This window comes from Kitasatospora sp. NPDC058063 (assembly GCF_042885395.1).
In the GTDB taxonomy this organism is placed as follows: Bacteria; Actinomycetota; Actinomycetes; order Streptomycetales; family Streptomycetaceae; genus Kitasatospora; species Kitasatospora lactacystinica.
This window is the reverse complement of the sequence record NZ_JBHVSD010000003.1, coordinates 169,552-225,677: the sequence shown is the minus strand read 5'-3', so window position 1 is coordinate 225,677 and position 56,126 is coordinate 169,552. Positions and strand designations below refer to the sequence as shown.

Here is a 56,126-nt window from a genome sequence, read left to right as displayed (position 1 = left end):
GAGCGGGCCGGCACCCTGCCGGTGCGCCGGTCCATGGACGCCGTCACCCGCGGCGTCGGCCGCCGGGTGATGCTGCCGCTGCCCGGCGCCGACCGCCTCCCCACCCCCGGCAACCGCCGCTTCCGCCGCGCCCGACAGGACCTGCGGGAGATCACCCGGCGGCTGATCGCCGACCACCGCGCCGCCGGCACCGACCGGCACGACCTGCTCTCCACGCTGCTCGACGCGACGGACGAGGACGGCCGGGGCCTGACCGACGCCGAGGTCCACGAGCAGGTGGTCACCTTCCTGCTGGCCGGCACGGAGACCACCGCCGCCACCCTCTCCTGGGCCTGGACGCTGCTCGCCGCCAACCCGGCCGTCCGGATGCGGCTGCACGCCGAACTCGACACCGTCCTGGACGGCCGGCCCGCCCGCCACGAGGACCTGCCCGCCCTGCCGCTCACCGCCCGGATCGTCAGCGAGACCCTGCGGCTCTACCCGCCGCCGTGGATCCTCAGCCGCACCGCCACCGTCGACACCGAGCTCGGCGGCCACCGCATCCCGGCCGGCGCCACCCTGTTGTACAGCCCCTACCTGCTGCACCGCCGGGCCGACCTCTTCCCCCGCCCCGACCGCTTCGACCCCGACCGCTGGCTCACCACCGCCCGCCCCGCACCCGGCACCTACGCGCCCTTCGGCCTCGGCGCCCGCCGCTGCATCGGCGAGGTCTTCGGCACCACCGAGGCCGTCCTCGCCATCGCCACCATCGCCGCCCGCTGGACCATCGCCCCCACCCCCGGCCGGCCCGTCCGCCCCACCCGCGGCTCCTCCCTCACGCCCCGGCCCTTCACCGCGACACTCACCCGCCGGGTCCGCTGACCGCACGGCGACCGGGCTCCGACGCCGTCCGCGCCGGGTCCGCCGACCGGATCCCGGCCCGGCTTCGGTACTGTCCCGGCGTGGCCGGCCGCACGGGCGCCGGCCGGAACCACGCCGCTCGACCGGGACGCCACCAGACCATGAACGCTCGAACCCCCTCGGGGCTCCTGACCGGGCTGCTGCGCGCCGCCCGGACGTACCCGCGCCGCTCGCCGCTGACCTTCGGCTACGTCGTCCTGCTCCTGCTCGGGCACGTCTGGGTCGAGAACCTGCTCGCCGCCGACCGCGCGGACGCACTGCGCGACCACATCAGCACCAACCTCGACAACCTGCACGACCACCCGGTCAGCGCCCTGCTCGGCAGCGCGCTGCTCTTCGACGGCACCCTCACCGAGATCCTCTCCACCGGCTTCGGCAGCACCCTGATCACCCTGGGCCTCGGCGTCTGCTGCTGCCTCGCCTGGACCGAGCGCCGCTTCGGCGGCCTGCGCGCCGCCGCCGTATTCCTCGGCGGGCACATCGGCGCCACCCTGATCACCGCCGCGGTGATCCTGCTCGCCCTGCGCCACGGCTGGTACCCGGAGAACGTCCGCGGGGCCTCGGACTACGGCATCAGCTACGGCGCCCAGACCGTGCTCGCCCTCGCCACCCTCGCCGTGCCCCGCCGGGCCCGGCTGCCCTGGGCCGCCTTCGTCGTCGCCTGGCCGCTCTCCGGCGGCGACTGGCCCGGCCCCCTCCCGGGCTTCACCACCGTCGGGCACCTCCTCGCCGCCGCCCTCGGCTTCGCCCTGGCCGCCACCGTGGCCCTCGGTGCCTCGCGGCGCCGGCGTGCCGGGGCCGAGCGGCCGGCGGACGTCCACCCGAACCCGTGACCGGCCCCGGCTCTCCAGGGCCTCCCGGTTCCAGGGCCCGTCGGTCCCAGGACCTGTCGGGGCGGGCGGGCCGAGGCCCGGGCGGCGGTCAGCCGGGCGGGCGCCGGTCGGCGGCGATGGCGGTGAGCAGCCGCTCGATCTCCTCCAGCCGGCGCCGCAGGTCCGCGACGTCGCCCCGGGTGGCGCTCTGCTCGCCCGCCTTGAGGGAGACCAGCAGCTGTCCGTCCGGCTCCAGCCGGGCCCGCGCGACGTCGCCGACCTTGTCGCCGTTCTGGATCCGGATGGCGTGCTCCAGCTCGGACGGGCGCAGCGCCAGGCTGTGCAGCGCGCCGTCGACCAGCTTGCCGTCCTTCACCACGGTGGTCGGCCTTCCCTCCAGGACCCGCGCGGCCCTCGGGTCGCGCGCGAGCCAGCGGGTGACGGCGGCGTTCACCGCGATCAGGGTCACCGCCCCGATCGCGCCGCCGAGCAGGCTGTTGTCATTGCCGATGATGGCGTTCTGCACCACGTTGGAGAGCAGGAAGACCACCACCATGTCGAAGGTGTTCAGCCCCGCCAGCCCGCGCTTCCCGGCGAGCCGGAACAGCACCAGGATCAGCACGTAGACGGCGATCGTGCGGAGGACCTTCTCCACGATCGGAATCTGGACGGCCATCAGGTCGTGCCACACTGCCCCGCTCCTCCCGCCTCGCCCGCTGCGAACGGGGCAGACGCTACGCCACGGTCACCGCTTGGGCCTGCCGCGCCGGGCCGCCGCGCCCCGCCCGCCGGCCTTGGCTCCCCCGGCCTTCGGCGCCCCGGCCCGCTGCCCGCCGGACTTCTGGCCGCCCGCCTTCTGCGCACCGCTCTTCTGCCCGCCGGCCCGCTGCGGCTGCGGCTTGCCCCGGCCCGCCGCCGCCTTCTTCGGCTGCGCCTCGGGAGCCGCCTGCCCGGCCCCGCGGCCGCGCGAGCTGTTGACCGTACGGCCGCGGACGATCCCGATGAACTCCTCCACCAGGTCCGTCGTCCGCTCCTGCGGCCAGGACAGCGCCACCTGGGACTGCGGCACGTCCGCCACCGGCCGGAAGGTGAGGTCCCGGCGGTGGTGCAGCCGGGCCAGGGACTGCGGCACCAGGAGCACGCCGACGTTCGCCGCGACCAGCTCGACCGCGTCCTCGGTGCTGTCCGGACGGGCGACGGCGGGGCGCCCGGGCAGGGTGTCGGCGGTGAGGCCCAGGGTGTCGTCGAGCGGGTGGAAGACCACCTCGTCCGCCAGGTCCTCCACCGAGGCCTCCTCGGCGGCGGCGAGCCAGTGGTCCTTGGGGAAGACCACGACGGTGGTCTCGGTGTAGAGCGGGATCGCGCTCAGCACGTCCTTGTCGACCGGCAGCCGGACCAGTCCGGCGTCCGCGCCGCCCTCGCGGAGGGTCCGCTCGGCGTCACCGGACGCGACCGCGAGGAGGTCCAGCGGCACGTCCGGGAGCCGCTCCTCCCAGACCCGGACCCATTTGCCGGGGGTCACGCCCGGGACGTACACGAGCCGGAAGGTCGGGTTCACCTGCATGTCTGTCACAGGGCAAGGCTACCGACCGTGACCGGGAGCGCCCGCGCACTCCCTTACCCTTGTCACCATGACATCGCTCAAGCAGAAGACCAGCCAGACCATGAAGCCGGCCACGGCGGCCAAGAAGCTGGGGATCTACCTCGACGCCGCGCCGACCGACTTCCAGGAGGGCGTGGTCTCCCGCGAGGAGCTGAACGCGCTGCAGGCCGAGCCGCCGCAGTGGCTCCAGGACCTGCGCAAGAACGGCCCGCACCCCCGCCCGGTGGTCGCCGCCCGGCTCGGCATCTCGATCTCCGGCCTGGCCCGGGGCGGCGTGACCGAGGCGCTGACCACCGAGCAGATCGAGGCCCTCCGGGCCGAGAACCCGCTCTGGCTCCAGCACGAGCGCGCCAACCAGGTGGACCTCCGCAAGGAGACCGCCCGGATCAAGGAGAAGCACGAGAAGGAGGCCGCCGAGGCCGCCGCCAAGGCCGCCAGGGAGGCGAAGGCCGCCCAGGCCCGCTGACCTGCCCTCCTCGGGCCCGGCACGGCGGCGCTCCGGCGCCGGCTGCCGGGCCCGTTCTCGTCGGGCCCGTTCCCGTTCTCGTCGGGCCCGTTCCCGTTCTCGTCGGGCCCGTTCCCGTCGGGCGCCGCTCGTCGGGTCCCTAGAAGCGGACGGTCCGCAGGACGGAGTCCCCGCCCTTGAGCCCGGCCAGGTAGAGGGTGCGGCCGTCCGCGCCGAGCTGGACCTGGACGACGGAGTCCAGGCCGAAGCCGGTGACGGTCTCGCCGGGAACGGCCGCGCCGGTCGCGGGGTCGTACGACAGCAGTGCGGCCTGCGGGGTCCTCGCGCCGGTGAACACGCGGACCCGACCGGAGTCCGGGCTCGTCCCGAGCAGCTGGGGACCGTCGGCGAAGGCCCCGAGGCCGAAGGCGGACCGGAAGGTGTTCGTCTCCGGGTCCAGGATGTCGGCGGTGACGGTGCCGTAGTCGCGGTAGCCGCTCGCGTAGACGGTGCGGCCGTCGGCAGCGAGCACGATCTCCTCGGCGGAGCCGAAGTCCGCCACCGGGTCGATGACCTCCGGGGCGGCGCCCTCGACGTCCAGGTGGTAGAGGTTGTCCGCGGTGCCGACCCAGGCGTCGGTGGCGTCGGGGCCGAGCACCACCCGGCCGACGGTGTAGCCGGTGAGGGTCACGCCGCCGGTGAAGGTCCGGGTGGCGGGGTCGTAGGCGAGGACGCGGCCGGCCCGGCTGCCCAGGCGCACGCCCCAGGGGCCGTACTGGGACAGGTACACCCGGGTTCCGTCCGGGCTGACGGTCACCCCGTTCAGCGCGCCCTTGGTCATGGCCCCGGGGCGGGGCTGGTCGGGCGTGGCGACCCGGGCGAGCTGCTGTCCGGTCGCGGCGTCGAAGGTCAGCAGGTCCCAGTCGACGGTCACGTAGACCCGGCTGCCGTCCGGGCTGACGGTCGGACGGCCGACGCTGTCGAAGCCGGTGACGGTGAGCAGGTCGGTGCTCGCCCCGGTACGGGTGTCGATGCTGCGGACGACCCGGGCCGAGTGGCCGGGGTCGACGGCGTGGCCGACCACCGCGTAGACGCGGGTGCCGTCCGGAACGACGGCGAAGGACTCGGCCGTGCCGCCGAACGCCAGGTTGTCCGCCGTCGGGACGGCCCGGGCCGCGCTGACCGGCGGGCCCTCCGGCGCCGCGGCCGCGGCCTCCGTCCCGGTCAGCAGCAGTGCCCCTGCCGCCGCCACCGCTCCAAACCAACGCGCTTTGCGCACAAGCCTGTTCATGCTTTCCCTCCCGCCGGTCGGATCGCGGCACTGCCGCGTCCGCGTCAGGCTACGACACGGCCCGCGGACGGCGAAGCGGTTCGGTCGTACTCTGCCCGGCTCCGTCCGGACACAGCCCCTTCACGGCATCGACAGAACCGGAACCGGCCATCGGCGGCGGCCGGATCCACCTCCGCCGCGGAAACGGTTCCGCACGCCCGGCGAAGGCTTCCCGCGCCCGCACGTGGCGTCACTCCGACGGCCCCGCGGACGCGGTAGGGTCCGCTGGCGCGGCACCGGCCCGTCCGGCGGCCGCCGCCCACGCCCACCCCCGAGGGAGGAACCCCGTGCCGGCTCCCGCCCGCCGCGCCCCGGCCATGGCCGCGGCCGTCCTGCTCGCCGCCGCAGCCGCAGGCTGCTCGCCCGGCGGCGGCCACGCCGCCAAGGGGGCCAGGTCCGCCTCCGCCTCCGCCCCGGCCGCTGCGGGTGATGCCGCGGCGGCCGCCCCGCCGCTGGCCGCCGCGATCGTCACCGGCCCCGGCCCGAAGGCGATTTACGACGTCCAGCCGCAGCCCGCGCCGGGCAGCTGCCACTACCGCTACACCGCGGACAAGCAGCCGCTGCCCGACCCCTCCTGCACCCCGGGCGCGATCAGCCCCGCGGTGAACCAGGGCAACCTCAAGGACACCATCTGCAAGCAGGGCGGCTACACCTCGACCATCCGCCCGCCGTCGAACATCACGGGCAAGGAGAAGGCCGAGAACGCCAAGTCCTACGGCTATGACGGCCCGATGGGCGACGCCGAGTACGACCACCTGATCAGCCTCCAACTCGGCGGCGACCCCAACGACCCGCGCAACCTGTGGGTCCAGCCGCCCTCCCCCGGCCACGTCCCCGGCAAGGGCCCGAACAACCCCAAGGACTCGGTGGAGACCCACCTCCACACCGCGATCTGCAAGGGCCAGGTCACCCTGGCCGCCGCCCAGCAGGCGATCGCCACCGACTGGACGACCGCCGAGGCCAAGCTCGCCCTCCGCGCCGCATCCAGCCCGGCCTCCGAGCCCGACGCCGACGGGGACTGACCGGCCGCTCCCCGAAGCCCGGACTCAACGTCCCAGCACCGCACCGCCGTTGAGTCCGATCACCTGACCGGTCAGATACCCGGCGGCCGGCGAGGCGAGATAGGCGACCGCCTCGGCCACATCGGCCGGGGTGCCCGCCCGACCGACCAGGGTGTCCGCGACCTTCCGGGCGTGGAACTCCTCGCTCCAGCCGGCCCCGAAGATCTCGGTGTCCTCGATGTAACCGGGCGCGAGCACGTTCACCGTGATCCCGTCCGGCCCCAACTGCCGGGCCAGACCGAACGCCCAGCCGTGCAGCGCGGCCTTGGCGGCGGCGTACGAGCCCGCCGAGTGCGGGCCCGCGCCACCGCGCTGGGCCGCGGCCGAACTGACCACCACCAGCCGGCCGCCGGGACGGCGCAGCCCGTCCTGGAGCGCGGTGGTCAGCAGCACGGCGGTGAGCAGGTTGCCGTCCAGGTCCCGCCGCCAGGAAGCGGCCAGCGCGCCCAGACTGCCGTCGGCCGGCGGGGTGACGATCGCACCCGCGTTGTTCACCAGCACGTCCACCGGCCCGAGTCCGGTGATCCGGGCCGCCGCCGCCTCGACCGCCGCCGGGTCGGTCAGATCGGCCGCGACCGGCACGACCCGCCCCGGACCGGCGGCCCGCTCGATCTCCTCCCGGGCCTGCTCCAGCACGGCCGGCCTGCGGCCCAGGATCACCACCCGGTGCCCGTCCCCGGCCAACCGCGCCGCGATCGCCCGGCCGATCCCGGTACCGCCCCCGGACACCACCGCGAGCCGATCCACCGTCATCACTTCGTCCCCCGTTCGTCAACCGGCCGCACGCCGGTCGCGCCGACCCCGGATCGGGCCGCACACCCCCATCGTGGCAGCCCCGCCCCTTGGCCCCCACGCCGCACCCCGCACCCCGCACCCCGGCACCGTGGCCGGGCACGCGGGCGGGCGCGCTCCTCGCTCATCCGCCGGCGCCGGGCACCGCGTCACTGGTCGCGCCGGCGGGCACCCCCGTTGCCCCGATCCGCGCCACCGGCCTCCCAGGCCGTCAAGCTCCGCGCCAGATCGAGCAGTTCGGGCGCGCGGAGCACCCGCCCGCCGAACCCGGGCAGCTCGACGTGCAGCGGCCCGGTCCAGCGCTCCGGGATCGCCGCCAGGCCGTACCGGGCACCGGCCAGGCCGCCGGTGACGGCGGCCACGGTGTCGGTGTCCCCGCCGAGGTCGATCGCGGCGCGCAGCGCCTGCTCGAAGCCCTCGGTGGTGCGCAGCGCCCAGACCGCCGAGCCGAGACAGGGCCATACCGCGCCGTTGGCCTCGGTGGCGCGCTCCGGGTACCAGTCCGGGGCGAGGACGGTGGCGTAGCGCTCCCGGTGGCCGGGGTCGACGTGGGCGAGGACGGCGGGGAGCTCGGCCAGCGGGTCGGCGCCGTGGAGCGCGAGCCGGACGAGCTCGTGGAAGATCGCCGAGCCCTCCCAGGCGGCCCCGTCCCCGTGGGTCAGCGCCGCGATGCGCCGGGCCGCGTCCATGGTGGCCCGCCGACCGGCGCGGGCGAACGCGACGGCGGAGGTCGAGGCCCGCATCAGGGCGCCGTTGCCGGCGGCGCGCAGCGTGGTGTTGAAGTGGACGGCGGCGGCGAGGTCCCAGGGCAGGCCGCTGGTCAGGACGGCTTCCGTCTGGATGCCGATGTCCTGGGGGTCGGCGGCGGCCCAGCGGCGGAACCGGTCGAAGACGTCCGGGAGGTCCAGGCTTCCCCGCTCGATCAGGGACTCGGCGACCAGGACGGCCATCTGGGTGTCGTCGGTGGCCTCGCCGAGCCCCCAGCCGCCGCCCGCCACCAGGTCACCGGGGGTGTCCGGGAAACGGGCGGAGAAGGCGCCGGCCGGGCCGAACTCGTAGGGGGCGCCGAGGGCGTCGCCGACGGCGGCTCCGAGGACGGCCCCGGCGGCGCGCTCGTCGGGGCCGGTCATGCCACGGGCGGGACGACCGGCAGGTTGCGCTTGTGCTCGGTGCGGCGGTAGTGGCCGAGGACGGTGCGGAAGACGTCCTCGCTGACCGGCAGGCCCTCCAGGAAGTCGTCCAGTTCGTCGTAGCCGACCCCGAGGGCGTCCTCGTCGGGGCGGCCGGGGGCGAGGTCCTCCAGGTCCGCGGTCGGGACCTTCTTGACCAGCTCGGCCGGTGCGCCCAGCGCCTCGGCGATCGCCCGCACCTGCCGCTTGGTCAGGCCGGACAGCGGCATCACGTCGGCCGCGCCGTCGCCGAACTTGGTGAAGAAGCCGACGGCGGCCTCGGCGGCGTGGTCGGTGCCGACGACCAGCCCGCCCTTGGCGCCCGCCGCCGCGTACTGGGCCACCATCCGCTGGCGGGCCTTGACGTTGCCGCCGACGAAGTCCTCGTGGCCGCGGTCGGTGTAGGTCAGGCCGGCGGCCTTCAGAGCGGCGAGCGCGCCGTCGGTGGCGGGCTTGACGTCGACGGTCAGCACCTCGTCGGCGCGGATGAAGCCGAGCGCGAGCTGGGCGTCCGCCTCGTCCGCCTGGACACCGTACGGCAGCCGCATCGCGGTGAAGGTCACCTGGCGGCCCTCGGCCCGCAGCCGCTCGACGGCGAGCTGGCAGAGCCGGCCGGCGGTGGTGGAGTCGACGCCGCCACTGATGCCCAGCACCAGGCTCCGCGCGCCACTGGTCCGTACCTGCTCGGCCAGGAACTCCACCCGGCGCTCGGCCTCCGTCGCGGGGTCCGGCACGGGCGCGACCCCGAGGGCACGGGCGATCTCCCGCTGGACGTCGGCGGGCAGGGGCTCGGTCATTCCGACTCCTCGGGACGGTGGTGGGTGGCGCGGTCACGAGGATACGACCACCGGCGATGCGGCCGTCACGGGCGGGGGGTCTCCCCCGGGCCGGCGGGCTCCCCCGGGCCGTCCGCGTCCGTGGGCCCGTCCGCGTCCGCCGCCCTGTCCACGTCCGCCGCCCCGTCCGGCTTCCGCAGCGAGACCGGCCGCTCGGGGCCCGGCGCCGGGTGCGTCAGGATGTCGAGCACCACCGCGCCGTCCACCGTCTCCTGGGCCACCAGCAGCGCCGCCAGCTCGTCCAGGTGGTGCCGGTGCTCGGTGAGCAGGCCGAGGGCCCGCCGCTCGGCCTGGCGCAGCAGGCCGGCCACCGCCTCGTCCACGGCGCGCTGGGTCTGCTCGGAGTACGGGCGGCGCAGCAGGTCCTCGGGGTTGTCGCCGAGGTAGTGCGGGGTGCCGCTGGAGTAGCCGACCGGCCCGAGCTCCGGGGAGAGGCCGAATTCCCGGACCATCCGGGTGGCGACCGAGGTGGCGTTGGCGAGGTCGTTGGCGGCGCCCGTGGAGCCTTCGCCGAAGACCAACAGTTCCGCCGCGCGGCCGCCGAGCTGGACGGTGAGCAGGTCGGTCAGGTAGCCCTCGCTGTACAGGTGCCGCTCGGCCTCGGGCAGCTGCTCGGTGGCGCCGAGGGCGACGCCGGCCGGGAGGATGGTCACCTTGGCGACCGGGTCGGCGCGCTCGCACAGCGCGGCCATCAGGGCGTGCCCGGACTCGTGCACCGCGACGGCGTGCCGCTCCTCGGGCAGCAGCGCGTTGGAGGACTCCCGGCGGCCGAGCAGCACCCGGTCGCGGGCGGTGTCGAGGTCGTCGGCGGTGAGGGTGGCCCGGTCGGCGCGCACGGCGTTGATGGCGGCCTCGTTGACCAGGTTGGCGAGGTCGGCGCCGGAGAAGCCGGGGGTGCCGCGGGCGAGCCGTCCGAGGTCGACGTCCGGGGACAGGGTCTTGCCGCGGGAGTGCACGGCGAGGATGGCGGCCCGCTCGGCCTGGTTGGGCAGCGGGACGGTGACCTGCCGGTCGAAGCGGCCGGGGCGCGTCAGGGCCGGGTCGAGGGCGTCCGGGCGGTTGGTGGCGGCGATGACGACGATGCCGGTGCTCTGGTCGAAGCCGTCCATCTCGGCGAGCAGCTGGTTCAGGGTCTGCTCGCGCTCGTCGTTGCCGCCGAACCGGGTGCCGCCCGCGCGCCGGCCGCCGACGGCGTCGATCTCGTCGATGAAGATGATCGACGGTGCGCGTTTGCGGGCCTCGTCGAAGAGGTCGCGGACCCGGGAGGCGCCGACGCCGACGAACATCTCCACGAAGCCGGAGCCGGTCACCGAGAGGAAGGGCACCGAGGCCTCGCCGGCGACCGCCCGGGCCAGCAGGGTCTTGCCGGTGCCCGGCGGCCCGACCATGATCACCCCACGTGGCCCCTTGGCCCCGGCGGCGGCGTACCGCTCCGGGCTGCGCAGGAAGTCGACCACCTCGCTGACCTCCTGCTTCACCCCCTCGTACCCGGCCACGTCGGCGAACCCGGTGTCCGGCCGCTCGGCCTCGATGATCTTGGCCCGGGACCGCCCGATGGCGCTCAGACCGCCGCCCAGCGAGCGGGCGGCCATCCGGCCGGACCAGAGGAAGAGCGCACCGAAGATCAGCAGCGGCAGGAACAGCAGCAGGGTCGACCAGATCGAGCCACTGCTGCTCCGGCTGCCGGTGACCGTCACGTGGTGGTCGGCGAGCGCGCCGCTGAGCTGGGAGGTGTCCAGGGCGGTGGGGATCTGGCTGGTGAAGTGGGTGCCGTCCTTGAGCGTGCCGCTCACCCCGCCGGTGTCGCTGACGTTCACGGTCTGCACCTGGCCGGAGTCCACCCGGCTCACGAAGTCGGAGTAGCCGTAGCGCGTGCCGGGCTTGCCGGAACTGGAGAAGAGCACCAGCAGGAGCAGCGTGACCAGCACCGCGACGGGCAGCAGCCAGCGGCGCCACGACGGCGGGGGCGGAGCTTTGGCCGGACCGCCGGGGCCCTGGTTCCGGCCCTGGCCGGGGCCCTGATCGGGGCCCCGGTTTCGGCCCTGGCCGGGGCTCGGTCCTCGCGGCTGGCCCCAGCTCTGCCTCGGGCGCGGGCCCGGGTCGGAGTCGCGGTCGGCGCCGGGGCCGGGTCCGGGACCGGGGTCGGCGCCGGGGCTGGAACCGGGACCGGGTGGAGTCGCGGAGTGACGGACAGCGCGCAGCCGGATTCGTACGATCATCCACGCTCACCGCCTCTCGGGGGGCCCGAACAGCCTCCGCCCCTCCATGGTCGGACGGTCCGGGCCCGGACGGGAGCCCGAAGGGGGTGGCAACGGTCCACTCGGGGGAGAACGACCCGCTCGGCGCCACGGCCCGCAGCGCCGGATCGGGCTCGGGCGGCGGACTCGGGCGTCGGGCTCGGCGTCGGCACGGGAGGCGGACTCGGGCAGGTCGAAGGCCGGTCCGGTACGTGGGGGCGGGCCGTCGCGAACGGTTCGCGGAAGCCGGCCGGGCGCTTCCACCGCACCCGGCGAAGCCTTCGCCCGGCCGCTCCGGCCGACGCGGCCGCGTCCTCGACGGCCCTTCGACCCGCGTCCTCGGCCGCCCCCTCCGACCGTCCCCCGCCGGCCGCTTCTTCGGCCGCTCCTCCGGGCGCGCTCAAAGATCCTCGGGCCGTGCGGAGTTGGCGATCGAGCCGCCCACCAGGACGCTTCGTGACCTAGAGTAGCCGCATGGTCAACGAGGAACTGCCAGCCCTGCACAAGACGCCCGAGGCCGCCGTGGAACCCCGGGCCGGGGACAGCGACCGGGAGGCGGTGGCCGAGCAGTTGCGGGTCGCCGCCGGTGACGGCCGCATCGACCTCGGGGAATTGGAGGAGCGGCTCGACCGCACCTACGCCGCGCGGACGTACGGCGAACTCGACATCCTGGTGGCCGACCTCGGCGGCCGGGTGGAGGCCCGGGAGGCGTCCGCGACGGAGGAGGTCCTCACGCTCCGGCCCCGGATGAACAACATGGTGCAGAGCGGCCGCTGGTCCGTGCCCCGCCGGATCGTCGCGGAGACCAAGATCTCGCTGCTCACGGTCGACTTCACCGAGGCCGTGTGCCCCCACAAGGAGATCACGGTCGAGGCGTCCACTGGCATGGGCCACATCCGGCTGATCGTCCCGCGCGGCTGGGGCGTACGGATCGACCCGTCGAGCACCAACACCGGAAACATCGTCAACAAGGCCGCCGAGCAGGCGGAGCCGGGCGCCCCGGTGCTGACCGTGATCGGCCACCCCCGGTCGGGGCCGATCAGGATCAAGCAGCGCCGCCGGGGCTGACGGGCCGGAGGCCGGGCCCGCGGCGGTCCTCCGTGCGGGCACCGAGGGGGCTCGGTGCGGGCACGGCGAGGGCGCGGCGCGGCCTCCGCCGGGGTGGCTCAGGAGAAGTCGAGCCCGCCCGTCCGGGTCCGCTTGAGCTCGAAGAACTTCGGGTACCCGGCCAGCAGCCGCACGCCCTCGAAGACCCGTACGGCGTCCTCGCCGCGCGGGATGGCGCTCAGCACCGGGCCGAAGAAGGCAACGCCGTCCACGTGGATGGTCGGCGTGCCGACCTCCTCGCCGACCGGGTCCATGCCCTCGTGGTGGCTCTTGCGCAGGGCCTCGTCGTACGCGGTGCTGTTCGCCGCCTCGGCCAGCTCCTCCGGCAGCCCCGCTGCCACGAGCGCCTCGCGGATGACGGCGTCGTCGGCCTCGCGGTCCTGGTCGTGCAGTCGGGTGCCGAGCTCGGTGTACAGCTCGCGCAGCACCTGCGGACCGTGCTGTTCGGCGGCGGCGATGCAGACCCGCACGGGGCCCCAGCCGGTGGTCATCAGGCGCTGGTAGCGCTCGGGCAGGTCGGTGCGGCCCTCGTTGAGGACGGACAGGCTCATCACCCGGAAGTTCAGGTCGAGTTCGCGCTGCCGATCGACCTCCAGGATCCACCGGGAGGTTATCCAGGCGAAGGGGCAGACGGGGTCGAAGTAGAAGTCGACCTTGACGGTGTCGCTGTCGGCCCGGTGGCCGTTGCCGAGGTGCTGGTCAACGTGCTGGTCGAGGTGCTGGGCAAGCTGCTGGGCGGGCGCGCCGGTCGTCATATCGTTCGTCACATCGTTCGTCACACCGGAGAGGCTAGTGGACCGAGTGGCCCACTCTCCAGAGCCAATCGACAGCTGCCGCAGTGGGCCACTTTCCCGCCGCCCGGCCACTCAGCCGCACGTCGTCCCGTCCGCCGGCACCGTGCCGTCCAGCAGGTAGGCGTCCACGGTCTGCTTCAGGCACGGGTTGCCGGTGTTGTAGCCGCCGTGCCCCTCGCCCTGCAGGGTGACGGTGACGCCGACGCCCGCGCCGAGCTGCTGCGCCATCGTGCGGGCGCCCTCCACCGGGGTCGCCGGGTCGCCGGTGGTGCCGATCACCAGGACCGGGGCGGCGCCCGGCGCGGAGACGTCCGGGTGGGCGGCCCTGCCCGGGACGGGCCAGCCGGTGCAGGCGGTCAGGCCCCAGGCGGTGAAGGACCCGAACACCGGGGAGGCGGCACGGAACTGCGGAAGCTGCTGCTGCACGTCCTGGTCGGAGTAGCGCTGCCGGGCGTCCACGCAGTTGATCGCCCGGTTCGCGGCGTTCAGGTTGGTGTAGTGCCCCTGCGCGTCTCGCCCGTTCAGCGCGTCGGCGAGCTGGAGCAGCGTGTCGCCGGTCCCCAGCTCCATCGCCTCGGTGAGCCCGGTGGCCAGCGCGGGCCAGGTCTCCTGGCTGTACAGGGCGGCCGCGATACCGGTGACGGCCAGGCTCTCGGTGAGCTGCCGCCCCTGCTTGGTGGGCAGCGGCGACTGCGCCAGCTTCTGCACCAGTGCCTCGACCTTCGCGCTGCCGTCCTCGCCGCCCGCACCGGTCGGGCAGGCGGTCCCGGCCTGGGCGGCGCAGGCCTTCATGAAGTCGCCGAGGGCGAGCTGGAAGCCCTGGGCCTGGCCGAGCGCGGACTGCTGCGGGTCCTTGGTCGGGTCGACCACCGAGTCCAGCACCATCCGTCCGACCTGCTGCGGGAACAGGTGCGCGTAGACGCCGCCGAGCTGGGTGCCGTAGCTGATGCCGAAGTAGGAGAGCTTCTGGTCGCCCAGCACCTGCCGCATCAGGTCCAGGTCGCGCGCCGCGCTCTCGGTGTCCACATACGGCAGCACCGCGCCGGAGTTGTGCTCGCAGGCGGCGGCGAAGCCCGCGTTGTCGGCGTCCAGGACCTTCACCGCTTCGGGGGTTTCGGGGGTGCTGTCGGCGGCGGTGGCGGCGTCCATCGCCCGGTCGTCCAGGCAGGTCACCCCGGCGCTGGCACCGACTCCGCGCGGGTCGAAACTCACCAGGTCGTAACGGGAGTTGAGGGAGCTGTAGCTCGCGGCGAGGGCGGGCAGGGTGGCCACGCCGGAGGCACCGGGGCCACCGAAGTTGAACAGCAGCGAGCCGATCCGGTGCTCCTCGTCCTTGGCCCGGCTGCGGATCAGCGCGAGGTCGATCGTCGTACCGTCCGGCTTGCCGTGGTCCAGCGGGGCCTTGAGGGTGGCGCACTGCCAGTCCTCGGTGGCGGGCGCGGTGCCGCTGCCCTGGGCGCTGGTGGGGGCGGAGCAGGCGTGCCAGTCCAGCTGTTGGGCGGCCGCTCCGGTGGCGGCGCCGGTCCCCGTCCCCGCGCCGCCGGGCGCGGAGGTGGGCGCGGGCTCGGCGGCGGAGGAGCCGTCGCCCTGGCAGCCGGTGGCGGCGGTGAGCAGCAGGGCGGCCAGGCCGAACGCTCCGGCGCCGCGGACGACGGTGTGCATGGGGTGGGTCCACCTCTCGGGTCGGCCGGGCACCCGGTACGCGGCCTCGGGCCGGCCGGACGACGCCCCGGCGCTCGACGGGCCGGCGTACGCCCGGCGCTCGGTTCGTCGACGCACCACAGACCCTAGGGGCCGGATCCCGCGGATGCCTGGTGGAACCCCCTGGACGGGGGCGTGCGCCGAACCGGATTCCACCGGCCGACCGGGTGAAGGACGGGGCCGCACGGCCCGACTGCGGAGGCGCTCGCGACGACGGTGGGGGCGCGTCTCCCCGGCCCCCTCCCTGCCCTGGCCCTGCCGATCGGCAGGGCCAGGGCAGGGAGTGCGCCTCGGGAACCTCCCGATCGGCACATGTGCGACGAGCAGCCGGCGCGCAAGGATGACGGCCATCGGGGCCCCGCCGGTGGGGCCCGGAAAGGAACCCTGCCGTGACCACCCTGTTCCTGTCGCTTCCGCGCCCGCCGCTCCCGTTCCTGTCGCTCCCGTTCCCGCAGCTCCCGTTCCCGCCGCTCCCGCGTCTGCCGTTCGCCCTGCTCTCCGTCCGCCGGGTCCTCCTCCGCGCCCGCGTCAACGCTTCGCGGGCCGTCGGTGCCGCGGATCGCCGGCGCGGCACCCCCTCAGCGCAGCGCCATGCCCGGGGTTCCCCGCACCGCGTACGCCGGCAGGCGCAGCCCGCCGAGGGCGGCCCGGGGCAGGCTCAGCCCGAAGCGCCGCTCGACGGCACCGAGGGCGCGGCGGCGGGCGTCCCCTTCGGGCTCGCGCCCGGGGTCGCGGGGGGTCACGCCGTCGGCCTCCAGGACTCCGGCGGCGACCAGGTCCGGCACCAGCAGGTCCGGCTCCTGGCCCCAGCGCCAGCGTTCCTCGCCCAGGCCGAAGCCGCACAGCACGGCGCCGTCCCGGGCGTAGTCGAGCAGGGCCGGCCGCTGCTCCGGCATCGGGCGGAAGTGCACCACCTCGACGCCGTCGCGCGCTATCTCGATGAGCAGTTCGCCGCCCGTGGAGTCGCCGTACTCGATCGCGAACGACCAGCCGGCGCACTCGCCGACCCGGATCACACCGTCGCCGTCGTCACCGGGGCGGTAGACCTCGATGTCCAAGTCCCGGATCTCGGTGTCGCTGATCGGCTCGGTCGCGGTGGCCGGGTCGGCGCCCATCCGGCGGGCGAGCTCCTGGGGCGTGATCCCCCGGGCGAAGACGACGCCGCCGACCTCACCGTCCGGGTCGGGTCCGGCCGTTGACGGCCGGCCGGTCGACCGGCGCCCCGTTGACGGTCGGCCCGTGGCCGGCCGGCCGATGTCGGCGAGCCACTGGATGCCGTCCCCGTCCTGTCCCACTCCCCCGTGCGTGCCGTCGGTCATGCCGCCCTCCCCTCGCGCATGGCCTGCGGTGACCGGGCGCGCAAGTGGGCACCCTAACCGACCCTGCCGACACCCGGCCGCCGGTCGCCGGATCACTGCCGGAACCGGCCGTGCGCGGGCCGACAACCACCCCTGATCGATCGGAAGGAGGCCGATCCGGAATCGAACCCACCCGGCCCGCACGGCCGTTCACCGGGCGCCGCCGTTCACCGGGCCCCGCCGTTCACCGGGCCCCGCCGTTCACCCGGCACCTGCGCGGCCCGGCTCCCCGAGCACTCACCCGGACCCGGCGGGCACCTTCCGGCCCACGGCTTCGAACAGCAGCTTCGCGGCCACCGTCGCCCCGTCGGTGCGGATGCCGCCGGCCACGGCCCCCGCCCGCGCCCGGGTCCCGGGCTCCAGGGCCGTACCGAGCGCGGCGGAGAGCGAGTCCACGGTCGGCGTCCGGTCGAGGTGGGCCGCGCCGATGCCCAACTCGGCGACCCGGGCGGCCCAGTACGGCTGGTCGGCAATCCGGGGGACGACCACCTGCGGCGCGCCCGCCACGGCCGCGGTCGTCGTGGTGCCGGCGCCGCCGTGGTGGACGACGGCGGCCACCCTGCGGAACAAGGCCTGCTGGTTCACCTCGCCGACGACGTGACAGTCCTCGCGGTCGTCGATCGGGGCGAGCCCGGCCCAGCCACGGGCGAGCAGCACCCGGCGGCCGTGCGCACGGCTCGCTTCGACGGCCACCCGCGCGATGCCCTCCGGGGCGTACGCGGCCATGCTGCCGAAGCCGACGTACACGGGCGGTTCACCGGCGTCCAGGAACACCTCCAGGTCGGCCGGGAGCGGGCGGTCGTCGGGGAGGATCCACGCCCCGGTCGGCACCACGTCGAGTTCCGTCATGCCCTCCGACGGGCACAGGGTCGGATCCGCCGCCAGCCACGGCCGCTCGGTGAAGACGTGGTCGCGGACGTTCTCCACCGGCGGCAGACCGATGGCCGCCCGGTGGTCGTTGAGCGCCTCCCGGTACAGCCCGTTGACCCGCTGGGCGTCCTGCTCCCAGAGCTTCCGGTAGTCGGTCTCGTCCTGCGGGGACGGCGTGCCCGGCCGCCGACCGGGCCGGAAGTGCCGCGAGGGCAGTCCGAAGATGTGGAAGCAGGCCAGCACGTAGTGGAGGCCGAGCTTCTCCGCGACGTCCCGCGCCCCGGCCGGCATCAGGCCGGTCGCCAGCAGCACGTCGCAGCCCTCGGCCGCCGCGGTCAGCGTCTCGAACCTCGCGGCGACCAACTCGCGGGCCAGCCGGAACGCGTCCTCCGCGGTCGGCGGCTTCGGACCGGCGACGATCGAGCGCACCGACGGGCCGAGCGGCACCAGCGGCACCCCGGCCCTCGCCAGCAGGGCCGCGAACTCCTCGTCCGGCGGCGCGCACACCCGTACCTCCGCGCCGAGCCCCCGCAGCGCCGCCGCCAGCCCCGCCAGCGGCTCGACATCCCCGCGCGATCCCCATGTCGTCATCAACACGCGCATTTCACGACTCCCGTTTCCGCAGGTCATGGCCTTACGGTCGGGATTCTGCGCCACAACGGGGGCCTTGCCGCAAGCCCCGGGTCACGCTGTAGCTTGATAGTGGCAGGAGGATCGACTCTCCTTGCCGTTTCCTTTGGCCGCCCGGTCCCACCCGCTCCCCCGAACCGGCCGAACTGGCCGAACCGGCCGAACCGGCCGAACCGGCCGCACCGGCCGGCCACCCGCGATGAGCGGGCGGCCAGGCGGGCGGGCAGGCGGGCGGGCGACCGGCAGCCCGGCACACCGCCGCGCGCTACACGCCACGCCGACGCATCAGTACCCCGTACAGCGCCGCGGCCACCACCACACCCGCCGGCAAGGCCAGATCCACCCCGGCCAACGCCGCCAACGGACCCGTGTAGAGCGTGTCCACACCGAGCGCCGCTGCCGTGACGCCGCCCGCGAGGGCGATGGCGCCGGCCGGGTTGACACCGGCGCGGTACCAGAAGGGACTGCCGGGGCTCTCGTCGCCGAGGGCACGGCCGTCGTAGCGGTTGCGGCGCAGCAGGATGTCGGCGGCGTAGACGGCGGTGCTGGGGCCGAGGAGGACGACGGTCAGCTGGAGGACGTTGCTGACGGTGTCGAGGAAGTTGGAGACCAGCAGGGCGTACAGCGTCAGCGAGACCGCGACCGCGCCGTCCACCAGCACGCTGAGGGTGCGGCGGATGCGGATGCCGACGGCCTGGAGGGCGAGGCCCGCGCTGTAGGCGGTGAGGGCGTTGACGGCGATGGTGCCGACCACGAGGGAGAGCAGGAACACGGGGTTGAACCACCCGGGCAGGATCTGCCGGAGGGCGGCCTGCGGGTCGGTCATGTCGACGGCGGTGGCGCCGAGCACGCCGAGGCCGCCGACCACCACGCTGGGCAGGAAGCCGCCGAGGGCCGTCCAGCCGAGGACCGCTCGCGGGGCGGTGGTCGCGGGCAGGTAGCGGGAGAAGTCCGCGCTGGTGGTGTACGAGAGCGGGCCGGAGGCGATCAGGGTGACGCCGGCCAGGAGGGCCGCCCAGAGCCGTCCGCCGGTGAGCGGTTCGGGCTGGCTCCAGGCGAGGTCGGCGTGGGTGACGATCGCGTAGCCGACCACCGCGAACGCCGCTGTGAGGGCGAGGGTGATCGGCAGGTAGAGCCGGACGATCACGGCGTGCCCGTACACGCTGATGGTGAGGGTCAGCACGACGATCGCGATCACGATGGTGATCTTGATCGGGGTGGTCGGGGTGATTCCCGCCTCCTCGGCGAGCGAGAAGGCGGCGACGGCTGCCGCGGCGAGGTTCAGCGCGAAGTAGCAGACCGAGATCATCCAGCCGGTGACGGCGTTGTTCACCCGGTTGCCCCGGATGCCGTACATGGCGCGGGTGATCACCTCGCTGGGCGCGCCGGCGGCCGGTCCGGAGGTCGCGAGCAGGCCGGTGCCCAGCCAGAACAGGTTGCCGAGGACGACCACGGCGAAGGCCTGCCAGAGGTCGAGGCCGCTCAGGACGAGGGCGCCGCCGACCACCAGGTTGAGGTAGTTGACGCTGGCCGCGGCCCAGACCGGGAACAGTTCGCGGGCGCGCCCGCGCCGCTCGGTCTCGGGGATGTGGTCGATGCCGTGGACCTCGACCCGGCCGCCCCGTTCCTGCTGGGGCGGGGCGGCCGGGTGCGGGGGCAGGTCCGGGGAAGTGCGGGGGTGGTCCGGGAGCGTGGACGCCATTGGGGGCCCTCCGTGGGGGTGTCGTGCCCACCTGCTTGCTTATTGGTCGCACACTCAATAGCATCCGGATCATGACGTCAAGCGTTCAGCGCAAACGGGTTCGCAAGTCCCCCGAGGACCGCCGGGCGGAGATCGTCGGCGCCGCGGCCGAGGTCGCCCTCACCGAGGGACTGGAGTGCATCACCCTGCGCCGGATCGCCGAGCAACTCGACGTCCGGCCCGGCCTGATCAGCCACTACTTCCCCGCCGTCGAGGACCTCGTCGCCGAGGCCTTCGGCAGCGCCGCCACCGCGGAGCTGGAGGCACTGCTGCCCACCGAGCCGCCGGACGGGTCCGCGCTGCGACACCTGGCGCGCTTCTTCGCCCGCACCACCGGCCCGTCCTACGACGACATGAGCCGGCTCTGGCTCAACGCCCGCCACCTCAGCCGCTACCGCCCCGTCCTGCGCGAGCGCGTGCTCGACCAGGAGAACGGCTGGCGCGGCCGACTCGGCGGTGTCATCGCCACCGGGGTCGAGCAGGGCGAATTCCGCACCGACGACCCGGTGCTGACGGCCGTTCGGATCCTCGTCGTGATCGACGGCCTGGCCGTCCACGCCAACACCGGACTGCGCGACCACCCGTCCTCCGTCACCCGGCTCGCCGCCGCCACCGCCGAACGCGAACTGGGCCTGGCCGACGGCACGCTGAACCCCGCGGACACCACGAGCCCGGCGGACGCGCCCACGCCCCCCGCTCCCGCCCCGGTCGCCGAGCAGTCCTGACCGAAGCCTCCGCACCCCCGCAACCCCACCCCGCCCCCACCCGCAGCACCGCTGGAGCCGAAGTGCGCACCTCCCTGGTCCTCCTCTCCGCCCGTCTGCTCGACCCCGCCTCGGGCGGTTTCCTCCCGCAGACCGCCCTCGCCGTCGTGGACGGCCGGATCGCCGCCCTCGGCGACGACCGCACCGTCCGCGAACTCGCCGACCCCACGACCACGGTGATCGACCTCAAGGGCGCCGTGGTCACCCCCGGCCTGGTGGACGGCCATCTGCATCCGGTCACCGGCGCCGAGCTCACCCACGGCCTGGACCTCTCCGCCTGCACCGACCTGGCCGGCGTCCGCGCCGCCCTCGCCGCCGAGGCCGCGCGCCTCGCCCCCGGCGCCTGGCTGCACGCCTGGGGACTGGACCCGAACGTCTTCGGCGACCGTCCGGTGGAGTCCGCCGCCCTCGCGTCCGTCCTGGACGGAGTCCCGGCGCTGCTCCAGCTCTTCGACGCCCACTCGATGCTCGCCAGCCCGCGCGCCCTGGAGCTGGCCGGCGTGGACGGCCCACGCAGCTTCGACCAGGCCGCCGAGGTGGTCTGCGACGCCGAGGGCCGCCCCACCGGCCTGCTGCTGGAGGACGCCGCCTGTGAACTGGTCGAGCGCGCCGCCCCCCGGCCCACCCGCGCCGAGCGCCGCGACCGCCTCGCCCTCGCACTGCGCGCCATGGCCGCCACCGGCCTCACCGGCGGCCACGCGATGGACGCCAACGGCGACAGCCTCGACCTCTACGCCGACCTGGACGAGGCGGGCGAGCTGCCGCTGCGGCTGCGCGTCGCCCCCTGGTGCCAGCCCGGCGTGGACGCGGACGGGCTGCGCGCGCTGATCGCGCAGCAGGACCGGGGCGGTCGGCTCTGGCGGGTGGACGGCGTCAAGCTGTTCATGGACGGCACGATCGACAACGGGACGGCCTGGCTGGAACGCCCGGACTGCCACGGCGAGTCCACCCACGCCTTCTGGCCGGACCCGGCGCACTACACCCACGTCATCGGGGAGCTGCACCGCGCCGGGGTCCCGACCGCCACCCACGCGATCGGCGACGCCGCGGTCCGGCACGCGCTCGACTCGATCGAGAAGGCGACGACGAGCGAGCCGGCGAACGCGGCAAGGAACGCGGCGGCGAACGGGGGCACGAGGCCCGGGACCTCCCCCGTGCGGCACCGGATCGAGCACATCGAGACCGTTCCGGACCCGGTGGTCCGGCGGTTCGCCGAGCTGGGCGTGGTCGCCTCCATGCAACCCACCCACTGCTGCGACTTCACCCGCGCCGACCACACCGACAACTGGTCCCGCCGCCTCGGCGAGGAGCGGGCCGACCGCGCGTGGCGCTGCCGCGACCTCTGGGACGCGGGCGCCACCGTCGTCCTCGGCTCGGACTGGCCGATCGCCCCCTACCCGCCGCTGGGCGTCATGGCGGGCGCCCGCCACCGCCGCCCCACCCGCGACCTGAGCCAGGCCCCGCACAACCCCGGCCAGGCACTCACCGCTCTGGAGTCGCTGCTGGCGATGACCGCCAACGCCGCCCGCGCGGCCGGTGAGGAGCAGCTGGCGGGCCGGATCACCGTCGGCCACCGCGCCGACCTCACCGTGTTCGCCGCCGACCCGCTCACCACCCCGGCCACCGAACTGGCCGACCTCCCCGTCCTGCTGACCGTCCTGGACGGCCGTCCCACCCACCGGTCCACCTCGCTCTGAACCGGCCACCCGGGTGGCGAACGCCCGGCGGCTGAACCGCGCAGCCCCCGCACTCCGTTGTCTTCTGCTTCCGTTGTCCGTACGGTGGTCCCGCGCTCCGACCCGCCCCGCCGGGAGCGCCGGACCTCCCGGGGGTTGTCCCCCCACCGGATCCGGTGGTGTTCCCCAGCGCGTCGCCGCCCCCCGGTGATCGACGATTCGTTGGCCGGCATTCGTCGGCGAACCAATCGCACCCATCGAACCTGCTGCCCGAATCGTCGAATTGACGGATCGGTGGACCGCCGGACCGATGGCTCGAGGAACCGAGGAGCAGCCCGACATGACCGCACACAGCGAGGAGCGCGGCAAGCGCATCGACCGACGCGCCCTGCTGACCGCCACCGCGGCCGCCGTGACCGCCACCCTGCTCGCCCCCGCGGCCCGCGCGGACCAGTCGAGGAGCGCCGACCAGCCGGACAGCGCAAGCAGGACGGACCGTCAGTTCTCCACCGTGGTCCGGGAACTGGGCGCGATCGCCCACCCGCTGCGGTCCACCGAACCCACGGGCCGGACCACCGACCTGCGGCCGCTGGGCACGATGATCGGCGACGCCACGGTGGTGGGGCTCGGCGAGGCCACGCACGGCGCGCACGAGTTCTTCACCTTGAAGCAGCGGGTGCTGCGCCACCTGGTCGAGGAGAAGGGGTTCACCACCTTCGCCCTGGAGACGAGCTGGTCCAGCGGCCTGCGGATCGACGACTACGTCCAGGGCCGCACCGGCGGCAACGCCCGGCAGCTGGTGAAGGACACGATGGGCACCTCGCCCTGGGAGCGCGAGGAGTTCGCCGACCTGATCGACTGGATGCGCGACCACAACCGTGAACACCCGCTGCGCCCGGTCCACTTCCTCGGCGACGACCTGAACTTCCCCGCGATCGGCGACCAGCTCTTCGACCGGGTGACCGCCTATGTGCGCGAGGCCGCCCCCGGGTCGCTGCCGCGGCTGGAGCAGCTGTACGCCGGCCTGCGCCCCTTCGACGACGCCATCGGCTACGTCACCACGCGGCCGCTCGCCGAGCGGCGGCAGAACGCCGTCGTGGCGCAGCGGACGCTGGAGCTGGTCACCGCCGCCGGGCCCGCGGCCGGAGCCGGGGCCGGGGGCAAGGAGGACGAGGCGTACGCGTGGGCGGTGCAGAACGCCCGGAGCATCGCCCTGACCTTCGCCTTCAGCGCGGTGAACCTGGAGGACACCGCCGACGTGGCCGCGATGCAGCAGCTCCGCGACCGGGCGATGACCGACAACACCCTCTGGTGGCAGCGCCGCACCGGCGGGAAGGTGCTGCTCTCCGCGCACAACGGCCATGTCGGGTACCGGAGCAGCGACCCCGAGCTCTACCCCAGGACCCAGGGCGAGTACCTGCGCGACGCCCTCGGCACGGGCTACGTCGCCATCGGTCTCACCTTCGGCCGCGGCTCGTTCCTCACCAAGGACTCCCCGTTCGCCCCCGACTGGAAGAAGGTCACCGTTCCCCCGGCCACCGCCGGAATGAACGAGTACGTCCTCGACCGGGTGCGCCCCCGCGACTACTACGTCGACCTGCGCTCCGCCCCGCCGGCCACCCGCTCCTGGCTGGACACCGCCCGCCCGACCTACGACGCCGGGACGGAGTTCCGCAGCGACCCGCTGCCGCGTCTGGCGATCGGCCCGGCCTACGACGCCCTGGTCCACCTCCACGAGACCGGCGCGGCCCGCCTCCTCTGAGCGCCGGCTCCCGCTGTCGGTGGCCGCTGCTAGCGTGCCTCTCCGTCAGCACGGGTACGCGGGACGACGGACCGCACCACCGACGGGGAGGCACCAGCACGTGCGGGAAGTGACGCGTCACAGCGTGGTCCAGCAGCGGATCCGCGACGCCCTGGGGGACGTCCGCGGCCGGGCGCTCGGCCACTGGTACGACCTCGAGGACGAGTTGACCATCGGGTCGGTCCGCGCGATGGGCGAGGAACTGCTCGACCACGTCGCCGCCCTCTCCCTGGAGGACGGGGCCCTCACCGGAGCCGACGCCCGCGCGGCCCTGTGGACGGCGGCCGAGTGCGCCCTCGGCGTGCTCCAGCTCGGCTGCTTCCCCCGGGGCGACTTCGACGTCCCCTTCCCGTACATCGGCAGGACGCTGGACAGCGAGGACGTCCGCTTCGGCGCGGTCGTGGACTTCGCGCCCACGGCCGCGACCTGGGTGGAGGCTTTCGCGATGTGCCTGATCGGCGGTCTGCTGCCGCACCGCGACCGCATGCTCGGCCCGCTGCTCGTCGAGGACTACGCGCCCGCGGTCCGCGACGGCCTGCCCCACTCGGACCTGACGTCCGTCTCCGAGCCCGCGGACCTGGCCGGGATGGCGGCCCTCGGCTCGTACCTCTTCATCGTGGAGACGGAGCGGTCGCCGTGGATCGCCCCCGGTCCCGTCCCGCTCCGCAAGCCGGACGCCGACGAGCGCGCGGCCGCCGCCCGGGGCCTGGACGCCGCGGCCGGGGCGGCGCCCGGCGGGCTGAGCCCGGACCAGCGGCTGCTGCGGGTCCTGCTGGACGACGACCGGGCCGCCTTCGAGGAGGCACTCGCCGCCCGCCTCGCCCTCCACCGCGACAGCACGCCCGCGACGGCCCGGCCCCGCACCCTGCTCCCGGTCGTCCCGATCGCTCTCGCCGCCCTCGCGGTCCAGGCGCACGGGTGGGAGCTGGGCATATCCTCCGGCTACCTCCCGGCGACGCTGGTCGGCGCGGGCTGACCGATCCTCGAATCGACCGGCCCGCACCAGCCCCCGCCGGCCCCCAACAACCCGGACCGGCCCGCACACCGGCCCCCGCGGCACCGCTCAGCCCGTGAACCGCCCGTCCCGCGCCACCACCCGGCCCGCGCGGACCACCAGGTCGGGCCTCGGCAGGTCGATCACCACCTGCGGCAGGCACTCGCCCGTCACCAGCATGAAGTCGGCGGGCGAGCCGGCCGCCAGGGTGGCGACCGGCAGGTCCAGCAGTTCGGCGCCGCCGTCGGCCGCCAGCGCGAAGCAGTCGGCCAGCTGCTCGTCGGTGCGGGCGTCGGTGGTCCAGCCGAGCAGGTGGGCGCGGTGCAGCATGTCGGCGTTGCCGTACGGGCTCCACGAGTCGCGTACGCCGTCCGAGCCGAGCCCGACCCGCACCCCGTGCGCCCGCAGCTCGCGAAACGGCAGCACCTGGTGGGCCGAGGGCGCCACGGTGGTGAGGCCGACGCCGGATTCGGCCAGCTCGGCGGCGAGGTCGGCGAGCGAGGCGCCGGTCAGTTCGGGGACGCAGAAGGCGTGGCTGACGACCACCCGTCCGGCCAGTCCGGCCGCCCTGGTCCGCGCGGCGATGTCGCGCAGCGGGCCGAGGCCGCGCTCGCCCCGGTCGTGCAGGTGGATGTCGAGGCGCAGTCCGTGCTGTTCGGCCAGGCCGAACAGCAGCTCCAGCTGGGCGGGCCCCTCACCCTCGCCGCCCTCGGCCGGGGTGGCGTCGAAGCCCGCCGGGTCGATGCCACCGACGGCGTCGACCAGTCCGCTCGCCGCCGCCTCCGCGAGCAGCGCGCCCGCGCCGGGCGTCCGCCGGACGCCGTGCTGCGGGAAGGCCACCAGCTGGACGTCCAGCGCGCCGGCCAGCCGCTCGCGCACCTCGGCGAGCCCGGTCACCCCGGCCAGCCCGTACGCGGGCGCCACGTCCACGTGGGCCCGCACGGCGCGGGTGCCGCGCGCCACGGCGTGGCTCAGCAGCCGGTGGGCGCGGTCGGCGAGCGGGGTGCGCTGGTGCCGGTGGAGGTCGACGTCGCCCCGGACGTACTCGGGCAGTGAGCCGGCCGGGCGCCGGCTGTACCAGGGCTCGCCCCAGGCGGTCTTGTCGGGGTGGATGTGCGCGTCCACCAGGGTGGGCAGCGCGATCCGGCCACCGCCCTCGACCACCTCCGGCACCGCCCCGTCCGGCACCCGCTCGGCCAGCAGGCCGTCCACGACGACCAGGTCGACGGCCCGGTCGGCACCGTACGGGCGGACGTCCCGGAAGACGGTGACGGATGGCGTGGTCATGGGTTGCTCGCTCTCGTTCTGGTTCCCGAGGTGGTCCGGCTCCGTGGACGGATCCTGTCCGACAGGCAAAACGTCCTACCTTTCATTCAACAGTCTGTTTATCATCTCCGGGTCCCTGTCCCCCGTCCGGAGTCGCTCACGCATGTCCACACCACCGCCCGCCGCCACACCCAGGCCGCACCCACTGCACGTCCTGCGGGCCACCGTCTTCGCCATCGGCGCCCTGCTCCTCCTGGTCGGGGTGGGCGTACTGCTCCACCAACCGCTGCTGATCCCGCCGCTGGCCGCCAGCGCCGCGCTGGTGCACGGAGCGCCCGCGCTGCCGATCTCGCAGCCGCGCAACCTGATCGGCGGCCAGCTGATGTCGGCCCTGATCGGCTTCGCCACCCTGGCCGTCACCGGCAGCACCACCTGGGGCGCGGCCGTGGCCGCCGGGCTCTCGCTGGGCGCGATGATGCTCACCCACCTCTCGCACTCCCCGGCCGCGGCCACCGCCGTGATCGTGGTCCTGCAGGCCCCGCACCCCGTGCCCTTCCTCCCGCTGCTCGTCCTGGCCACCGTGCTGCTCGTCGTCATCGGCCTGCTGCCCGGCAGGATCGGCAGGCACCCGGTCCGCTACCCGGTGTCCTGGTGACGGCCACGCCGAACTGACGGCCGCGACCGCGGGGACGGCCACGACCGCGGCCACGGCCCCGGCGGTCCTCACGACCCCAGATACCTCAGCACCGCCAGCACCCGACGGTGGTCGTCCGGCGCCTGCGGCAGGTCGAGCTTGGTGAAGATGCTCGCGATCCGCTTGGCCACCGTGGCCTCGGTGACCACCAGCCGGCGGGCGACGGCCGCGTTGGAACGGCCCTCCGCGATCAGCGCCAGCACCTCGCGCTCCTTGGGGCTCAGGCGCTGCAGCGGGTCGTGCCGGCGGGTCAGCAGCTGGCGGACCACCTCCGGGTCCACCACCGTCCCGCCCCCGGCCACGTCGGTGAGCGCGGCGACGAACTCCCGCACCTCGCCGATCCGGTCCTTGAGCAGGTAGCCGGTGCCCGCGCCCCGGTCGCCGGCGGAGATCAGCTCCGCGGTGTACCCCTGCGAGACGTACTGGCTGAGCACCAGGACGGGCAGCCGCGGATCCTCCTCGCGCAGCCGGCGGGCCGCGCGCAGTCCGTCGTCGGTGTTGTCCGGGGGCATCCGGACGTCGACGACCACCACGTCCGGCCGGTGTTCCCGGACCGCCTCGACCAGGGCCGGGGCGTCGCCGACGGCGGCCGCCACGGTGTGTCCGAACCGCTCCAGCAGGGAGACCAGGCCCTCCCGCAGGAGCACCGAGTCCTCCGCGACGACTAACCGAAGTGCCGGCACGGGATCTCCACTCGCAGGACGGTCGGCCCACCGGCCGGGGAACGCAGGCACAGGGTGCCGTCGATGACGGCGAGCCGGTCGCTGATGCCCAGCAGGCCGGTCCCGGCGGCCGGGTCGGCGCCGCCGGCCCCGTCGTCCCGGATCTCCAGCACCAGCCCGTCCGCCGCCGCGCGGCCGTGCACCGAGGCGCGCCGGGCTCCGCTGTGCCGGACCACGTTCGCCAGCGCCTCGCAGACCACGAAGTAGGCGGCGGCCTCGACCGGGGCGGGCGGCCGCCCGGGCAGCGCGACGTCGACGTCCACCGGCACCGCCGAGCGGCCCGCGAGGTCCCGCACCGCCGGTTCCAGCCCCCGGTCGGTGAGGACCTGCGGATGGATGCCGTGGATCAGTTCGCGCAGTTCCCGCAGCGCCGTCCGCACCTCCTCCCGGGCCTCCCGGACCTGCCGGGCAGCGGCCGAGTCCTCGGGCAGGTCGAGACCGGCCAGGCCGAGCTTGACGGAGAGCGAGACCAGCCGCTGCTGCGCGCCGTCGTGCAGGTCGCGCTCGATCCGGCGCCGTTCCACCTCGTACGCGTCCACCAGCCGGGCCCGGGAGGCCACCACCCGGTGCAGCTCGTTCTCGGCGGGCTCCAGCACGGCCCGGGCGGTCACCGCCCGTACCCCCGCCCAGGCCGCCAGCGGGTAGGCCGCCACCGGGAGCAGCACGAGTCCGGCGAGCGGTCCGAGCCAGGAGGCGGTGGGGTTCGCAGTGGGCTGGAACGGGGCAGCCAGCAGGAACAGCGGGGTGCCGAGGCCCACCGCGACCAGTCCGAGGTCGATCCACCAGAGCAGCAGCAGGGAGACCAGCCCGTAGCCGAGGTCGCGCCGGGCCGCCGGCCCCCGGAACAGTTCGCGGGCACGTCCGCGCCGCCCCTCCGCCCCGCCCCGCGGCCCCGGCACCGACGGTACCGGCCCCGGCACCACCCGCCCCGACCGCACCCGCCCCGACGGCCCCGCCCCGGGCAGCACCAGCCGCAGCCGCCACCGCTCGTACCCGGTCACCGCCCGCCCCGCCAGGGCCAGCGGCGGCAGCACGACCGCCACCGCCAGGGGGCCCAGCCCGCCCCACAGCAGCACCGGCAGCGCCGCCAGCCCGGCCGCCGTCGCCCCCACCACGGCTCCCGCGAGCAGGAAGCCCAGCGCACGCCACGGCCACACGGAGCCGAGGAACGCCGACGGCCGCTGGGCCAGCGCCTCCAGGGTGTTGCGGACAGCGATCACCCTGCCGACCCTAGCCGCCGCCCACCGCCCGCCGCAGGGGTGCTGGCACTACCTCTGTTCTCGCCCCAACGCCCCTGCGCTCCCACACCGTTGACGGGTTGCCTGGGACCATGACGAACTCGACCGACACGGTCCTCCTGCGGGCCGTGACCAAGCAGTACGGCACCGGCGACCGCGCCGTCACCGCACTGGACGACGTGACCGTCGCCTTCCCGCGCGGCAGCTTCACCGCGGTGATGGGCCCCTCCGGCTCCGGAAAGTCGACGCTGCTGCACTGCGCGGCCGGCCTGGACCAGGTCTCCGACGGCACCGTGGTGATCGACGGCACCGAACTCGGCGGCCTGGACGAGACCCGGCTGACCCTGCTGCGGCGCGAGCGCCTCGGCTTCGTCTTCCAGTCCTTCAACCTGGTCTCCGCGCTGACCGCCGAACAGAACGTGGCCCTGCCGCTGCGGCTGGCCGGACGCCGCCCGGACCGGGCCGAACTCGCCACGGCACTCGCCGAGGTGGGGCTCGGCCACCGCGGCGGGCACCGGCCGAGCGAGCTGTCCGGCGGCGAGCAGCAGCGCGTCGCGATCGCCCGGGCGCTGATCACTCGGCCCGCCGTGCTGTTCGCCGACGAGCCGACCGGCGCCCTGGACACCCGTACCTCGCGTGAGGTCCTCACCCTGCTGCGCGGCATCGTCGACCGCCACCGGCAGACCGTGATCATGGTGACCCACGACCCGACCGCCGCCGGCTACGCCGACCGCGTCCTGCTGCTCGCCGACGGACGGATCGTGGAAGAGCTGCACGGCCGCAGCGGGGCCGCGGTCATCGCCGGCCGGATGGCCGCCCTGGAGGCCCCGGCATGCTGAGCCTCGCCACCGTCCGTGCCCGCTGGACGTCCCTCCTCGGCACCTTCGTCGCGCTCGGCCTGGGCGTGACGGTCCTGGCCATGACCGCCCTGGTGCTCACCTCGGCCGAACCGGAGGTGCCCCGACGCTACGCGGGCACCCGGGTCGTGGTGCAGAGCCCCGCCGTCGACCAGTCCGACGGCACCTTCACCCCGAGCCGGCCCTGGTCGCAGGAACGCACACGGGAGCTGCTGCGGGCCCTGGCCGCCGTTCCGGGCGTGGACCGGGCCGTGCCGGACCGCGCCTTCTACGCCCAGCCGGTGATCGACGGAAGGCCGGTGGGCGCCCCGAGCCCGGAACCGCGCGGCCGCAACTGGTCCGGCACCGCGTTCGGGCCCGAGCGGCTCGTCGCGGGCGGCCCGCCGGCCGACGAGCACCAGGTGGTGCTGGACGCCTCGCTGGGCCTGGCGCCCGGCTCGCCGGTCACCCTGCTCACCGCCGCCGGGCCGGCCCGCTACACCGTGTCCGGCACCGCGTCAGGAACGGTCCCCGGGACCGCCCCCGGGGCCCTGGATGCAGCCGCCCCCGGGACCGTCGACCCGCCGTCCCTCTACCTGTCCGACCGCGCCGCCGAGGCGCTCGCCCCCGGGGTCCGGGTGATCGGCCTGGTCACCGCGCCGCGCGCCGACGTCCCGGCGGTCGCCGCGGCCGCGGCCTCCGCCGTGGGCGGCGACGGGACGGTGCTGCACGGCGCCGCGCTCACCGCGCTGGAGGACAGGAGCGCCGAGAAGACCCGCTGGATCGGCCTGCAGATCCTGACCGCGACGGCCGGGCTGACCGCCTTCGTCTCCGTCTTCGTGGTCGCCTCCACCTTCGCATTCGCGATCGTCCAGCGGCGGCGCGAGTTCGGCCTGCTGCGCACCATCGGCGCCACCCCCCGTCAGATCGCGCGCACGGTGTACGCCGAGTCGCTCGGGGTGGGCGTCGCGGCCGGCGGCGCGGGCGTACTGCTCGGCGCGCTGCTGGCGCCCGCCCTGGGCGCGCTGATGGTCGAGGGCGGCCTGGAGCCGGCGGGATTCACCGTACGGTTCCGGGCGCTGCCGCTGCTCGGCTCCTTCGCGCTGGGCCTGGTGGTCGCGCTGCTCGGGGTCTGGTCGGCCTCCCGCCGGGCGGCCCGGACGGCCCCGCTGGAGGCGCTGCGCGAGGCCGCCGTCGAACACCGGCCGATGACCCGCGGCCGGTGGATCGCCGGCGGGGTGTCCACCGCCCTCGGCCTCGGGCTGGTGGTGGTCGCGGCCGGCAGCGAGTCCGACAGCATGATCAACAACGCCCTGTACGCGGCCATGGCGCTGATCGTCGGCCTCATGCTGTTCGCACCCGCCGTCCTCCCGCCGATCGTCCGCGCGGTCTGCCGGCCGCTGGCCGGGCTGCGCGGCGCGACCGCCGCGGTGGCCCGGGAGAGTGCGGTGACCGCCGTCCGGCGCACCGCCTCGACGGCCGCTCCGGTGCTGGTGACGGTGGGTTTCGCGGTGCTGATCGCCGGACTGTTCCAGCTGCGGGCCGGCGGCTACGCGCTGGAGGAGACCGTCCGGCAGCACGCCACCTCGGTGGTCACCCCGCAGGGCACACCCGGGCTCTCCGACGCCGCCGTGGCCGCCGTACCGGGCGGCGCCTCGCTGCTGCCCACCCGGCTCTACGCCGGCGGCACCGACCACGTCGGCGCGGTGGGGATGAGTGAGGCCGCGTTCCGCGGGGCCCGCGCCCGGATGACCGTCACCTCCGGCTCCCTGGACGGCCTGACCGGCGAGAACACCATGGTGGTCAAGGCCGGCACGGCCGCCTGGCTGGGCTGGACCACCGGCCACCGCGTCCCGGTCACCTTCGAGGACGGCAGTACCGTGGACGTCACGGTCGTCGCCGAGATCACCGACGGCTCCGCCACCGCGAGCGTGCTGCTGACCACCCGCACCGTCCGGGCGCACGACCCCTCGGCGCTCACCTCGGTCGTCCACACCGCCGGCGCCACCTCGTCGGCCGTCCTCGCCCCGCTCGGCGCCCGGGCGCTGAGCAGCGCCGAGTACGCCTCCCGCACCACCTCCGAGGACGACGCCCTGGTCCGGATCTTCCTGGTCGTCCTGATCGGTACGTCGCTCGGCTACAGCTGCCTGGCCGTAGCCAACACCCTGCTGATGGCCACCGCCCAGCGGGCCGGGGACTTCACGGTACTGCGGCTGTCCGGCGCGACCCGCCGTCAGGTGCTGCGGATCGTGGCCGTCGAGTCGACCCTGGTGGTCGGAATCGGTGCCGCGCTCGGCCTGCTGATCGCGGTGGTCACCCTGGCGGGCGTCCGCTCCGGCCTCTCCGCCCGGCTCGGCACCCGGGTCGACCTCGCCCTGCCCTGGTCGACCATGGCCCTCACCACCGGCCTCTGCCTGCTCCTGGCCCTGCTCGCCGGCGTGCTGCCGTCCCGGGCGGCACTGCGCCGGCCCGGTGCCCGACCGGCCGACTGACCGACTGACCGACCCACCACGCGGATCGGCTACTCCCAGTCGTCCGTTCCGCCCAGCAGTTCGACCAGCAGCAGGCCCGGGTCGTCCTGCTCGGCGTCCCACCGGTCGTAGGTCGGATCCAGCAGGATCATCACCGGGACCAGCCACGACAGCCGGTAGCGGAACACGACCGGCGGCCGGTCCGGTCGGCGGACGGTGAGGCGACAGCGCACGAGACCGGAGTGCCGGATCTCGGTCCGGTCGTCCACCACCGTGGACCAGTCGTCGATGTGCAGGATCCGCTCACCGTCCACCTCCCGCACCACGGCGAGCAGCCGACCGAGCTGTCCCGCCCAGAGGACCTCGGAACCCGCCCAGCTCACACGTGCCACCTCACCGCTCCTTCCGCCCGGCCCGGGCCCCTCGCTCCGCCGGTGCCGTGCCTTGATGCCTTCGAGGGTGACGGACATCGGCCTGCCCGCCCGACGTCACCGCTCCCGCACGTCGACATGCGCATCGTGAACATGCGCATCGACGTGAACGGCAGCCTGGACATCGATGTGCGCACCGGCGCGCACATCGCCTTGCATGGATGCGGGTCGACACCCGCCCGTGCCCCCGCCAGGGCGTCCGGAACGCCGGCGAGGACAGCGGGCGGGTTGCCGCCCTGGGCCCTGGATCGATGATCGATCCCGCGGAACATCCAAGTCAATCCGCCGATTTACTGGGGCACCCCCAAGCGATACCTTGGGTCTCCGTGACCATCGACGACCTCCGCGTCTTCGCCGCGGTCTGCCGGGCCGGCTCGCTCAGCGCCGTCGCCCGCGACCTGAACCGCACCCAGTCCGCCGTCAGCCAGCACGTGAAGCGGCTCGAACGGGAGCTCGGCCTCGCCCTGATCGAGCGCCACCCGCGCGGGGTCGTCCCCACCCGGGCGGGGAGCCTGCTGCGCGCGGCGGTCGCCACCGGGCTCGGCAGCATCGACCACGCACTGCACCGGATCGCCGAACTCGCGCGCGGCGAGGGCGGATCCGTACGGATCACCACCGGGGCCACCAGCATCCGGCACTTCATGTCCGCGGCCGTGGTGGACTTCCGGCGGCGCTTTCCCCAGGTCAGCCTGGAGTTCCAGACGGAGGTCTCCAGTCGCAGCTGCCTGGAGTCGCTCAACGCCGGCCGGGTCGACCTCGCCTGGATCACCCTCGGCGTCCCGGCCCGGGGCATCGACCAGCGGCCGGTGGTCGACCTGCCCTGGGTGCTCGCGGTCGCGGCGGGCGACCCGCTCGCCGGCCGGGCCCGGATCTCGCCCGCCGACCTCCAGGACGCCCGGCTGATCGGGCTGCCGCAGAACTCCGTCTCCCGCTCCCAGGTCGAGGCCTGGCTCGGCAAGTCGGGTGTCCGGCCGGTCTTCGACACCAGCGTCGCGGACTGGGACACCGCGATCCTGCTCGCCGAACTCGGCCTCGGCCACGCCGTCGTCCCCGCGCTCCCGCAGTGGCAGGGTCCCGGCCACCCCGGCCTGCGGCTGCTCCCGCTGCCCGACCTGCCCGCCCTCACCGCCGGCTGGGCCGTCCGGGACTGGGAGAACCTCGGCCCGCTCGCCCGCGCCTTCGCGGACACCGTCGCCGCCCACTGCGGTCGCGAAACCACCCCGCCGGCCGTCGGAGCGGGGAGGGACTGACCCGGCGACCGGCCGCCGCTACCCCTCGTCCTGCCGGGCTGTCAGGTCCCCTGCCGACAGGACGCCTCCGACCGGCATCCACACCCTGTCCCGGGAGGTCGCCGTCCGCAGCGGGGCGAAGTCTTCCGGCAGGACGTCCAGCAGGCTGCGCACGCGGTCCCCGCCCCGCACGGCGAGCGCCGCCTCGCAGCGCAACTGCCTCGGCAGCTCCGGGCGGTGGGTCAGCTCGTGCCACAGCGCCGGCCGCAGCCAGTGCTGTCCCTGCGGATCGGCATGGGCCCGCACCCACGCCCGGCCCAACCGCTGGGAGAGGCCGAGCCCTTCCGCCCGTTCCTGCAGCCACAGGAGCGTGGGTGTGTCGATCACCTTGACCTCGCCGGGGAGGTCCTCGTACCGGTCCATGGCTCCATCATGGCCGGTGCAGCCGTACGGGCACCCTGCCGGTGCCGTACGAAACTCCGTGGCCGCAGAAGCTCCCTGGCTGTAGCGGCTCAGCGGCCGTAGAAGGAGTGGCCGCGCCCGATCTCCGCGAAGCCGCGGCGGCCGTACCACCCGCGCGGCCAGTCCACCGCGTCCGCGAGCAGGAACAGCCGGGGGATGCCGGCTTCGGCCGCCAGCGCCAGGCCGGTCGCCAGCAGGGTGCCGCCGTGCCCCGCGCCGCGGTGCCGCGAGCCGGTCACCAGGTCCTCCAACTGGGCGAGCCCGGCGGACGGTTCGAGGTAGAGGTCGCTCCAGGCCGCGACCTCGCCGGTCGGTGTCCGCACGGCCAGGAAGTGCACCCGCGCGGCGCCGCGCAGCCGGGCGGCGCGGCGGTCGGTGAGCTGCCGGGCGAGCTCCTCGTCCTCGGTCCAGTCCCGCTGCTGACGCAGCACCGCCTCCCGTACCTCCTCCAACTCCACGGGGTGCGCGGCCGGTTCGGGAAGCGTGCAGCCGTCCGTCGAGCGGGTCAGGATCACCTCGCCCTGCCGCTCCCACCCCGCTGCCGCCAGCACCGGGGCGGCCTGCTCGCCCGACTCCTGGTCCAGCACGGTGACGCGGTACCGGTCGCGCGGCCCCAGCCACCGGGCGGCCAGCCCGGGCAGCGCCGCCGGGTCGGTTCCCGGCCCCTCGACGATCAGTTGGTTGTGCTCCTCGGAGCGGTCGTACTCGGTGTTCCGGACGGCGAACACCCCGGGAAACTCCGGTAGTTCGAGGACCTCCTGCGCCTGGCGGCGGGCGAAGGCGGCACGGAAGGCGGTCACGCGGGCGAGGAGATCCGACATTCCGTCATGATCGGCCCTCGACCGCCACCGGACAACGGATTTCCCGTACCCGGCTCAGGAGGCCGCGCCGGAGGACGAGCGGTCCAGGAAGCGCCGGATGCCGTCGCGGACGCCGTCGGTCGGCACGGTCGCCGCGAAGGCCGCCGCCTCCACCGCGAGCCCCTCGTCGATCGGCAGGTTGATGCCCCGGGTCACGGCCCGCAGGCAGGCGGCCACGGCGGTCGGCGCGTGCCGGACGATCCGCTCGGCCAGGTGCCGTGCCGTGTCCAGCAGTTCGTCGGCCGGGACGACCGAGTTGACCAGGCCGATCTCGGCGGCGCGGGCGGCCGGGATCGGGTCGCCGGTGAGGATCAGCTCCAGGCCGCGCTTGCGGCCGACGTGCCGCGGCAGCCGCTGCGATCCGCCGAAGGGCGGCGGGAAGCCGAGCGAGATCTCGGGCTTGGCGAAGCTCGCGTGCTCGGCCGCGACGGCCAGCGGGGCCGCCTCGGTGATCTCGCAACCACCGCCGTAGGCCAGGCCGTTGACGGCCGCGATGACCGGCTTGGGAAACTCCTCGATCCGCCGGGTGAGGGTGTGCCCGCGCCGGACGAACTCGCGCAGCGCCCGCTCGGGCCCGCCCGCGACGCTGGCCGCCAGGGACGGGATGTCGGCCCCCGCGCTGAACGCCCGCTCGCCGGCGCCGGTGAGGATCACGGCGCGGACGGTGTCGTCGGCGTCGATCCGGTCGAGTTCGGCGAGCAGCGCGTCGATCGTCGGGTAGTCGAGGGCGTTGAGCTTCTTCTCCCGGTCGATGGTGAGGGTGACGACGTGCCGGTCCCGCTCGCTGCGGATGGTCATGGGCGCGTGCTCCGTTCCTGGCCTCGCTGCTGGATGTGACGAGGCTAGGAACACCCGGCCAGGACAATCCACTTATTGTCCTGGATACACTCGGGCGCACGCCCGTGCACGCCCGTGCACGCCCGTGCCTCCACTCCCGGGAACGGCAGGTGACCCGTGCGACCGCCCTCCTACAAGGCCATCGTCGACGAGTACGCGACCGCCATCCGCTCCGGCGCGCTCCCGGCCGGCGCACGGCTGCCGACCCACCGCACCCTCGCCCGCGAACGGCGGATCGCCCTCGCCACCGCCACCCGGGTCTACGCCGAACTGGCCGCCGCCGGACTGGTGGTGGGCGAGCAGGGCCGCGGCACCTTCGTCCGGCTGCGCGCCGGCTACGACGGCCTCGAACCCTCCCGCGCCCTGCCGGTGCCCCGGGTGGCCGACCTCTCCTTCAACCAGCCGCTCTCCCCCGGGCAGGGCGACCTGCTGCGGCGGGCCCTGCGCGCGCTCGCCTCCTCCGGCGACGCCGAAGCCCTGCTGCGCCAGCACAAGCCGGGCGGCCACCGGCACGACCGGGCCGCGGTGGCCACCCACCTGCTGGACCGCGGGATCGACACCGCGCCCGGGAACGTCCTGCTCACCAGCGGGGCGCAGCAGGCTCTGGACTGCGTCCTGCGGACGCTCACCCGCCCCGGCGACGTCCTCGCCGTGGACGCCCTCGGCTACCCGGGCATCAAGCTGCTCGCCACCGCCCACGGGCTGGACCTGGCGCCCGTCCCGGTCACCGCCGCAGGCCCGGACCTCGACGCGCTCGACCGGCTCTGCCGCGCCCGGCCGGTGCGGGCGGTGTACACCCAGCCGACCGTCCACAATCCGCTCGGCTGGGTGCTCGGCCCGGAACAGCGCGAGCGCCTCGTCCGGCTCGCCGCCGACCACGGCTTCACCCTGATCGAGGACGGCACCTACGCCTTCCTGGAGGCCGCGCCGCCGCCACCCCTGCACGCCCTCGCCCCCGAGCGCACCTGCTACCTGGCCGGCCTCTCCAAGAGCGTGGCACCGGGTCTGCGGTTCGGCTTCGCCGTCCTGCCCGGCCACCTGCTCCGGGCCGCCACCACCGCCCTGCGCACCACGGCCTGGGGTGCCCCGGGCCTGATCACCGCCCTCGCCACCGGCTGGCTCACCGACGGTACGGTCGCCCGCCTGGAGCGGGAACGCCGCGCGGACGCCGCCGCCCGTCAGGCCGTCGCCCGCACCGCCCTGGCCGGGCTGACCACCACCGCCCACCCCACCTCCTACATCCTCTGGCTCACCCTCGAACCCCATCAGCGCCCCGACCACGCGGCCGCCGCCCTGGCCGCCGAGGGCATCCTGGTCTCCACCGCCGACGCCTTCGCCACCACCCCCCACCACCCCAACGCCCTGCGCCTGGCCCTCGCCACGCCCCCGCTCCCCACCCTCCCCGCCGCCCTCACCCGCCTCCGCACCACCCTCGACGCCATCGCCCCCTGACCGACGCCCCCGCCCATCCACCACGCCGCACCACGAGCCGACGAGCCCGACGAGCCCGACGTCCCGCTCCCGCTTCTCCCTACTCCGCGCCCGCGCCGCCCGCGCCGCGGGCGAAGCGGGCGCTCCACTCGGCGAGCAGGCTCCGCAGCGCGTCCGGGGCGAGCACCTGGAACTCGGCGCCGAGCGAGCCCAGGGCCATGGCGGGCCAGTCGAGCGAGTCGGCGGTCATCCGCAGCCGGCAGCGGTCCGGGGTGACGGGCTCCACGGTGGCCCAGCGGCCGACCCTGGCCCGGACGTGCTCCGCCGGCGACTCGATCAGCGCCTCCACCAGGTGCGGCCGGGGTATGCCGTTGAGGCCCGCGCGGACGAACTCGGCCGCGTCGGCGGCCGGGAGGGTGCGCGGGGCGAAGCGGGCACCGCTGCCGGAGGGGGCGGTGAGCCGGTCGAGGCGGAAGGTGCGCCAGTCGGCCCGGTCGAGGTCGTACGCGACCAGGTACCAGCGGCGGTTCAGGCAGACCAGCCGGTGCGGTTCGACGTGCCGTTCCGTGCCGCGCCCGTCGCCGGCCGTGTACGAGAACCGCACCCGCTCGTCGTCCCGGCAGGCGAGCGCCACCACCGTCAGGATGTCCGGGTCGACGCCCGCGCCCGTCGGCGTCCCCCAGTCCACCGGGACGGTCACCGCGCGCAGCGCCTCCACCCGCCGTCGCAGCCGGGCGGGCATCACCTGGACGACCTTCGCCAGTACCCGCACCGAGGCCTCGGCGACCCCCTCCACCGGGCTCTCGGCCGCCGCCTGCAGCCCGACCGCGAGGGCCACCGCCTCCTCGTCGTCGATCACCAGCGGCGGCAGCGCCGCGCCCGCCGCCAGCTGGTAGCCGCCGTCGACGCCGCGCTGCGCCTCGACGGGGTAGCCGAGTTCGCGCAGCCGGTCGATGTCCCGGCGCAGGGTGCGGACGGAGACGCCGAGCCGGTCGGCCAGTTCGTCGCCCGGCCAGTACCGGTGGGTCTGGAGCAGGGAGAGCAGTCGAAGCGTCCGGGTGCTGGTGTTCGCCATGCGTCGATTCTCCCCGGGATTCAGGACAGGAAGTGGCCGCAATGGTCCGTAGCGTTGTTCTTGTCCGAGGGAGCAGGACCCGAACGAAAGGCCTTGACGATGACCACGACCTCCGCAGCCCAGAACCTGACCGGCGAGCGCGCCGACCTCCTGGCGGCCCTGGAGAAGCAGCGGCACTTCCTGCGCTTCACCACCCGCGACCTCACCGACGAGCAGGCCGGCCTGCGCACCTGTGCGAGCGAGCTCTGTCTGGGCGGCCTGATCAAGCACGTGACCAACGTCGAGCGGCTCTGGGCGGAGTTCATCGTGCAGGGCCCGTCCGCGATGCCCGACTTCACCAGCTGGACGGAGGAGGACTTCGCCCGCCGCGCGGACGAGTTCCGGATGCTGCCCGGCGAGACGCTGGCCGGCGTCCTCGCGGACTACGCCGAGGTGGCCGGCCGCACCGACGAGCTGGTGGCGGTCCTCCCCGACCTGGACGCCACCCAGCCGCTGCCGAAGGCCCCCTGGTTCGAGGGGGGCGCCCGGTGGTCGGCCCGCCGGGTGCTGCTGCACGTCGCCAACGAGACCGCCCAGCACGCCGGTCACGCCGACATCATCCGGGAGTCGCTGGACGGCGCGAAGAGCATGGGCTGAGCCCGGCCCGCGGCACGGTGGCGGGGCCCCTCGGCGACAGCCGAACCCGACGGGCCCCGCCGCCGTCCTCAGGCCCGCCCGACGAAGGTGAACCCGGCCCCGTCGACCACGCCGCGGACCAGCGCCTCGTCCAGCGGCTGCGCGGAGGCCACGGTGACCCGGCCGCTCGGCGCGTCGGCACTGACGTCGGTGACGCCGGGCAGGACGGCGAGCCCGGCGCTGACCGTCTTCTCGCAGTGGCCGCAGCTCATGCCGTCGACGGCGAATACGGCGGTGGTGGACATGACGGCGCCTCCGATGGCGTTCCGGACGGGACGGGCTCGACCCGGGCGGGTCGAACCCGACGCGTCGACTCCGACGAACCGACCCGGACGGGTCGACCCGCCCGCCCTACGACACCCGATTCCGACGGCGCCGCCGAGGGACACGCCGCCCGGGTGACACCATCGAGCGGTTCCGGGAACCGCCCGGGCCTGCCGTCCGACAGGGCCCGGGCCGTGGCGTGCGCCACGTCCTGAACCGCCGCCGCGCCCCGTCCCGTTCCTCCAGGTACCACCCTTTCGCACGACCGGGCGACGGCCCGGCCGACGATCGGCCGCCGCGGCCCGCCGATCCCGTCCTGGAGCACCTCCGCCATGTCCACCCTGGCCCCGATCCACGACCGACCGGACACCACCGCCCTCCCGATGACCCACGACGCCCCGCGCGGCTGGTCCGCCCGCCTCGCCGAGGCCTGTCGCGCGCACCCGGACGCGGCGGGAGCGGGCCGTTGAGGGCGCTCGCGCGGCTCCGCCGCTGCGAGCCCCGGCACGGCGCGCTCGCCCTCGCGCTGGCCGCGGCGCTGACCGCCGGGCTGCTCTGGTGGCAGCCGTGGAGCGGCGGGGACGGGGACCGGCTGGCGTTCACGACCGCGTCCGGCGGCTCGGCCCGCTTCGGCACCGGTGAGCGCCTCTACCGCTACAAGGTGCGGGTGGAGGACGGGATCGCGGAGAGCCCGGAGCAGTTCGCGGCCGAGGTGGACGCCGTCCTGGGCGACGTCCGGCGCGGTTGGGCGGCCGGCGGCACGGTCTCGTTCCAGCGGGTGCCCGCGGACCCGGTGGACTTCACCGTCTACCTGGCCACCCCGAGGTCCACCGACCGGATCTGCGGCCAGTACGGGCTGGACACCGGCGGCTGGGTGAACTGCGGCGTCACCCACCAGGTGGTCGTCAACCTCAAGCGCTGGACCGAGCTGTCCGAGTTCTACCAGGGCCGGCCCGAGCTGTACCACGCGCTCGCCGTCAACCACGAGGTCGGCCACATCCTCGGCAACGGCCACGTCGACTGCCCCGGCCCGGGCGCCCCGGCGCCGGTGATGATGCAGCAGATCAAGGGGCTGCACGGCTGCGTCCCCAACGGCCGGCCGTACTCGGACTCCGGCACCCTGCTCACCGGCCCGCCCGTCCAGGCGCCCACCGACGCGCCGTGACCCGCCCGCGCCCGACCCCCGTACCGGGCCCGGGTCCGGAACACGGATAATCCTGGTCGGACCGGACGCCCCCGCACCGCGCGACCGGTCCCGCCCGTGTCCGCAGCCGGTCCCGCCGGTGTCCGCTGCCGGTCCCGGTGCTGTCCGCGGTCGGTGCCGGTGGAGGAGAAGCGTTGAACGGTGTGCCCGGCGGGGAGATCCTGGACTGGCCGGTGCTGCTGGAGGCCGCCGAGGCGGCCGCCCGGGCGACCGCGGGCCGGGGCCGGGTGGCGGACTACATCCCGGCCCTCGCCACCGCCGACCCGGAGGCCTTCGGCATGGCCGTCGCCACCGTCGACGGGGAGCTGCACGGCGTCGGGGAGTGGGAGCGGCCGTTCTCCGTCCAGAGCGTCTCGAAGCTGTTCTCGCTCGCCCTCGCGGTGGCGTACGGCGGCGACGCGCTCTGGCAGGGCGTCGGCCGCGAGCCGTCCGGCAACCCGTTCAACTCCCTGGTGCAGCTGGAGACCGAGCACGGCATCCCGCGCAACCCGTTCATCAACGCGGGCGCCCTGGTGGTCACCGACCGCCTCCAGACCATGACCGGCGACGCCTCGGGCGCGGTACGGGAGTTCCTGCGCCGCGAGTCCGGCAACCCGCTGCTCGACACCGACCCGGTGGTCGCCGCCTCGGAGGCCGAACACGGCCACCGCAACGCCGCGCTGGCCCACTTCATCGCCAGCCACGGCAACCTGCAGAACCCGGTCGAGACCGTGCTGGAGCACTACTACGCCCACTGCGCCGTGGCCACCAGCTGCCGCGACCTGGTGCTGGCCGGTTCCTTCCTCGCCCGCTACGGCGTGCGCGCCGACGGCACCCGGCTGATGTCCCGCAGCGAGACCAAGCGGATCAACGCCGTCCTGCTCACCTGCGGCACCTACGACGCGGCCGGCGAGTTCGCCTTCCGCGTGGGCCTGCCGGGCAAGAGCGGCGTCGGCGGCGGCATCCTCGCCATACTCCCCGGCCGCGCCGCCGTCTGCGCCTGGGGCCCTCGCCTGGACCAGGCCGGCAACTCCGTCGCCGCGGTCGCCGCCCTGGACACCCTGACCACCCTCTCCGGGTGCTCGGTGTTCTGAACGCACGCGATCCGAGAGCACGCAAGGAGAGGACGCGGGCCCCGGCCGTCCGCACAGCGACCGGGACCCGCGGGTCCGGTGCGAGCGCCCCGCTCCCGGGGCGCTCGCCGTGAGGGGCCCTACTCCACCGTCACGCTCTTCGCCAGGTTGCGCGGCTTGTCCACGTCGCGGCCGAGGGCGACGGCGGCGTGGTAGGCCAGCAGCTGGAGCGGGATGTTGAGCAGCAGCGGGTCCAGTTCGGGCTCGCTCTTGGGCACCAGGATGCAGTGGTCCGCGAGCTTCTCCTCCGGCCGCCGGTGGGCGACGGCGATGATCCGCCCGGAGCGGGCCTTGATCTCGCCGAGCGTGGTCAGGTTCTTGTCCAGCAGCTCGTCGTCCGGAACCAGTGCCACGGTGGGCAGTTCGGGGCTGATCAGCGCCAGCGGGCCGTGCTTGAGCTCGCTCGCCGGGTAGGCCTCGGCGTGGACGTAGGAGATCTCCTTGAGCTTCTGCGCGCCCTCGCGGGCCACCGGGAAGCCGCGCACCCGGCCGATGAACATCATGCCGGTGGAGTCGGCGTACTCGGCGGCGAGCCCGGCGATGGCCTCGCTCTGCTCCAGCACCTCGCGGATCTGGTCCGGCAGCGCCTGGAGCGCCGAAACGATCCGGCGCCCGTCGGCGGGCGACAGGTCGTGGATGCGCCCGAAGTGCAGGGCGAGCAGCGCGAAGGCGACCACGGTGGAGGTGAACGCCTTGGTGGAGGCGACCGAGACCTCCGGACCGGCGTGCAGGTAGATGCCGCCGTCACACTCTCGGGCGATAGCACTGCCCACGGTGTTGACGACGCCGAGCACCCGCCCGCCCTTGCGCTTGACCTCCTGGACGGCGGCCAGCGTGTCGTAGGTCTCGCCGGACTGGCTGACCGCCACGTACAGGGTGTCCGCCTCGATCACCGGGTTCCGGTAGCGGAACTCCGAGGCCGGCTCGCTGTGCGCGGGGATCCGGGCCAGCTCCTCGATCAGCTGCGCGCCCATCTCGCCCGCGTAGTAGGCCGATCCGCAGCCGAGAATCTTCACCCGGCGGATCTCGCGCAGCTCCCGGGCGTCCAGGTTGAGGCCGCCGAGGTGCGCGGTGGCGAAGCGCTCGTCGAGCCGGCCGCTCAGGGTGCGCTCGACCGAGCCGGGCTGCTCGTGGATCTCCTTGAGCAGGAAGTGCTCGAAGCCGCCGGTGTCGTAGGAGTCGACCTCCCAGTCCACGGTGGACGGCTGGCGGTGCGTGGTGCGGGCGTCCGCGGTGAAGGTGCGGAAGCCGTCGGCCCGGACGGTGGCCAGCTCGCCGTCCTCCAGGTGGACGACCTGGCGGGTGTAGCGGACCAGCGCGGAGACGTCCGAGGCCGCGAACATCTCCTTCTCGCCGATGCCCAGCACGATCGGGCTGCCGTTGCGGGCGACCACGATCCGGTCCGGCCGCTCGCCGTCGAGCACCGCGATGCCGTAGGTGCCGACCACCCGGGCGAGCGCGGCCCGTACCGCGTCCTCCAGCTCGACGCCCTCGGCGACGTTGGCGGCGATCAGGTGGGCGAGCACCTCGGTGTCGGTCTCGGAGCGGAACACCGCGCCGTCGGCGGTGAGCTTGGCGCGCAGCTCGTCGGCGTTCTCGATGATGCCGTTGTGGACGACGGCGATCCGCTCGGCGTTGTCCAGGTGCGGGTGCGCGTTGGCGTCACTGGGGACGCCGTGGGTGGCCCAGCGGGTGTGGCCGATGCCGGTGGTGCCCTTGAACCGGGCCGGCACGGCGGCGGCCAGGTCGGCGACCCGCCCCTTCACCTTGCGGAGCTTGATCCCGCCGCTGCGCCCGGTGACGGCGACGCCGGCCGAGTCGTAGCCGCGGTACTCCAGCCGCGCCAACCCCTCCAGCAGGAAGGGGGTCGCATCCTTGGGGCCGATGTAGGCCACGATTCCGCACATGCGTGGTCTCCTCTTCGAGGTCTTCAGAAGGTCGGGAACGAGGGCTCAGCCGTAGACGATCCGCCGCAGCTGGCGGGCCGAGAGCTCCGGCGCCGAGACCCGGCGCTGCGGCAGCTCCTCGGCGAGCCGGGCGAAGATCCGCTCATTGGTCAGTCCGCGTGCCTGGAGCTCGGTGTGGCGGCGGCGCACGTAGTCCTCGGTGCTCTCGGAGAAGTACGCCAGCACCTCCGCCACGACCCGCGCCGCCTCCCGGGGCCCGAGCGGGCTGGTCCGGGTGAGGTGGGCGAGGAGGTCTTCGTGGGGGTGGGGTGAGCTCGGCACGAGTGAGGAGCCTAGGTCGGCGGGCCCGCCGAAGCCAAAGTTTCTGCCCGAAATCGGGCAGACATTACGACTTTCAGACTGGCTTCACTCCTCCTTCACATTCGACCACCGAACGGCCACCCGATCACCCCCGTTCCCGAAAGCCCCTTGAAGCGGCACCAACTCCGCACGTAGCGTGACCCCCTGAACACGAAGCGGAAGACCGGAGGCTTGCTGATGTGCGGGATCACCGGATGGGTCGCGTTCGAGCGCGACCTCACCGCCGAACGGGGTGTCCTCGACGCGATGACGGCCACCCAGGTCCGCCGCGGCCCGGACGCCGGCGGCGTCCACCTGGAGCCGCACGCCGCGCTCGGCCACCGCCGGCTCGCGGTGATCGACATCGAGGGCGGCGTCCAGCCGATGACGGCCGAGCACGACGGCCGGACGCTCGCCGTGCTCACCTACAGCGGCGAGGTCTACAACCACCGCGAACTGCGCGCCGAACTGGAGGCGGCCGGGCACCGCTTCCGCACCCGCAGCGACACCGAGGTCGTGCTGCGCGCCTACCTGGAGTGGGGCGAGCACCTGGCCGAGCGGCTCAACGGCATGTTCGCCTTCGCGGTCTGGGACGTCCGGCGCGAGGAGCTGCTGCTGGTCCGCGACCGGATGGGCGTCAAGCCCCTGTACTACCACCGCACCCCGGACGGCGTGATCTTCGGATCCGAGGTCAAGGCCCTGCTCGCCCACCCCGCCGTCCGCCCGGTGGTGGACCTGGACGGGCTGCGCGAACTGCTCGGCTACACCCGCACCCCCGGCCTCACCCCGTACCGGGACATCCACGAGGTCCGGCCCGGGCACGTCGTCCGGGTGCGCCGCGAGGGCCTGTCGGTCCGCCGCTACTGGGCGCTGGAGGCACGCGAGCACCGTGACAGCCTGGAGGCCACCGTCGCCACCGTCCGGGCCCTGCTGGACGACATCGTGCACCGCCAGCTGGAGGCGGACGTCCCGCTCTGCTCACTGCTCTCCGGCGGCCTGGACTCCAGTGCCGTCACCGCCCTCGCCGCCCGGACACTGGGCGCCGCCGGGGCCGGCCCGGTGCGCTCCTTCTCCGTCGGCTTCGCCGGGCAGAGCGAGACCTTCCACGCCAACGACGTCCGGCAGACCCAGGACGGCCCGTTCGCCCGGCTGCTCGCCGCGCACGTCGGCGCCGACCACAGCGTCGTCGAGCTGAACGCCGCCGACCTGACCGACCCGTCCCGGCGCTCCGTCGTGCTGCGCGCCCGTGACCTGCCCAACGGCGTCGGCGACATGGACACCTCGCTGCTGCTGCTCTTCCGAGGCGTGCGCCGCCACTCCACGGTCGCGCTGTCCGGCGAGTCCGCGGACGAGCTCTTCGGCGGCTACCGCTGGTTCCACGACCCGAAGACCGTCGCCGTCGAGGACTTCCCCTGGGCCCTCGGCCTCACCGGCATCGCCGGCGGCGGGGCCACCCCACGCGAACACCTCCTGGACGCCGAGCTGCTCCGCAAGCTCGACCTGGACGGCTACCGCAGGGCCCGCTACCGCGACGCGATCGCCGAGGTCCCGCACCTGCCGGCGGCGGATCCGGTGGAACGCCGGATGCGCGAGATCTCGTACCTCAACCTGACCCGCTTCGTCTGCATCCTGCTCGACCGCAAGGACCGGATGAGCATGGCCAACGGGCTGGAGGTGCGGGTGCCGTTCTGCGACCACCGGCTGGTCCAGTACGTCTTCAACGCCCCGTGGGCGATGAAGTCCTTCGACGGACGGGAGAAGAGCCTGCTGCGCGCCGCCGTCCGGGACGTGCTGCCGACCGCGGTCGCCGAGCGGCCGAAGAGCCCGTACCCGGTCACCACCGACCCCCACTACCCGGCGAAACTGCGCGCCGAACTCGCCCGGCTCGCCGCCGAGCGCACCTCCCCGGCCCTGGACCTGCTCGACCGGCGGCGCCTCGCCGACGCGCTCGCCCCGGACACCGACCCGCAGTCCGTCCGGCTGGCCGTCGACCTCGCACTGGACTTCGACGCCTGGCTGACGGACTACCAGGTGACGCTGGAGCTGTGAACGGTCGCAGCGCGGCACCCCGACCACCGGGGCCGTGAGCGCCGGAGCCCCGGAACGGCGGCGCGAGGAGGACGCCGGAGCCCCCGAACGGCGGCGTGCGGGGCACCGGGGCGCGGGTACCACCACTCGGACGGCGCAGTGGCCCGCGCCCGCGCCCCCATACTCCGTCCGGGTGATTGTGAGGGGGAGCATCCCGCCGGTCCCGGCGGTCCGACCGTGCGATAGCGTCGCCGACACCTCCCGAATGGCGGGCGAATTCGCGGATTAACCGCTCATCTGCCGTCAGGATGGGAGCGAAACGTTCACCTCGATCCGCCGGGGGATCCCGTCATGCAGCCGCGAGTCTTCGCGATTCTCACCGCCCTGCTCCTGGGCGTCCTGGGCCTGGGATCGGTGGCCGTCACCGACTGGTCGCCCGCGGCGTCCGGCGCGGCCCCCGCCGCCGTCGCCCCCGGGGCCCCCGCCACCGGCGCCCGGCCGGCCGCGGCCGGGCCCGCGAGCGCCACCCCGACCGGCGACCCCGCGGTGTGGACCCGCTCCACGCTGCGCAACAAGCTGATGGCCGAGATGGACGCCACCGACCCCGGCGTCGCCCTGGCCGACCTCGACAGGATCACCAAGGAGAAGCCGTACACCGTGCGCTTCTGCCACCCGATCGCGCACGAGCTCGGCCACGCGGCGGTCAAGCGCTTCAACGCCGACTTCCAGAAGGTCATCTCCTTCCCGCACGAGACCTGCGCGGCCGGCTACCTGCACGGCGCGGTCGAGGAGATGCTCAACGCCTCCGCCCAGCCCGAGACCGACCTGCTCAAGCTCTGCGCGCCCAAGAACAGCGGCCCCTGCATCCACGGCGTCGGCCACGGCACCATGTTCGTGGTCAAGCAGGACGTCGCCAAGGCCCGCGACCTGTGCAACAAGTTCCCCTCCGACCAGAACCGGATCCGCTGCTCCGAGGGCCTGTTCATGCAGCTCTTCGGCCCGGACGAGGAGGACGAGCTGGCCAAGGCCAACCTGCCCGCCGACAAGCTCGCCCAGGACCCGCTCTACCCGTGCAAGGACCAGCCCTCGCTGTTCCAGTCCGCCTGCTTCTTCTACGCCCCGACCTTCTTCCTGTCCTCGCACGACTACCCGAACCACCCCGAGGTCTACGCCGAGGCCCTCAAGTGGTGCCTCAACGGCAAGGCGAGCGGCGGGTCGGTGGACTGCAGCCGCGGTGTCGGCTCGCGCACCATGAAGTACAACCTGGACCGCGAGGACTGGGCGGCCGAGCAGTGCGCCACCGCCGCCGACGGCTGGCAGCGCAAGGCCTGCGCCGAGGGCCTGGTCAGCTACTACACGGTCAACTACACCGACGGGGGCGCGGCCGGACGGCTCTGCGCCAAGATCACCAACAAGGAGATGCAGGGCTACTGCCGTTCGGCGAGCGGCCTGTCCGGCTCGCTGGACTGACACCCCGGTATCCCGACCGACACCCGGTCCCGGTACGAGGGCCCGCGCCGCACGGCGCGGGCCCTCATGCGTAGGATCGCCCGATCATCGCCTGATCAGGGTGCGCCAAGGACGCCGCGCCTCGCCCAGCCCGTCCCCCGGCCTCCCTGGAGCACGCCATGACCACCGAGGACTTCCCCGGCACCGACCTCCCCGGCGCCGACCTCCCCGGCACCGACTTCCGCCGCGCCGCCCACGCCACCGCCGACCTGGTCTCCGACTACCTCGCAGAACTGCCCGGCCGCCCGGTCTGGCAGCCCATGGACGAGACCGCCCGCCGGGCCCTGCTCGACGCCCCGCTGCCCACGGAGGGCCGCCCGCTCGACGAGCTGATCGGCGCCATCGGACGCGACGTCCTGCCGTACCCGATGGGCAACGGCAACCCGCGCTTCTTCGGCTGGGTCAACTCCGCCCCCGCCCCCGCCGGGGTGCTCGCCACCCTCGCCGCCTCCGCGATGAACCCCAGCTCGGCCGGCGGCGACCACGCCGACGTCCATCTGGAGCGCGCCGTGGTCCGCTGGACGGCCGAACTGGTCGGCTTCCCGCACCCGGCCGGCGGCGGCCTGCTCACCTCCGGCACCTCGATGGCGACCATCGTCTGCCTCGCCGCCGCCCGCGACCGGGCCGCCCGGCGGGCCGGCCGGGACGTCCGCGAGGAGGGCCTGGCGGGCCTGCCGCCGCTGGTCGGCTACGTCACCGGCGAGACCCACTCCTGCGTCCGCAAGGCCGCCGAACTCCTCGGCCTCGGCAGCAGGCACCTGCGCACCGTGGCCTCCGGCCCCGACGGCCGGCTGGACACCACCGACCTGCGGGCAGCCGTCGAGCGCGACCGCGCGGCCGGCCTGCTGCCCTTCCTGGTCGTCGCCTCGGCGGGCACCGTCGGCACCGGCGCGGTGGACGCGTTCGGCCCGATCGCCGACCTCTGCGAGGAGCAGGGCCTCTGGCTGCACGTCGACGGCGCGTACGGCGCCTTCGGCCGGCTCGACCCGGCCATCGCCCACCGCTACGCCGGCCTGGAGCGGGCCGACTCGCTCGCCCTCGACCCGCACAAGTGGCTCGGCGTCCCGGTCGACTGCGGCTGCGCGCTGGTCCGCGACGCCGAGGAACTGCGCGGCACCTTCAGCCTCGTCCCGTCCTACCTGCGCGACGAGGCGGCCGGCGCGCTCGGCTGGTTCTCCGAGTACGGCACCGAGCAGACCCGCCCCTTCCGGGCCCTCAAGGTCTGGGCCACCATCGCCCACAAGGGCCGCGCCGGCCTCGCCCGGGACATCGCCCGGTGCACCGCGCTGGCCCGCCGGCTCGGCGAACTCGTCCAGGCCGACGAGGAGTTGGAGCTGCTCGCCGAGGTGCAGACCTCGATCGTGGCGTTCCGCCACCGCGCCCCCGGCCTGGACGAGGCCGCGCGCGACACCCTCAACCGCGACCTCCCCGCCGCCGTCCAGCGGCGCGGCCGGGTCTTCGTCACCGGCGCCCGCCTCGGCAGCGCCGAGATGCTCCGCGCCTGCCTCCTCAACGCCGCCACGACGGAGGCCGACCTCCACCTCCTGCTCGCCGAGGTCAGGGCCGCGGCCCGCGAGCTGCTCCGGTAGGCCGCCGGACGCCGTCCGGCCCCCCGGGGCGGCCCCGCGCGTTCCTCCCGTAACAGCCCGGCCCGGACCGTAACCAGCTGGTCACGACGGATGCCCGACCGGGAAACACCGGTCGGGCACGGTGGCGGCATGGAGCATTCGAAGCCCTCTCCCCGCCGTGCCCCCGGTGCCCCCGACGCCTTCCGCGCCCCCGCCGGTCCCCGCGCCCGCCGCACCCGTCACTGGCGCCGTGACACCGTCGAACTCGCCGCCGTCTTCCTCTCCGTCACCGCCGCCGACCTGATCGCGAAGGTCGTCGTCCACGGCCCCGAGGGCCCGGCCGTCCTCGTCGGCTCCGCCCTCGCCCTGCTCGCCGTCACCCTCCTGCACGCCTGGGTGTCCCCGCACGCCCCGCCCCCGACCACCCTCTGGCGCGTCCGCACCACCGTCCTCGCCCACACCCCCACCACCCTCGCCGACCACCGGATCACCCTGCTCTCGCTCCACCCCCAGGAGCTCTTCCTCCGCACCGAGCACTCGGTGACCCCGGCCGTTCTGACGGCGCTGCTGACCACCACCGGCCACACCCTCCAGGACGCGCCGACCCGCATCGCCTGAGCCGTCGCCTCAGGCCGGGCCAGGGTCGTTGGGGTGGGGTTCGAGCGGGGTCACCACGGCGGTCATCCACGGCCACATCGGAAGGCTGCCGAGCACCTCCGCGCGCAGTTGCGCCTCGTCGGCCGCCCGCCAGACGCCGAGGCTGCGCCGTTCGCCGACCGGGCGCCACAGCCTGGCCAGGTGGCCGGTGGCGGCCAGCTCACGGGCCCGGACGGCCTCGGCGGCGCGCCGCCGGTCGACCTCCTCCTCGGCGGTGCCCTCGGGTACGGCGGTGGTGATCTCGACCAGGAACTCCTGCATGGCACGGCTCCGTTCTCAGCAGGTTCCGGCGGGTCACCTCCCGGACCGGGGCTCCGCCGCCCCCTCATCGTCCGTCGGCCGTCCGCCCGGCGCCATGTCGGCGGCCCTCCCGCGGCTGTCCCCGAGGCCCCGGTTCCGCTCAGGGGTTCGCCGGTGCGCGCCCGGGGCACGCACCGGCGAGGGGGTGGTTGCTCAGCCCTGGTCGGCAGGCTTCACGACGCACACGGCGTTGCCGAGCAACGTGCCGAAGCCGCCGAGCAGTGCGCTGGTGACGGACTTGCAGGCAGCGGCCTCCTCCGGGGTCTTGGGCCCCTGGTTGCCGGAGGGGTTGACGGTGGAGGAGGCGACGGCTGCGGCCGGCTGGGCGAGGGCGAGCGGGGCGACGAGGAGCAGCGCGCAACACGCGGCGGCCCGTACTGACTTCTGGAACACGGGGAACCCCTTCGGTAGGGAGTCGGGATCGGCGGAAAGCCGAGCCATCCCTACCCGAAGGGGCTTCCCCGCTCACGGATCCTGGGCCGTCCGTGAGCGTGTCCACATCATCCGATCAGCGGTCGGGGAGCTCCCCGGGGACCGTCCGTTCCACCTCCCGGATCGCGGCGGCCAGCTCGCCCACCCCGTGCTCCCGCAGCACCCCGTAGTGGTCGCCGGCCAGGTCGACCACGGTGGGCGGGGCCGCCGAGTAGCCGGTGCTGCCCTCGATGAAGGAGTAGTCGTCGCCCGCGGCCTTGAAGACGGTCACCGGCGCGTCCAGCCGCCGCTCGGCGAGTTCGCGGAAGCTGTACTCGAACTCGTACGTCTCACCGACGATCCCGGTGATCCGCCGGATGAGCTCCTCGTCCAGCTCCGGCAGCATCCGGTGCACGGAGGCCACGAAGGTGGGCTCGTCCACCGTGTCGGCCAGGCAGCGCTCCAGCTCGGGGCCGCCGATCCGGCCGGCGAACACCCCGAACAGGATGGTCAGGTACCCCGGGTTGGTGTACGAGGCCTCGCGGCCCCACCGCTCGCCGTCGGCCCGGCGCACCTTCGGGTTGCCCGGGCAGATCAGCAGCAGCCGCTCCACCCGCTGCCCGGCCCGCTCCAGCTGCCAGGCCGCCTCGAAGGCGACCCGGGCGCCGAAGGAGAAGCCCCACAGCGTGTACGGCCCCCGCGGCTGCACCCGGCGCAGCTCGGCGACGTCGGCGGCGGCCATCTCCCCGATGGTCGGGTACGGCGTCTCGCCCGGGTTGATGCCGTGCGCCTGGATGCCGTAGAAGGCCCGGTCCCCGCTCGCCTCCCGGCCGAGCAGCCGCAGGTTCATCGGGTAGCCGCCCAGGCCTGGCCAGCAGAACACCGCCCGGTCGGCCGCTCCCGGGTGCAACCGGATCAGCCGCGAACCGGCGGCCCCTGCCCCGCCCGCGCCGTCCTCGCCGCACGCCCGCTCGACGCGCGCGGCCAGCTCGCCCAGCCGGGGGCACTCGAAGAGCACCTGGAGCGGCAGGGCGATGCCGAACTCCCGGTTGATCCGGTGGACCAGGGCGACGGCGATCAGCGAGTTCCCGCCGACGGCGAAGAACTCGTCCGTCACCGAGACGTCCTCGTACCTCAGCGCCCGCCCCCAGGCCTCGGCCAGCCACCGCTCGTACCCGGTGGCCGGGGCGACGTACTCGCCGCGCGCGTCGGCCGTGCGGACGGCCTCCGACGCGGCCAGCGCCTTGAGGTCCACCTTGCCGTTCGCGGTGAGCGGCAGGGCGTCCGTCACCAGCACCCGGTTGGGCAGCATGTAGTCGGGCAGCAGGGTGGCCAGTTCGTCCTTGATGATCTCGGCCGGACCCTTCATGTGGACGGTGTCCTCGCGCATGCCCTCGCTGCTGATCTGCTCCTCGCTCACCCTGCCGCCGAGGAAGAAGTACGACGGGCCGGGGGTGATGCCGAGGCCGGCCAGGATCTCGTCGATGCGCCGCGAAGCGGGCAGCGGGTGGCCGGACTTGGAGCTGTAGCCGGAGGACATGAAGCCCAGGGACAGGCCGTTGCGCTGGAGGCGGTGCAGCACCGCGCCGAGCGCGATGTACTCCAGCCACTCCTCCTCGGCGCGGCCGACGGCCGTGATGCCGAACGCGGCCCGGGCGTAGACGGCCTGGTTGATCGCGATCACGTGCCGGGATTCCACCACCTCGTCCGAGACGCGCGTCAACTCGCCGTCGGCGTACCGGTAGAGGCCGCCCGGCAGGCCGTCCACCCGGTCCTGGTGGGCCTGGACGTACAGCTCGGTGCGCTCGGTCCGGGCCGGGCCGCCGGCCCGGACGACCGCGAAGCCGCCCAGGTAGTGGTCCTCCTCGGCGACGTCCAGCCGGTCCTTGACGGCCGGGTCGAGGCCGAGCGGACGCACGTCCAGCCCGTACTCGGGCAGCACCTCCTCCAGGACGCCCAGCATGTGGCCGGTCTCGAACTCCAGCACCTCCCGGATGTTGTTGCGGTAGACGGGTTCGACGGCGCCGTGCTTCCCGGAGAAGTGCAGCGTCAGGCAGGCCTCGGCCCGGGTCTCGGCCGGCCCGATCCGGACCAGCACGTGCTCGACCGGGTGGTAGTAGTACAGCCCGGCCGCGAGCCCGTCCAGGCCGCCGGTCTCCAGGTACAGCTGGGTCGCGTACAGCGCGCCGGGCGACGCGTAGGCGTACTTGGGCAGCAGCCGCTCCTCACTGTGGAACTGGCCGAACCACCGCAGGACGCGGCCGAGTTCGGGCAGGCTCAGCAGCTCCGGGTCACGGCCGAAGGTGCCGGCCGGGCGCGGGGCGAGCAGCGCGGTGAGGTCGTCCCGGGTGACCGCGCCGCCGTCGTAGAAGCGGTAGGTCTTGCGGGCGAAGACCTCCCGGCGCTGGGCCGCGGTCTCCTTCCGGCCGGGCAGCTCGACCCGCTCGCGGCCCGCCAGCCGGTCCCGGTCGCGCAGGCCCGGGTCGGACAGCTGGGCCTTGACCTGGAGCTTGCTGGCCTTGGACTGGTGGTGGCCGCCGTGGACGCCCTGGTCCATCAGGGCGGCCTCGCGCGGGTTGAGCTCGACGCAGGCGACCAGGTCCGGGTGCCCGGTGCGGCCGTCCCCGGTGACGACGGCGGCCGCACGGCGCACCCAGGTGTGCTCCTCGATCGCGCGGGCGATCTCGTCCAGCTCGACCCGGTACCCGCGCAGCTTGACCTGGTTGTCCACCCGGCCGGCGAACTGGAGGGTGCCGTCCGGGTTCCACTGCACGAGGTCGCCGGTGCGGTACAGCCGCTCGCCGGGGGCGAACGGGGAGCGGACGAACCGCTCCGCGGTCAGCTCCGGCCGGTTCAGGTAGCCGCGGGCCAGCTGGACGCCGCCGATGTACAGCTCGCCCACGCCGCCGGCGGGCACCGGCACCAGCTCCTCGTCGAGGACGTAGCAGTCGGTGTCGGCCACCGGGCGCCCGATCGGCACCGATCCGGCGCCGTCGGCCGGATCGGCCGGGTCCACCAGGTGCGCGGTGGCGTTGATGGTGCATTCGGTCGGGCCGTACAGATTGACCAGGGCGGCCTGCGGCAGGGCCCGGCCCAGGTCGCGGGCGAGCCGCCGGGAGAGCGCCTCGCCGCCGGAGAACACCCGGGTCAGGCCGGTGCACCCGGCGAAGCCCTCGGTGTCCAGCAGCGCCCGGAGCAGGGTCGGCACGCACTGGAGCGCCGTCACCCCGTGCCGTCGGACGGCGGCGACCAGCGCCTCCGGGTCGCGGTAGAGGCCGGGGGTGCCGGCCACCACCCGGGCGCCGACCGCCGGGGCGAGGATCTCCCACTGCGCGGCGTCGAAGCTCATCGGGGTCTTCTGCAGCACGGTGACCTCGGGGTCGAGGTGGCCCGCGGAGTGCATCCAGTGCAGCTGGGAGACCACCGAGCGGTGCTCGATCATCACGCCCTTGGGCCGGCCGGTGCTGCCCGAGGTGTAGATCACATAGGCCAGCGACTCCGGTTCGACGGGCTCCCGCCCCTCCGCGTCCCGCGGCGGCGGGGCGTCCTCGAAGGGGAGGACCGCCGTCCCGGCCGGGGCCAGCGCGGCCAGCCGCTCGCGCAGGTGCGCCTGGGTGAGCACGATGCCGGTGCCGCTGTCCTCGATCATGTAGCGGATCCGGTCCTCGGGGTACTCGGGCGACAGCGGCAGGTAGCCGGCCCCGGCGTACAGCACGCCCCAGGCTCCGGCGATCAGCTCGACGGACGGCTCGACGTACAGGCCGACGCAGCCGTCCGGGCCGGCGCCCAGGCCGCGCAGCCGCTCGGCCAGCCGGCGGGCGGTCCCGACGAGTTCCTGGAAGCTGAGGCCGCCGCCGGCGCCGAGCACGGCCGGCGCGTCCGGCCGCAGGCCCGCCTGCCGGTCGAGCAGGCCGGTGAGCGCGGTGCCGGCCGGAGCGCGGCGGGCGTGCGGGACGACGGGGGTGGCGGTGGTGGTGGTGTCGGTGGTGGTGGGGACGGACGGGGTGTCACGCATGGGAACGGCCTTCGGTACGTGGACGTACGGGGCCCGGCCTCCTGCTCACCAGGAGCAACCGGGACGCAACCCACCGTCGGCCGCCCGCCGTCCCACCCGCATGAGGCACCGGCCGTGACCTGCGCCGACACCGTCCCGGCCGGGCGGCCCGCAGTCCCGGGCCGGGGCCCGCCCGGTCCCACCCCGCCGACCACGCCCCGGGGGCATTCGCGCGTTCACGATCACGTAACCGAACGGAAGCGCACCGTCGGTAGCGTCGGCGGCATGAAGGCATCACGCACACGCCCCGAACGGCTCTGGCACCGGCCCTTCCGCAGGTCCGACCGCAGGTGCGCGGCGCCCGAGGGCCAGGCCACCCGGCTGCCCGCGCTCACCGGCGGGCCGTACCGGACCGCCCGGCCGCACCCGCCCGCGACCCGCGCCGCCCGGACGCCGGACGCCCCGTCCCGGCTGTCCCTGCCGGACGGGACCGGGCTGCTGCTGCGTCCGGCCGGGCCGGCCGACCGGGCGGCGGCGCTGGCGATGCACGGCCGCTGCTCCCCTGCCTCGCTGCGGCAGCGCTACCACGGCCCGGTCCGCGACGCCGGCCGCTACCTGGACCACCTGCTGGACCCCCGGCACGGCCGCAGCTTCGCGGTGACCGCCCCGGACGGGCGGCTCGTCGCGCTCGGGCACCTGATGTGGGACGACGGCGAGGCCGAGCTGGCCGTCCTGGTCGAGGACGCCTGGCAGCGCCAGGGGCTGGGTCTGGCGCTGCTGCGGCGGCTGTCGGCGGCGGCCCGGTCGGCCGACGTGCGGACGGTGTACGCGGTGACCCACGGCACCAACAGCGGGCTGATCGCCGCGATGCGCCGGCTGGGCGCGCCGCTGGACTTCCGGGCCGAGGACGGCACTCTGGTGATCACCGCCACGTTGGCCGCCGGCGATCCGGCCGACTGCTCCCACCGTCCGGGCCGCTGATCATTTCTTCACCAGATCCTTACCCGGGCACCTCGGGAACCCGGCGGTGCCCGCGGAACGTCGTCAAGGAGTAGGGGCTCGGCCGGGGCCGAACCCCCGGGGTCGCTCCGTACACCGCCCTCCTCGACGGGCCCTCAGCCGCACCCGCGAACGCGTCGCAGCAGGCGGCACGGGGTCCGGATCGTCCGGCCGGGCGACGGAGTCGGTAGGCTGACCCCCGTCCCCGCCGCCCGACGGCCCGTTATCCGGCCGCGAGCGGTGCCGCAGCAAGGAGGAACCACTGAGCATGGCAGGCACCGAATCGGAGCCCACAGGCGCACGCGACGCCTCGCTGCCGGCCCGCGCGAAGATCGCGGTGACCGCCGGGCGGGTCGCCGCCGCCGTGTCGCGCAAGGCCGGACGCGGGAGCGGCTCGGTGATCGGCGGCAAGGTCGCCCTCAGGCTCGACCCCGACCTGCTCGCCACCCTCGCCGACCACCTCGACGTCGTCCTGGTCAGCGCGACCAACGGCAAGACCACCACGACCCGCCTGATCGCCGAGGCGCTGCGCGCCGCCGGCCCGGTGGTCTCCAACGCCCTGGGCGCCAACATGCCCGCCGGCATCACCTCCGCCCTGGCCGGCGGCACGGACGCCCGCTTCGGCGTGATCGAGGTCGACGAGAAGTACCTGGCGATGGTCGCCCGCGACACCCGCCCCAAGGCGATCGCCCTGCTCAACCTCTCCCGCGACCAGCTCGACCGCGCCGCCGAGACCCGGATGATGGCCGAGAAGTGGCGTGAGGGCCTCCAGAACACCGAGGCCGTGGTCATCGCCAACGCCGACGACCCGCTGGTGACCTGGGCCGCCTCCTCCTGCAAGAAGGTGGTCTGGGTGGCCGCCGGACAGGCCTGGAAGGAGGACGCCTGGTCGTGCCCCGCCTGCGGCGGCGTGATGCAGCGCCCCGGCGACGACTGGTTCTGCCAGGACTGCGGCTTCCGCCGGCCCAACCCGCACTGGGCGCTCC

Annotated in this window: 50 protein-coding genes (2 of these 50 only partly in view); 24 read left to right on the top strand and 26 right to left on the bottom strand. The window is 74.8% G+C overall.

Annotated features, from left to right (window positions below):
• Positions 1-861, top strand: partial view of a cytochrome P450 gene (locus tag ACFVUY_RS07620; RefSeq protein ID WP_387728071.1) — the 3' portion only. It extends 489 nt beyond the left edge of the window; the window shows 861 of its 1,350 coding nt (coding positions 490-1,350); its start codon lies beyond the left edge, outside the window; it ends in the stop codon at positions 859-861.
• A gap of 140 nt (positions 862-1,001) precedes the next feature.
• Entirely contained in the window at positions 1,002-1,733 is a 732-nt protein-coding gene (locus tag ACFVUY_RS07615) for a rhomboid-like protein (protein WP_387728069.1), read from the top strand.
• A gap of 88 nt (positions 1,734-1,821) precedes the next feature.
• Here the strand turns inward: ACFVUY_RS07615 and ACFVUY_RS07610 are convergent, their stop codons facing one another.
• Entirely contained in the window at positions 1,822-2,403 is a 582-nt protein-coding gene (locus ACFVUY_RS07610) for a DUF421 domain-containing protein (RefSeq protein ID WP_387687968.1), read from the bottom strand.
• Positions 2,404-2,457: 54 nt separating this feature from the next.
• On the bottom strand, positions 2,458-3,285 hold the full coding sequence (locus tag ACFVUY_RS07605; protein WP_387687970.1) for a LysR family substrate-binding domain-containing protein: 828 nt from the start codon (positions 3,283-3,285) through the stop codon (positions 2,458-2,460).
• Positions 3,286-3,343: 58 nt separating this feature from the next.
• Between ACFVUY_RS07605 and ACFVUY_RS07600 the strand changes: the two genes are divergently transcribed.
• Positions 3,344-3,781 carry a DUF5997 family protein gene (locus ACFVUY_RS07600; protein WP_387687972.1) on the top strand — a complete coding sequence of 146 codons (438 nt, stop codon included), beginning with the start codon at positions 3,344-3,346 and terminating at the stop codon, positions 3,779-3,781.
• Between the two features lie 139 nt (positions 3,782-3,920).
• Here the strand turns inward: ACFVUY_RS07600 and ACFVUY_RS07595 are convergent, their stop codons facing one another.
• Positions 3,921-5,012 (bottom strand): YncE family protein, encoded by a 1,092-nt coding sequence (locus ACFVUY_RS07595; protein ID WP_387728067.1) that lies wholly within the window; start codon positions 5,010-5,012, stop codon positions 3,921-3,923.
• A 395-nt stretch (positions 5,013-5,407) separates the two neighbouring features.
• On the opposite strand from ACFVUY_RS07595, the gene ACFVUY_RS07590 reads away from it, so the two are divergent.
• On the top strand, positions 5,408-6,112 hold the full coding sequence (locus ACFVUY_RS07590) for a hypothetical protein (RefSeq protein WP_387728220.1): 705 nt from the start codon (positions 5,408-5,410) through the stop codon (positions 6,110-6,112).
• Between the two features lie 24 nt (positions 6,113-6,136).
• Here the strand turns inward: ACFVUY_RS07590 and ACFVUY_RS07585 are convergent, their stop codons facing one another.
• From ACFVUY_RS07585 to ftsH, 4 genes are all read right to left on the bottom strand, one after another.
• Positions 6,137-6,904, bottom strand: coding sequence for an SDR family NAD(P)-dependent oxidoreductase (locus ACFVUY_RS07585; RefSeq protein WP_380540564.1), 768 nt, complete (start codon positions 6,902-6,904; stop codon positions 6,137-6,139).
• Between the two features lie 188 nt (positions 6,905-7,092).
• Entirely contained in the window at positions 7,093-8,073 is a 981-nt protein-coding gene (locus ACFVUY_RS07580; protein ID WP_387728065.1) for an ADP-ribosylglycohydrolase family protein, read from the bottom strand.
• A complete protein-coding gene (nadE, locus tag ACFVUY_RS07575; RefSeq protein ID WP_387728063.1) occupies positions 8,070-8,909 on the bottom strand; it encodes an ammonia-dependent NAD(+) synthetase in 840 nt (279 codons plus the stop codon). The genes ACFVUY_RS07580 and nadE overlap by 4 nt, the downstream gene beginning before the upstream one ends.
• 65 nt (positions 8,910-8,974) lie before the next feature.
• The gene (ftsH, locus tag ACFVUY_RS07570) at positions 8,975-10,876 is read right to left on the bottom strand and encodes an ATP-dependent zinc metalloprotease FtsH (RefSeq protein ID WP_387728061.1); all 1,902 of its coding nucleotides are present in this window, start codon (positions 10,874-10,876) and stop codon (positions 8,975-8,977) included.
• Between the two features lie 783 nt (positions 10,877-11,659).
• Here ftsH and ACFVUY_RS07565 point away from each other — a divergent pair.
• Positions 11,660-12,253 (top strand): DUF1707 domain-containing protein, encoded by a 594-nt coding sequence (locus tag ACFVUY_RS07565; protein WP_387728059.1) that lies wholly within the window; start codon positions 11,660-11,662, stop codon positions 12,251-12,253.
• Between the two features lie 98 nt (positions 12,254-12,351).
• On the opposite strand, the gene ACFVUY_RS07560 is transcribed toward ACFVUY_RS07565, so the two are convergent.
• The 5 genes from ACFVUY_RS07560 to ACFVUY_RS07540 all read right to left on the bottom strand — a co-directional run bounded on the left by ACFVUY_RS07560 (position 12,352) and on the right by ACFVUY_RS07540 (position 19,347).
• On the bottom strand, positions 12,352-13,071 hold the full coding sequence (locus ACFVUY_RS07560; protein ID WP_387687985.1) for a DsbA family protein: 720 nt from the start codon (positions 13,069-13,071) through the stop codon (positions 12,352-12,354).
• Positions 13,072-13,158: 87 nt separating this feature from the next.
• Positions 13,159-14,748, bottom strand: a complete 1,590-nt coding sequence (locus ACFVUY_RS07555) for an alpha/beta hydrolase (protein WP_387728057.1) — start codon at positions 14,746-14,748, stop codon at positions 13,159-13,161.
• A gap of 617 nt (positions 14,749-15,365) precedes the next feature.
• The gene (locus ACFVUY_RS07550) at positions 15,366-16,106 is read right to left on the bottom strand and encodes a DUF6461 domain-containing protein (protein ID WP_387687989.1); all 741 of its coding nucleotides are present in this window, start codon (positions 16,104-16,106) and stop codon (positions 15,366-15,368) included.
• A gap of 276 nt (positions 16,107-16,382) precedes the next feature.
• On the bottom strand, positions 16,383-17,618 hold the full coding sequence (locus ACFVUY_RS07545) for a glycosyltransferase (protein ID WP_387728055.1): 1,236 nt from the start codon (positions 17,616-17,618) through the stop codon (positions 16,383-16,385).
• 292 nt (positions 17,619-17,910) lie between these two features.
• Complete coding sequence (locus ACFVUY_RS07540; RefSeq protein ID WP_387728053.1) at positions 17,911-19,347, bottom strand: purine-cytosine permease family protein; 1,437 nt, start codon at positions 19,345-19,347, stop codon at positions 17,911-17,913.
• A 71-nt stretch (positions 19,348-19,418) separates the two neighbouring features.
• Here ACFVUY_RS07540 and ACFVUY_RS07535 point away from each other — a divergent pair, with 71 nt between their 5' ends.
• The 4 genes from ACFVUY_RS07535 to ACFVUY_RS07520 all read left to right on the top strand — a co-directional run bounded on the left by ACFVUY_RS07535 (position 19,419) and on the right by ACFVUY_RS07520 (position 24,603).
• Entirely contained in the window at positions 19,419-20,111 is a 693-nt protein-coding gene (locus ACFVUY_RS07535) for a TetR/AcrR family transcriptional regulator (RefSeq protein WP_387728051.1), read from the top strand.
• 62 nt (positions 20,112-20,173) lie between these two features.
• A complete protein-coding gene (locus tag ACFVUY_RS07530; protein ID WP_387728049.1) occupies positions 20,174-21,847 on the top strand; it encodes an amidohydrolase in 1,674 nt (557 codons plus the stop codon).
• 319 nt (positions 21,848-22,166) lie between these two features.
• The gene (locus ACFVUY_RS07525; RefSeq protein WP_387728047.1) at positions 22,167-23,588 is read left to right on the top strand and encodes an erythromycin esterase family protein; all 1,422 of its coding nucleotides are present in this window, start codon (positions 22,167-22,169) and stop codon (positions 23,586-23,588) included.
• Positions 23,589-23,688: 100 nt separating this feature from the next.
• Positions 23,689-24,603 carry an immunity 49 family protein gene (locus ACFVUY_RS07520; RefSeq protein WP_387728045.1) on the top strand — a complete coding sequence of 305 codons (915 nt, stop codon included), beginning with the start codon at positions 23,689-23,691 and terminating at the stop codon, positions 24,601-24,603.
• Positions 24,604-24,690: 87 nt separating this feature from the next.
• Here ACFVUY_RS07520 and ACFVUY_RS07515 read toward each other — a convergent pair whose 3' ends face one another.
• Complete coding sequence (locus tag ACFVUY_RS07515) at positions 24,691-25,908, bottom strand: amidohydrolase (protein WP_387728043.1); 1,218 nt, start codon at positions 25,906-25,908, stop codon at positions 24,691-24,693.
• A gap of 142 nt (positions 25,909-26,050) precedes the next feature.
• Here ACFVUY_RS07515 and ACFVUY_RS07510 point away from each other — a divergent pair, with 142 nt between their 5' ends.
• Entirely contained in the window at positions 26,051-26,542 is a 492-nt protein-coding gene (locus ACFVUY_RS07510; protein ID WP_380348962.1) for an HPP family protein, read from the top strand.
• A gap of 68 nt (positions 26,543-26,610) precedes the next feature.
• Here the strand turns inward: ACFVUY_RS07510 and ACFVUY_RS07505 are convergent, their stop codons facing one another.
• Positions 26,611-27,264: a response regulator transcription factor gene (locus ACFVUY_RS07505; RefSeq protein WP_359898483.1), complete on the bottom strand. Its 654-nt coding sequence runs from the start codon at positions 27,262-27,264 to the stop codon at positions 26,611-26,613.
• The gene (locus ACFVUY_RS07500; RefSeq protein ID WP_387728041.1) at positions 27,246-28,523 is read right to left on the bottom strand and encodes a histidine kinase; all 1,278 of its coding nucleotides are present in this window, start codon (positions 28,521-28,523) and stop codon (positions 27,246-27,248) included. Before ACFVUY_RS07500 ends, ACFVUY_RS07505 begins: the two co-directional genes overlap by 19 nt.
• Positions 28,524-28,633: 110 nt before the next feature.
• Here ACFVUY_RS07500 and ACFVUY_RS07495 point away from each other — a divergent pair, with 110 nt between their 5' ends.
• The gene (locus ACFVUY_RS07495; RefSeq protein ID WP_387688010.1) at positions 28,634-29,380 is read left to right on the top strand and encodes an ABC transporter ATP-binding protein; all 747 of its coding nucleotides are present in this window, start codon (positions 28,634-28,636) and stop codon (positions 29,378-29,380) included.
• Positions 29,374-31,869: an FtsX-like permease family protein gene (locus ACFVUY_RS07490; protein ID WP_387728039.1), complete on the top strand. Its 2,496-nt coding sequence runs from the start codon at positions 29,374-29,376 to the stop codon at positions 31,867-31,869. The genes ACFVUY_RS07495 and ACFVUY_RS07490 overlap by 7 nt, the downstream gene beginning before the upstream one ends.
• 29 nt (positions 31,870-31,898) lie before the next feature.
• Here ACFVUY_RS07490 and ACFVUY_RS07485 read toward each other — a convergent pair whose 3' ends face one another.
• Entirely contained in the window at positions 31,899-32,240 is a 342-nt protein-coding gene (locus ACFVUY_RS07485; RefSeq protein ID WP_387728037.1) for a hypothetical protein, read from the bottom strand.
• Positions 32,241-32,605: 365 nt separating this feature from the next.
• Here ACFVUY_RS07485 and ACFVUY_RS07480 point away from each other — a divergent pair, with 365 nt between their 5' ends.
• Positions 32,606-33,529, top strand: coding sequence for a LysR family transcriptional regulator (locus ACFVUY_RS07480; protein ID WP_387728035.1), 924 nt, complete (start codon positions 32,606-32,608; stop codon positions 33,527-33,529).
• An 18-nt stretch (positions 33,530-33,547) separates the two neighbouring features.
• On the opposite strand, the gene ACFVUY_RS07475 is transcribed toward ACFVUY_RS07480, so the two are convergent.
• The 3 genes from ACFVUY_RS07475 to ACFVUY_RS07465 form a co-directional block, all read right to left on the bottom strand.
• On the bottom strand, positions 33,548-33,931 hold the full coding sequence (locus ACFVUY_RS07475) for a hypothetical protein (protein ID WP_387728033.1): 384 nt from the start codon (positions 33,929-33,931) through the stop codon (positions 33,548-33,550).
• 89 nt (positions 33,932-34,020) lie between these two features.
• Complete coding sequence (locus ACFVUY_RS07470; RefSeq protein WP_387728031.1) at positions 34,021-34,791, bottom strand: GNAT family N-acetyltransferase; 771 nt, start codon at positions 34,789-34,791, stop codon at positions 34,021-34,023.
• A 54-nt stretch (positions 34,792-34,845) separates the two neighbouring features.
• Complete coding sequence (locus ACFVUY_RS07465) at positions 34,846-35,628, bottom strand: crotonase/enoyl-CoA hydratase family protein (RefSeq protein WP_387688022.1); 783 nt, start codon at positions 35,626-35,628, stop codon at positions 34,846-34,848.
• Between the two features lie 156 nt (positions 35,629-35,784).
• On the opposite strand from ACFVUY_RS07465, the gene ACFVUY_RS07460 reads away from it, so the two are divergent.
• Positions 35,785-37,119: a PLP-dependent aminotransferase family protein gene (locus tag ACFVUY_RS07460; RefSeq protein ID WP_387728029.1), complete on the top strand. Its 1,335-nt coding sequence runs from the start codon at positions 35,785-35,787 to the stop codon at positions 37,117-37,119.
• Positions 37,120-37,198: 79 nt separating this feature from the next.
• Here the strand turns inward: ACFVUY_RS07460 and ACFVUY_RS07455 are convergent, their stop codons facing one another.
• Complete coding sequence (locus ACFVUY_RS07455; protein ID WP_387728027.1) at positions 37,199-38,173, bottom strand: helix-turn-helix transcriptional regulator; 975 nt, start codon at positions 38,171-38,173, stop codon at positions 37,199-37,201.
• Between the two features lie 99 nt (positions 38,174-38,272).
• Here ACFVUY_RS07455 and ACFVUY_RS07450 point away from each other — a divergent pair, with 99 nt between their 5' ends.
• Entirely contained in the window at positions 38,273-38,809 is a 537-nt protein-coding gene (locus tag ACFVUY_RS07450) for a DinB family protein (protein WP_387688028.1), read from the top strand.
• A 68-nt stretch (positions 38,810-38,877) separates the two neighbouring features.
• On the opposite strand, the gene ACFVUY_RS07445 is transcribed toward ACFVUY_RS07450, so the two are convergent.
• Positions 38,878-39,093: a heavy-metal-associated domain-containing protein gene (locus tag ACFVUY_RS07445; RefSeq protein WP_359898470.1), complete on the bottom strand. Its 216-nt coding sequence runs from the start codon at positions 39,091-39,093 to the stop codon at positions 38,878-38,880.
• A gap of 351 nt (positions 39,094-39,444) precedes the next feature.
• Here ACFVUY_RS07445 and ACFVUY_RS07440 point away from each other — a divergent pair, with 351 nt between their 5' ends.
• From ACFVUY_RS07440 to ACFVUY_RS07430, 3 genes are all read left to right on the top strand, one after another.
• The gene (locus tag ACFVUY_RS07440; protein ID WP_387688030.1) at positions 39,445-39,582 is read left to right on the top strand and encodes a hypothetical protein; all 138 of its coding nucleotides are present in this window, start codon (positions 39,445-39,447) and stop codon (positions 39,580-39,582) included.
• Positions 39,579-40,277 carry a DUF3152 domain-containing protein gene (locus ACFVUY_RS07435; RefSeq protein ID WP_387688032.1) on the top strand — a complete coding sequence of 233 codons (699 nt, stop codon included), beginning with the start codon at positions 39,579-39,581 and terminating at the stop codon, positions 40,275-40,277. The genes ACFVUY_RS07440 and ACFVUY_RS07435 overlap by 4 nt, the downstream gene beginning before the upstream one ends.
• Before the next feature lie 200 nt (positions 40,278-40,477).
• Positions 40,478-41,389, top strand: a complete 912-nt coding sequence (locus ACFVUY_RS07430; protein ID WP_380540712.1) for a glutaminase — start codon at positions 40,478-40,480, stop codon at positions 41,387-41,389.
• 119 nt (positions 41,390-41,508) lie between these two features.
• On the opposite strand, the gene glmS is transcribed toward ACFVUY_RS07430, so the two are convergent.
• Together glmS and ACFVUY_RS07420 are read right to left on the bottom strand one after the other, a co-directional pair.
• A complete protein-coding gene (gene glmS / locus ACFVUY_RS07425) occupies positions 41,509-43,335 on the bottom strand; it encodes a glutamine--fructose-6-phosphate transaminase (isomerizing) (RefSeq protein ID WP_387688034.1) in 1,827 nt (608 codons plus the stop codon).
• Between the two features lie 45 nt (positions 43,336-43,380).
• Positions 43,381-43,656 (bottom strand): hypothetical protein, encoded by a 276-nt coding sequence (locus tag ACFVUY_RS07420; RefSeq protein WP_359898466.1) that lies wholly within the window; start codon positions 43,654-43,656, stop codon positions 43,381-43,383.
• Positions 43,657-43,872: 216 nt separating this feature from the next.
• Between ACFVUY_RS07420 and asnB the strand changes: the two genes are divergently transcribed.
• The 4 genes from asnB (at position 43,873) to ACFVUY_RS07400 (ending at position 49,397) form a co-directional block, all read left to right on the top strand.
• Entirely contained in the window at positions 43,873-45,723 is a 1,851-nt protein-coding gene (gene asnB, locus ACFVUY_RS07415) for an asparagine synthase (glutamine-hydrolyzing) (RefSeq protein ID WP_387728025.1), read from the top strand.
• 330 nt (positions 45,724-46,053) lie between these two features.
• Positions 46,054-47,172 carry a hypothetical protein gene (locus ACFVUY_RS07410; RefSeq protein ID WP_387728023.1) on the top strand — a complete coding sequence of 373 codons (1,119 nt, stop codon included), beginning with the start codon at positions 46,054-46,056 and terminating at the stop codon, positions 47,170-47,172.
• Positions 47,173-47,330: 158 nt separating this feature from the next.
• The gene (locus ACFVUY_RS07405; protein WP_387728021.1) at positions 47,331-48,800 is read left to right on the top strand and encodes a pyridoxal phosphate-dependent decarboxylase family protein; all 1,470 of its coding nucleotides are present in this window, start codon (positions 47,331-47,333) and stop codon (positions 48,798-48,800) included.
• A gap of 129 nt (positions 48,801-48,929) precedes the next feature.
• Positions 48,930-49,397: a hypothetical protein gene (locus tag ACFVUY_RS07400; protein ID WP_387688043.1), complete on the top strand. Its 468-nt coding sequence runs from the start codon at positions 48,930-48,932 to the stop codon at positions 49,395-49,397.
• Between the two features lie 9 nt (positions 49,398-49,406).
• On the opposite strand, the gene ACFVUY_RS07395 is transcribed toward ACFVUY_RS07400, so the two are convergent.
• The 3 genes from ACFVUY_RS07395 to ACFVUY_RS07385 form a co-directional block, all read right to left on the bottom strand.
• Complete coding sequence (locus tag ACFVUY_RS07395; RefSeq protein ID WP_387688045.1) at positions 49,407-49,697, bottom strand: muconolactone Delta-isomerase family protein; 291 nt, start codon at positions 49,695-49,697, stop codon at positions 49,407-49,409.
• Positions 49,698-49,889: 192 nt separating this feature from the next.
• On the bottom strand, positions 49,890-50,129 hold the full coding sequence (locus ACFVUY_RS07390; protein ID WP_380348989.1) for a hypothetical protein: 240 nt from the start codon (positions 50,127-50,129) through the stop codon (positions 49,890-49,892).
• Positions 50,130-50,244: 115 nt separating this feature from the next.
• Positions 50,245-54,162, bottom strand: coding sequence for an amino acid adenylation domain-containing protein (locus tag ACFVUY_RS07385; protein WP_387728019.1), 3,918 nt, complete (start codon positions 54,160-54,162; stop codon positions 50,245-50,247).
• A 264-nt stretch (positions 54,163-54,426) separates the two neighbouring features.
• Here ACFVUY_RS07385 and ACFVUY_RS07380 point away from each other — a divergent pair, with 264 nt between their 5' ends.
• The gene (locus tag ACFVUY_RS07380; RefSeq protein ID WP_387688049.1) at positions 54,427-55,122 is read left to right on the top strand and encodes a GNAT family N-acetyltransferase; all 696 of its coding nucleotides are present in this window, start codon (positions 54,427-54,429) and stop codon (positions 55,120-55,122) included.
• A gap of 286 nt (positions 55,123-55,408) precedes the next feature.
• A protein-coding gene (locus tag ACFVUY_RS07375; protein WP_359898457.1) for a MurT ligase domain-containing protein crosses the window boundary here: on the top strand, positions 55,409-56,126 show its 5' portion. The gene runs 545 nt beyond the window's last position; 718 of the gene's 1,263 nt are visible here — the first part of the coding sequence; it begins with the start codon at positions 55,409-55,411; the stop codon falls past the right edge of the window.

Excerpts from the sequence above, each read along its gene's own strand:
- ACFVUY_RS07615 (WP_387728069.1), top strand. The coding sequence starts at position 1,002 with ATGAACGCTCGAACCCCCTCGGGGCTCCTGACCGGGCTGCTGCGCGCC.
- ACFVUY_RS07600 (WP_387687972.1), top strand. The coding sequence starts at position 3,344 with ATGACATCGCTCAAGCAGAAGACCAGCCAGACCATGAAGCCGGCCACG.
- ACFVUY_RS07590 (WP_387728220.1), top strand. The coding sequence starts at position 5,408 with ATGGCCGCGGCCGTCCTGCTCGCCGCCGCAGCCGCAGGCTGCTCGCCC.
- ACFVUY_RS07585 (WP_380540564.1), bottom strand. The coding sequence starts at position 6,904 with ATGACGGTGGATCGGCTCGCGGTGGTGTCCGGGGGCGGTACCGGGATC.
- ACFVUY_RS07580 (WP_387728065.1), bottom strand. The coding sequence starts at position 8,073 with ATGACCGGCCCCGACGAGCGCGCCGCCGGGGCCGTCCTCGGAGCCGCC.
- nadE (WP_387728063.1), bottom strand. The coding sequence starts at position 8,909 with ATGACCGAGCCCCTGCCCGCCGACGTCCAGCGGGAGATCGCCCGTGCC.
- ACFVUY_RS07565 (WP_387728059.1), top strand. The coding sequence starts at position 11,660 with ATGGTCAACGAGGAACTGCCAGCCCTGCACAAGACGCCCGAGGCCGCC.
- ACFVUY_RS07555 (WP_387728057.1), bottom strand. The coding sequence starts at position 14,748 with ATGCACACCGTCGTCCGCGGCGCCGGAGCGTTCGGCCTGGCCGCCCTG.
- ACFVUY_RS07550 (WP_387687989.1), bottom strand. The coding sequence starts at position 16,106 with ATGACCGACGGCACGCACGGGGGAGTGGGACAGGACGGGGACGGCATC.
- ACFVUY_RS07545 (WP_387728055.1), bottom strand. The coding sequence starts at position 17,618 with ATGCGCGTGTTGATGACGACATGGGGATCGCGCGGGGATGTCGAGCCG.
- ACFVUY_RS07540 (WP_387728053.1), bottom strand. The coding sequence starts at position 19,347 with ATGGCGTCCACGCTCCCGGACCACCCCCGCACTTCCCCGGACCTGCCC.
- ACFVUY_RS07535 (WP_387728051.1), top strand. The coding sequence starts at position 19,419 with ATGACGTCAAGCGTTCAGCGCAAACGGGTTCGCAAGTCCCCCGAGGAC.
- ACFVUY_RS07525 (WP_387728047.1), top strand. The coding sequence starts at position 22,167 with ATGACCGCACACAGCGAGGAGCGCGGCAAGCGCATCGACCGACGCGCC.
- ACFVUY_RS07515 (WP_387728043.1), bottom strand. The coding sequence starts at position 25,908 with ATGACCACGCCATCCGTCACCGTCTTCCGGGACGTCCGCCCGTACGGT.
- ACFVUY_RS07510 (WP_380348962.1), top strand. The coding sequence starts at position 26,051 with ATGTCCACACCACCGCCCGCCGCCACACCCAGGCCGCACCCACTGCAC.
- ACFVUY_RS07495 (WP_387688010.1), top strand. The coding sequence starts at position 28,634 with ATGACGAACTCGACCGACACGGTCCTCCTGCGGGCCGTGACCAAGCAG.
- ACFVUY_RS07490 (WP_387728039.1), top strand. The coding sequence starts at position 29,374 with ATGCTGAGCCTCGCCACCGTCCGTGCCCGCTGGACGTCCCTCCTCGGC.
- ACFVUY_RS07475 (WP_387728033.1), bottom strand. The coding sequence starts at position 33,931 with ATGGACCGGTACGAGGACCTCCCCGGCGAGGTCAAGGTGATCGACACA.
- ACFVUY_RS07470 (WP_387728031.1), bottom strand. The coding sequence starts at position 34,791 with ATGTCGGATCTCCTCGCCCGCGTGACCGCCTTCCGTGCCGCCTTCGCC.
- ACFVUY_RS07465 (WP_387688022.1), bottom strand. The coding sequence starts at position 35,628 with ATGACCATCCGCAGCGAGCGGGACCGGCACGTCGTCACCCTCACCATC.
- ACFVUY_RS07455 (WP_387728027.1), bottom strand. The coding sequence starts at position 38,173 with ATGGCGAACACCAGCACCCGGACGCTTCGACTGCTCTCCCTGCTCCAG.
- ACFVUY_RS07450 (WP_387688028.1), top strand. The coding sequence starts at position 38,273 with ATGACCACGACCTCCGCAGCCCAGAACCTGACCGGCGAGCGCGCCGAC.
- ACFVUY_RS07445 (WP_359898470.1), bottom strand. The coding sequence starts at position 39,093 with ATGTCCACCACCGCCGTATTCGCCGTCGACGGCATGAGCTGCGGCCAC.
- ACFVUY_RS07440 (WP_387688030.1), top strand. The coding sequence starts at position 39,445 with ATGTCCACCCTGGCCCCGATCCACGACCGACCGGACACCACCGCCCTC.
- glmS (WP_387688034.1), bottom strand. The coding sequence starts at position 43,335 with ATGTGCGGAATCGTGGCCTACATCGGCCCCAAGGATGCGACCCCCTTC.
- asnB (WP_387728025.1), top strand. The coding sequence starts at position 43,873 with ATGTGCGGGATCACCGGATGGGTCGCGTTCGAGCGCGACCTCACCGCC.
- ACFVUY_RS07410 (WP_387728023.1), top strand. The coding sequence starts at position 46,054 with ATGCAGCCGCGAGTCTTCGCGATTCTCACCGCCCTGCTCCTGGGCGTC.
- ACFVUY_RS07405 (WP_387728021.1), top strand. The coding sequence starts at position 47,331 with ATGACCACCGAGGACTTCCCCGGCACCGACCTCCCCGGCGCCGACCTC.
- ACFVUY_RS07400 (WP_387688043.1), top strand. The coding sequence starts at position 48,930 with ATGGAGCATTCGAAGCCCTCTCCCCGCCGTGCCCCCGGTGCCCCCGAC.
- ACFVUY_RS07395 (WP_387688045.1), bottom strand. The coding sequence starts at position 49,697 with ATGCAGGAGTTCCTGGTCGAGATCACCACCGCCGTACCCGAGGGCACC.
- ACFVUY_RS07385 (WP_387728019.1), bottom strand. The coding sequence starts at position 54,162 with ATGCGTGACACCCCGTCCGTCCCCACCACCACCGACACCACCACCACC.
- ACFVUY_RS07380 (WP_387688049.1), top strand. The coding sequence starts at position 54,427 with ATGAAGGCATCACGCACACGCCCCGAACGGCTCTGGCACCGGCCCTTC.